At 41.5% G+C, this 57,671-nt stretch carries 57 protein-coding genes and 1 tRNA gene (2 of these 58 cut by a window edge); 33 read left to right on the forward strand and 25 right to left on the reverse strand.

Annotated features, from left to right (window positions below):
- A protein-coding gene (locus F0249_RS10850; protein WP_171756683.1) for an ABC transporter substrate-binding protein crosses the window boundary here: on the forward strand, positions 1–144 show its 3' portion. It extends 681 nt beyond the left edge of the window; only the last 144 of its 825 coding nucleotides appear in the window; the start codon falls outside the window, past its left edge; it ends in the stop codon at positions 142–144.
- Here the strand turns inward: F0249_RS10850 and F0249_RS10855 are convergent, their stop codons facing one another.
- Both F0249_RS10855 and F0249_RS10860 read right to left on the reverse strand, forming a co-directional pair.
- Positions 145–435, reverse strand: coding sequence for a hypothetical protein (locus F0249_RS10855; RefSeq protein ID WP_017052271.1), 291 nt, complete (start codon positions 433–435; stop codon positions 145–147).
- A 170-nt stretch (positions 436–605) separates the two neighbouring features.
- Complete coding sequence (locus tag F0249_RS10860) at positions 606–797, reverse strand: hypothetical protein (protein ID WP_017052270.1); 192 nt, start codon at positions 795–797, stop codon at positions 606–608.
- A gap of 368 nt (positions 798–1,165) precedes the next feature.
- Between F0249_RS10860 and F0249_RS10865 the strand changes: the two genes are divergently transcribed.
- The 24 genes from F0249_RS10865 (at position 1,166) to F0249_RS10980 (ending at position 22,633) form a co-directional block, all read left to right on the forward strand.
- On the forward strand, positions 1,166–1,831 hold the full coding sequence (locus tag F0249_RS10865) for a DUF2726 domain-containing protein (RefSeq protein ID WP_017052269.1): 666 nt from the start codon (positions 1,166–1,168) through the stop codon (positions 1,829–1,831).
- A 394-nt stretch (positions 1,832–2,225) separates the two neighbouring features.
- Complete coding sequence (locus F0249_RS10870; protein WP_017052268.1) at positions 2,226–3,032, forward strand: hypothetical protein; 807 nt, start codon at positions 2,226–2,228, stop codon at positions 3,030–3,032.
- 105 nt (positions 3,033–3,137) lie between these two features.
- Complete coding sequence (locus F0249_RS10875) at positions 3,138–3,800, forward strand: response regulator transcription factor (RefSeq protein WP_136994558.1); 663 nt, start codon at positions 3,138–3,140, stop codon at positions 3,798–3,800.
- On the forward strand, positions 3,800–5,209 hold the full coding sequence (locus tag F0249_RS10880) for a sensor histidine kinase (RefSeq protein WP_171756684.1): 1,410 nt from the start codon (positions 3,800–3,802) through the stop codon (positions 5,207–5,209). Before F0249_RS10875 ends, F0249_RS10880 begins: the two co-directional genes overlap by 1 nt.
- A gap of 177 nt (positions 5,210–5,386) precedes the next feature.
- Positions 5,387–7,516 carry a TonB-dependent siderophore receptor gene (locus F0249_RS10885; protein WP_171756685.1) on the forward strand — a complete coding sequence of 710 codons (2,130 nt, stop codon included), beginning with the start codon at positions 5,387–5,389 and terminating at the stop codon, positions 7,514–7,516.
- A 226-nt stretch (positions 7,517–7,742) separates the two neighbouring features.
- Positions 7,743–8,606, forward strand: coding sequence for a DUF3450 domain-containing protein (locus F0249_RS10890; RefSeq protein WP_171756686.1), 864 nt, complete (start codon positions 7,743–7,745; stop codon positions 8,604–8,606).
- Positions 8,607–8,688: 82 nt separating this feature from the next.
- Entirely contained in the window at positions 8,689–9,996 is a 1,308-nt protein-coding gene (locus F0249_RS10895) for a MotA/TolQ/ExbB proton channel family protein (protein WP_171756758.1), read from the forward strand.
- Positions 9,996–10,547, forward strand: coding sequence for a MotA/TolQ/ExbB proton channel family protein (locus F0249_RS10900; protein ID WP_171756687.1), 552 nt, complete (start codon positions 9,996–9,998; stop codon positions 10,545–10,547). Before F0249_RS10895 ends, F0249_RS10900 begins: the two co-directional genes overlap by 1 nt.
- The gene (locus F0249_RS10905) at positions 10,544–10,948 is read left to right on the forward strand and encodes a biopolymer transporter ExbD (RefSeq protein ID WP_017052261.1); all 405 of its coding nucleotides are present in this window, start codon (positions 10,544–10,546) and stop codon (positions 10,946–10,948) included. The genes F0249_RS10900 and F0249_RS10905 overlap by 4 nt, the downstream gene beginning before the upstream one ends.
- On the forward strand, positions 10,948–11,568 hold the full coding sequence (locus tag F0249_RS10910) for an energy transducer TonB (protein ID WP_017052260.1): 621 nt from the start codon (positions 10,948–10,950) through the stop codon (positions 11,566–11,568). Before F0249_RS10905 ends, F0249_RS10910 begins: the two co-directional genes overlap by 1 nt.
- On the forward strand, positions 11,568–12,821 hold the full coding sequence (locus tag F0249_RS10915; protein ID WP_171756688.1) for a lipopolysaccharide assembly protein LapB: 1,254 nt from the start codon (positions 11,568–11,570) through the stop codon (positions 12,819–12,821). Before F0249_RS10910 ends, F0249_RS10915 begins: the two co-directional genes overlap by 1 nt.
- Before the next feature lie 350 nt (positions 12,822–13,171).
- On the forward strand, positions 13,172–13,801 hold the full coding sequence (locus F0249_RS10920) for a PepSY-associated TM helix domain-containing protein (RefSeq protein ID WP_171756689.1): 630 nt from the start codon (positions 13,172–13,174) through the stop codon (positions 13,799–13,801).
- 84 nt (positions 13,802–13,885) lie between these two features.
- Positions 13,886–14,446, forward strand: coding sequence for a DUF2271 domain-containing protein (locus F0249_RS10925; RefSeq protein ID WP_171756690.1), 561 nt, complete (start codon positions 13,886–13,888; stop codon positions 14,444–14,446).
- Between the two features lie 101 nt (positions 14,447–14,547).
- Positions 14,548–15,381, forward strand: coding sequence for a DUF4198 domain-containing protein (locus F0249_RS10930; RefSeq protein ID WP_253825309.1), 834 nt, complete (start codon positions 14,548–14,550; stop codon positions 15,379–15,381).
- A gap of 81 nt (positions 15,382–15,462) precedes the next feature.
- Complete coding sequence (locus F0249_RS10935) at positions 15,463–15,780, forward strand: hypothetical protein (RefSeq protein WP_171756692.1); 318 nt, start codon at positions 15,463–15,465, stop codon at positions 15,778–15,780.
- A complete protein-coding gene (locus F0249_RS10940) occupies positions 15,777–16,427 on the forward strand; it encodes a hypothetical protein (RefSeq protein ID WP_171756693.1) in 651 nt (216 codons plus the stop codon). The genes F0249_RS10935 and F0249_RS10940 overlap by 4 nt, the downstream gene beginning before the upstream one ends.
- An 8-nt stretch (positions 16,428–16,435) precedes the next feature.
- Positions 16,436–17,404 carry a zinc ABC transporter substrate-binding protein gene (locus tag F0249_RS10945; RefSeq protein WP_171756694.1) on the forward strand — a complete coding sequence of 323 codons (969 nt, stop codon included), beginning with the start codon at positions 16,436–16,438 and terminating at the stop codon, positions 17,402–17,404.
- Positions 17,401–18,195 (forward strand): metal ABC transporter ATP-binding protein, encoded by a 795-nt coding sequence (locus F0249_RS10950; protein ID WP_171756695.1) that lies wholly within the window; start codon positions 17,401–17,403, stop codon positions 18,193–18,195. The genes F0249_RS10945 and F0249_RS10950 overlap by 4 nt, the downstream gene beginning before the upstream one ends.
- Positions 18,195–19,070, forward strand: a complete 876-nt coding sequence (locus tag F0249_RS10955) for a metal ABC transporter permease (RefSeq protein ID WP_113795655.1) — start codon at positions 18,195–18,197, stop codon at positions 19,068–19,070. Before F0249_RS10950 ends, F0249_RS10955 begins: the two co-directional genes overlap by 1 nt.
- Positions 19,071–19,072: 2 nt before the next feature.
- On the forward strand, positions 19,073–19,960 hold the full coding sequence (locus tag F0249_RS10960) for an ABC transporter substrate-binding protein (RefSeq protein ID WP_171756759.1): 888 nt from the start codon (positions 19,073–19,075) through the stop codon (positions 19,958–19,960).
- Between the two features lie 253 nt (positions 19,961–20,213).
- Positions 20,214–20,290, forward strand: a tRNA-Val gene (locus F0249_RS10965).
- A 245-nt stretch (positions 20,291–20,535) separates the two neighbouring features.
- Positions 20,536–21,153 (forward strand): bifunctional 2-polyprenyl-6-hydroxyphenol methylase/3-demethylubiquinol 3-O-methyltransferase UbiG, encoded by a 618-nt coding sequence (locus tag F0249_RS10970; protein WP_171756696.1) that lies wholly within the window; start codon positions 20,536–20,538, stop codon positions 21,151–21,153.
- Entirely contained in the window at positions 21,153–22,280 is a 1,128-nt protein-coding gene (locus F0249_RS10975; RefSeq protein WP_171756697.1) for an HNH endonuclease, read from the forward strand. The genes F0249_RS10970 and F0249_RS10975 overlap by 1 nt, the downstream gene beginning before the upstream one ends.
- Before the next feature lie 92 nt (positions 22,281–22,372).
- Positions 22,373–22,633 carry a YdcH family protein gene (locus F0249_RS10980; protein ID WP_171756698.1) on the forward strand — a complete coding sequence of 87 codons (261 nt, stop codon included), beginning with the start codon at positions 22,373–22,375 and terminating at the stop codon, positions 22,631–22,633.
- 113 nt (positions 22,634–22,746) lie between these two features.
- Here F0249_RS10980 and F0249_RS10985 read toward each other — a convergent pair whose 3' ends face one another.
- The 7 genes from F0249_RS10985 to F0249_RS11015 form a co-directional block, all read right to left on the reverse strand.
- Positions 22,747–23,466, reverse strand: coding sequence for an HAD-IIB family hydrolase (locus F0249_RS10985; RefSeq protein WP_171756699.1), 720 nt, complete (start codon positions 23,464–23,466; stop codon positions 22,747–22,749).
- A 128-nt stretch (positions 23,467–23,594) separates the two neighbouring features.
- Entirely contained in the window at positions 23,595–24,374 is a 780-nt protein-coding gene (locus F0249_RS10990) for a heme ABC transporter ATP-binding protein (RefSeq protein WP_171756700.1), read from the reverse strand.
- A complete protein-coding gene (locus F0249_RS10995; protein WP_136994595.1) occupies positions 24,374–25,408 on the reverse strand; it encodes an iron ABC transporter permease in 1,035 nt (344 codons plus the stop codon). The genes F0249_RS10990 and F0249_RS10995 overlap by 1 nt, the downstream gene beginning before the upstream one ends.
- Positions 25,409–25,417: 9 nt before the next feature.
- Positions 25,418–26,281, reverse strand: a complete 864-nt coding sequence (locus tag F0249_RS11000) for a hemin ABC transporter substrate-binding protein (RefSeq protein WP_136994597.1) — start codon at positions 26,279–26,281, stop codon at positions 25,418–25,420.
- Position 26,282: 1 nt separating this feature from the next.
- Positions 26,283–26,696, reverse strand: coding sequence for a biopolymer transporter ExbD (locus tag F0249_RS11005; RefSeq protein WP_017051626.1), 414 nt, complete (start codon positions 26,694–26,696; stop codon positions 26,283–26,285).
- Complete coding sequence (locus F0249_RS11010) at positions 26,693–27,373, reverse strand: MotA/TolQ/ExbB proton channel family protein (protein WP_171756701.1); 681 nt, start codon at positions 27,371–27,373, stop codon at positions 26,693–26,695. Before F0249_RS11010 ends, F0249_RS11005 begins: the two co-directional genes overlap by 4 nt.
- Positions 27,374–27,386: 13 nt before the next feature.
- The gene (locus F0249_RS11015; protein ID WP_171756702.1) at positions 27,387–28,136 is read right to left on the reverse strand and encodes a TonB family protein; all 750 of its coding nucleotides are present in this window, start codon (positions 28,134–28,136) and stop codon (positions 27,387–27,389) included.
- 159 nt (positions 28,137–28,295) lie between these two features.
- Between F0249_RS11015 and hutW the strand changes: the two genes are divergently transcribed.
- From hutW to hutZ, 3 genes are read left to right on the forward strand one after another with little or no spacing between them, the layout of a single operon-like run.
- Positions 28,296–29,654, forward strand: coding sequence for a heme anaerobic degradation radical SAM methyltransferase ChuW/HutW (gene hutW, locus F0249_RS11020; protein WP_171756703.1), 1,359 nt, complete (start codon positions 28,296–28,298; stop codon positions 29,652–29,654).
- A gap of 21 nt (positions 29,655–29,675) precedes the next feature.
- Positions 29,676–30,167 carry a heme utilization cystosolic carrier protein HutX gene (hutX, locus tag F0249_RS11025; protein WP_136994607.1) on the forward strand — a complete coding sequence of 164 codons (492 nt, stop codon included), beginning with the start codon at positions 29,676–29,678 and terminating at the stop codon, positions 30,165–30,167.
- A gap of 26 nt (positions 30,168–30,193) precedes the next feature.
- A complete protein-coding gene (gene hutZ / locus F0249_RS11030) occupies positions 30,194–30,721 on the forward strand; it encodes a heme utilization protein HutZ (RefSeq protein ID WP_017051621.1) in 528 nt (175 codons plus the stop codon).
- Positions 30,722–30,960: 239 nt separating this feature from the next.
- On the opposite strand, the gene F0249_RS11035 is transcribed toward hutZ, so the two are convergent.
- Complete coding sequence (locus F0249_RS11035; RefSeq protein WP_171756704.1) at positions 30,961–33,153, reverse strand: TonB-dependent hemoglobin/transferrin/lactoferrin family receptor; 2,193 nt, start codon at positions 33,151–33,153, stop codon at positions 30,961–30,963.
- A 486-nt stretch (positions 33,154–33,639) separates the two neighbouring features.
- On the opposite strand from F0249_RS11035, the gene F0249_RS11040 reads away from it, so the two are divergent.
- Positions 33,640–35,424: a GGDEF domain-containing phosphodiesterase gene (locus tag F0249_RS11040; RefSeq protein WP_171756705.1), complete on the forward strand. Its 1,785-nt coding sequence runs from the start codon at positions 33,640–33,642 to the stop codon at positions 35,422–35,424.
- Positions 35,425–35,493: 69 nt separating this feature from the next.
- On the opposite strand, the gene F0249_RS11045 is transcribed toward F0249_RS11040, so the two are convergent.
- The gene (locus F0249_RS11045; protein ID WP_170961618.1) at positions 35,494–35,655 is read right to left on the reverse strand and encodes a hypothetical protein; all 162 of its coding nucleotides are present in this window, start codon (positions 35,653–35,655) and stop codon (positions 35,494–35,496) included.
- On the opposite strand from F0249_RS11045, the gene F0249_RS11050 reads away from it, so the two are divergent.
- Positions 35,654–36,415, forward strand: coding sequence for a RecX family transcriptional regulator (locus tag F0249_RS11050; protein WP_171756706.1), 762 nt, complete (start codon positions 35,654–35,656; stop codon positions 36,413–36,415). The genes F0249_RS11045 and F0249_RS11050 overlap by 2 nt on opposite strands.
- A 190-nt stretch (positions 36,416–36,605) precedes the next feature.
- Here F0249_RS11050 and F0249_RS11055 read toward each other — a convergent pair whose 3' ends face one another.
- From F0249_RS11055 to F0249_RS11065, 3 genes are all read right to left on the reverse strand, one after another.
- A complete protein-coding gene (locus tag F0249_RS11055) occupies positions 36,606–37,550 on the reverse strand; it encodes a DUF3187 family protein (protein WP_113795611.1) in 945 nt (314 codons plus the stop codon).
- Between the two features lie 151 nt (positions 37,551–37,701).
- The gene (locus tag F0249_RS11060) at positions 37,702–39,711 is read right to left on the reverse strand and encodes a DUF885 family protein (RefSeq protein ID WP_171756707.1); all 2,010 of its coding nucleotides are present in this window, start codon (positions 39,709–39,711) and stop codon (positions 37,702–37,704) included.
- Between the two features lie 377 nt (positions 39,712–40,088).
- On the reverse strand, positions 40,089–40,802 hold the full coding sequence (locus tag F0249_RS11065) for a glutathione S-transferase N-terminal domain-containing protein (RefSeq protein WP_171756708.1): 714 nt from the start codon (positions 40,800–40,802) through the stop codon (positions 40,089–40,091).
- Between the two features lie 158 nt (positions 40,803–40,960).
- On the opposite strand from F0249_RS11065, the gene F0249_RS11070 reads away from it, so the two are divergent.
- Together F0249_RS11070 and F0249_RS11075 are read left to right on the forward strand one after the other, a co-directional pair.
- Positions 40,961–43,216 carry a peptidase U32 family protein gene (locus F0249_RS11070; protein ID WP_171756709.1) on the forward strand — a complete coding sequence of 752 codons (2,256 nt, stop codon included), beginning with the start codon at positions 40,961–40,963 and terminating at the stop codon, positions 43,214–43,216.
- Between the two features lie 359 nt (positions 43,217–43,575).
- Positions 43,576–44,877 (forward strand): dicarboxylate/amino acid:cation symporter, encoded by a 1,302-nt coding sequence (locus tag F0249_RS11075; RefSeq protein ID WP_113795603.1) that lies wholly within the window; start codon positions 43,576–43,578, stop codon positions 44,875–44,877.
- Between the two features lie 109 nt (positions 44,878–44,986).
- Here F0249_RS11075 and F0249_RS11080 read toward each other — a convergent pair whose 3' ends face one another.
- The 5 genes from F0249_RS11080 to F0249_RS11100 form a co-directional block, all read right to left on the reverse strand.
- Positions 44,987–45,697 (reverse strand): glycerophosphoryl diester phosphodiesterase, encoded by a 711-nt coding sequence (locus F0249_RS11080; protein ID WP_171756710.1) that lies wholly within the window; start codon positions 45,695–45,697, stop codon positions 44,987–44,989.
- Positions 45,698–45,849: 152 nt separating this feature from the next.
- Positions 45,850–47,016 (reverse strand): sn-glycerol-3-phosphate ABC transporter ATP-binding protein UgpC, encoded by a 1,167-nt coding sequence (gene ugpC / locus F0249_RS11085; RefSeq protein ID WP_216599593.1) that lies wholly within the window; start codon positions 47,014–47,016, stop codon positions 45,850–45,852.
- Positions 47,017–47,130: 114 nt separating this feature from the next.
- Complete coding sequence (ugpE, locus tag F0249_RS11090; RefSeq protein WP_171756711.1) at positions 47,131–47,973, reverse strand: sn-glycerol-3-phosphate ABC transporter permease UgpE; 843 nt, start codon at positions 47,971–47,973, stop codon at positions 47,131–47,133.
- 65 nt (positions 47,974–48,038) lie between these two features.
- On the reverse strand, positions 48,039–48,920 hold the full coding sequence (locus F0249_RS11095; protein ID WP_136994625.1) for an ABC transporter permease subunit: 882 nt from the start codon (positions 48,918–48,920) through the stop codon (positions 48,039–48,041).
- Between the two features lie 173 nt (positions 48,921–49,093).
- On the reverse strand, positions 49,094–50,401 hold the full coding sequence (locus tag F0249_RS11100) for an extracellular solute-binding protein (RefSeq protein WP_171756761.1): 1,308 nt from the start codon (positions 50,399–50,401) through the stop codon (positions 49,094–49,096).
- A gap of 244 nt (positions 50,402–50,645) precedes the next feature.
- On the opposite strand from F0249_RS11100, the gene F0249_RS11105 reads away from it, so the two are divergent.
- Positions 50,646–51,404, forward strand: coding sequence for an MBL fold metallo-hydrolase (locus tag F0249_RS11105; protein ID WP_171756712.1), 759 nt, complete (start codon positions 50,646–50,648; stop codon positions 51,402–51,404).
- A gap of 61 nt (positions 51,405–51,465) precedes the next feature.
- On the opposite strand, the gene F0249_RS11110 is transcribed toward F0249_RS11105, so the two are convergent.
- The 6 genes from F0249_RS11110 to F0249_RS11135 all read right to left on the reverse strand — a co-directional run.
- A complete protein-coding gene (locus F0249_RS11110) occupies positions 51,466–52,101 on the reverse strand; it encodes a sugar transferase (RefSeq protein WP_017051604.1) in 636 nt (211 codons plus the stop codon).
- Between the two features lie 9 nt (positions 52,102–52,110).
- A complete protein-coding gene (locus tag F0249_RS11115) occupies positions 52,111–53,298 on the reverse strand; it encodes a glycosyltransferase family 2 protein (RefSeq protein ID WP_171756713.1) in 1,188 nt (395 codons plus the stop codon).
- The gene (locus F0249_RS11120; protein ID WP_171756714.1) at positions 53,295–54,428 is read right to left on the reverse strand and encodes a glycosyltransferase; all 1,134 of its coding nucleotides are present in this window, start codon (positions 54,426–54,428) and stop codon (positions 53,295–53,297) included. Before F0249_RS11120 ends, F0249_RS11115 begins: the two co-directional genes overlap by 4 nt.
- Positions 54,429–54,779: 351 nt before the next feature.
- Positions 54,780–56,201, reverse strand: a complete 1,422-nt coding sequence (locus F0249_RS11125) for a GNVR domain-containing protein (RefSeq protein WP_171756715.1) — start codon at positions 56,199–56,201, stop codon at positions 54,780–54,782.
- On the reverse strand, positions 56,198–57,316 hold the full coding sequence (locus F0249_RS11130) for a glycosyltransferase (RefSeq protein ID WP_171756716.1): 1,119 nt from the start codon (positions 57,314–57,316) through the stop codon (positions 56,198–56,200). Before F0249_RS11130 ends, F0249_RS11125 begins: the two co-directional genes overlap by 4 nt.
- Positions 57,309–57,671, reverse strand: the final stretch of a protein-coding gene (locus F0249_RS11135) for a DapH/DapD/GlmU-related protein (protein WP_171756717.1). It continues 387 nt past the right edge of the window; only the last 363 of its 750 coding nucleotides appear in the window; its start codon lies off the right edge, out of view — the gene reads right to left on this strand; its stop codon occupies positions 57,309–57,311. Before F0249_RS11135 ends, F0249_RS11130 begins: the two co-directional genes overlap by 8 nt.

The following is a 57,671-nucleotide window of genomic DNA, read 5'->3' on the forward strand; positions in this document are numbered from 1 at the left end:
GAAGGTGAGTTATTTTATGCCTTCAATACACATATTGATGATGACACTATCGATTCATTGCAAGCGGGTTTAGACGCTTTAAAGTCAGTACATAATGAAGATGATGTCAGCCACTATCAAACCATTTTGAACCGCTATCAATAGCTACGTAATCAATCCGTTTCTCACTAAACTACGACGTACATTTTTGCATAACTTACCGAACTGTCTAATTTCCGTCATATTGGGCAGTTCTTCACGTTGAAGTTGAGCCTCCCAGTACAATACATCACTTTCCACCAGCTCAATTAACTTGCGTGGGCAACCGACACAAGTATCCCCACAGATCTGAGCTTCAGGTGCATCAAATGGAAAATCAGCTCTTACCGCAGTAATAATGTTAAGCATTGCTGTTTTGCGATCGGGTTTCTGAGTAAGTGCGGTGTTCTGAGTCATGTAAAACTTGCCTAAACGAATGGGAGCGCGATTTTATCTCAATTGAGAAGACAATCAATAAAAAGGTTTTTAAAAATAAGGAGAAAGGTTAGGGTAGATCGAGCCGCTTTATTGCAAATAAAAAGGAGCAGAAGCCCCTCAGTAATTTTGGCTCAGACTCTCTGAAAAAATTAGATCATTTGAGACATACTTTCGAGCATATCAATTAGCTCAGTTTCTGTTGAAGGCTCTTTTGCTAGCTCTACTGTTGCTGAAGCACCACCTTTAAGCATGTAAGCTCTGGTTCCACAGTGATCATAATGAAACCACTTACCATTTACGCACACATCCGTATAGCATCTCGGGTCTTGTTTTAGTTCCATATTGCCACCTATTAATTACATTTGCTTAACACTTTTAACCATAATGCATCTGCAAAACATCAAAAATGATCTAGATCAACAATAAAGAGCTTGGCTAATTGATGAGATATAATTCTTTGTTATTTAAGGATAATTTTAAATGAAGTTGATGGTATAGCATTGAAGCCATTTTCGATGAGAAGCCGATATTCATTTTTATCTCACGTTAGCAAACTCTAGGAGGTGGTTTCTGAGCTATGTTTGGATCATCTCAAACCCAAGTATTATTGGCTCTCAAGAGTTTCTTCTTGCCAATACGTACGTTTAAACATACGCTTAGATAACATAAAATCTCGATTAAGCTTTTGTTTTACAAGCAGTGTTGGATCATGACTAATATATTTATAATTGTTGCTGTACTTGTTTTGTTTTTTATCATCATTCAGAAATATGTCGTGAAGTCGGATGATACAAAAGATCATAATTATCAAAAGAAAAGTAACCTTCTTAATATGCAGGAAGGGGCCTTTTATAACGCCTTAAAATCAGCAGTGGGTGAGCATGGTGCCGTGTTTGCTAAGGTCAATATGTCTAGTGTTGTGACGCCAGCAAAAGCCCGAAATAAGAAAGATTGGTTTATCGCAAACAACAAAATTTCACGTAGTTACTTTGACTTTGTTGTGTGTGATCCTCGTTCAATGGAAATTCGAGTCGTCATAGCGTTAGATAATGGCAAAGAGCTTAATAAAGGCAAAGCCGAACGCGAAAAGTTATTGATGCATGTCTGTAAGACAGCAAACATTCCTTTGATTGGGGCGTCTGTTCGCCATAGCTATCAAGTGAGTCGGTTGAAGAGATTGCTGGCCGCGCATATTGATCTAATAGAACCCGAAAAAGAGGTTCGTTTTTGTCGAAAATGTGGCAGCCCAATGATCATCAAAGTGGCAAGCCAAGGCGAATTTAAAGGACGCCGCTTCTTCACCTGTAGTCGTCAGCCAAATTGTACCTATACTGAAAACTACAATGTTGTGTTTGAAATGGATAGCGAAGAATAAGTCACTCATTTCTTTATTTACAGCTTAAAACGCTACAATCCAAACCGCTAGTCTCAAACAGCTAGACTCGAACAGCTATGATTCGAATAACTACTACTCAAAACCGGCAATTCAAAAGCTTTCGGCCATTGCGCCATCATCTATGTGGCGCAGTATGTTCATTCATCCTCGCAATATTCATTCATCTTCGTAACTAAGAAACCTGAGTCACTTTCTCTTTTTACATCTATAGTTTAATGGTCATCCTAAAGTTTATGGCTTCCGCTTCGTACTACTACGATCAATGGCTGGCTCAAGTAAAGTCTGAGGCTAAAGATTAGAAGTAAGAGCGTCGAGGTCATAGAATGAAACTACTTTAGTTGTGATATCTTCCGATAACAGTAAAGGAGAGGCTATGCGATGGATTGGGAGTGCTGCTTTATTGTTTAGTTGTTCTGTGTTCGCAGAGCAGTCATCACTCACGTTAGCGTTACCGTCACAAAAAGATGGTGGTCATGCTTACTTTCATGATCTTCTCACTCAAGCTCTGAATGATGTTGACGTCCAATTAAATATCATCACTCCTGATAAACATATCCCCCAAAAACGTGCGGTAAAAATGGTCAGGAAAAATCAGCTCTCATTAATGTGGTTGATTCAAACAGATAGACGAGATGCTCAACTGACCCCTGTAAGAGTCCCACTGACGTCAGGTCTTATCGGTAAGCGCGTATTACTCATTCCTAAAGGGGCACAAGAGGCCTACGAACATATTTATGACCTTAAAGATTTACAGCGTTCTGGTTTAATTGCAGGTCTAGGTATTAATTGGTTTGATGTTGAAGTGTGGCATCAAAATCAACTCAATGTTTTCTTGCAAGATGGAGAGTGGCGAAACCTATATGGTTCTCTATCTGTTGACGGAGAAGTGAACTATTTCCCAAGAGGCGTAAATGAAGTAGTAGGAGAAGCCAAATTTAATCCCGCACTCGATATCGAACAGTATTTGTTACTTGAGTATCACCGAGATTTTCAATTCTATCTGAGTGAAGGGGCCTCAGTGCATAGAGAGCTTATTGAAAAAGCCTTAGTGCGAGCTAAAGAAACAGGTTTGATGAATGCTTTGATAGAAAAACATTGGAGCGATGACTTCGATGCTCTCAATCTAGATTCTCGTCGTATCATCCCACTTTCATCAGATAGTCCAGTCAGCCGTCAATAATCGAGTCAGTAACGCGAATAATTGATCGATTTATTGAGATCATATTGCTATCTGTAAATCTCAAGATTAGAATGCGAACCATTTTTATTACGATGTGGTTTAATTATGTCTTCTATCTTGGTTGTCGATGACGATGTACAACTGTGTGAATTACTCACCGAAGTCTTAATCGAAGAAGGTTATGACGTCAGTTCTGTTCATTGTGGTGAGAGCGCATTAGAGTTCATTCAATCTCATCCCGTTGATCTGGTTCTACTCGATGTCATGCTACCAAACCTGAACGGCCTGCAAGTCGCGCGAAGAATTTGCCAACGCTTTGCTACTCCGATTTTAATGTTAACCGCGCTGAACGATGAAGCGTCAATGCTCGATGGTTACCAAGCGGGAGCGGATCAATACATAGCAAAACCATTCAAAGTTCCTGAGCTACTCACTCGAATCAAAGTGATTTTGCGTCGAGTCGGTTTAGAGCGCCAGAGGCAGAGCCTAAGTTCAGTACCGACGAAAATTGCAGATCAACTCGCTCGTATTCCTTTAACAGGCACTGAATCAGAATTGTTGGATTACCTGATCAAAAACAGTGGGGTTATAGTTTCAAAAGCGGATCTACAGAAAAATGTATTGAAGAAAGAGTTGAGTCCGTTCGATCGAAATCTAGATATGCACATCAGCAATATTCGTCGCAAGATAGTTCAAGCGGGGTTATCGAAGCAACATATTAAAACCATCAGAGGAAGAGGTTATAGCTATTTAGAGGTGGCTAGCTAATGATGTTGAGTGAGATGGCATCAACAATTAAACCGTTTCGTTCGGGTTTAGCATTTAAATTATTTGGTTACTTAGCGGCAATACTGATATCGATCTTAGTGGTTCAAACGCTTGCAGAGAAAGCACTAGTGAAAGCATTGCTAAAAATTCCTGCAGAAGTAAAACGTGATATGCAGGATTTGGCCTATCAAGCGAACGTACTTATCAATGAAGGCGATATGGATGAGTTAGCGGATTGGGCGAATGCACAGCCCTATTATCTGTTCATTATTGATGACAATAAACGTCCGATTACCCATCGAAGTATGCACCCGCATTTTGAATTCAAGCTTCGCTATTTGCGTACGATCGATGTTCAGTTGGACGATAGAGTCAACCGTCCTTTGATCGGCCTACCGCTTGAAAATGGAAATACGTTGGTTATCCAGTTGCCTCATCAAGTTCATCCAGCCAAAAATTTTGTCTATTACTTTACTTTAATCAAAGTAGTGATCGCTTTTGTGATTCTGACTTTGTTTACTGGCATTATGCTGCGCTTTCTTCAGCAACCGCTCGATAGATTAAGAGAGGCGAGCCGTCGGTTATCCCAAGGTGACTTTTCCGTTAGTGTGGTTAATGAGCTGAACTCTAAAACCACAGAATTCCACGAGCTTGCCACTGATTTTGATCACATGACGCAGAAGATACACTCTTTAGCTGAAAAGCAGCGCAGACTCATTAGAGATGTGTCTCATGAACTTCGCACACCGTTGGCTAGGCAAAATTTAGCGTTACACTTGCTACGTAAGAAATCACAAGACAGCGAGCAGCATTTAATCACTCGGTTAGAGACTGAAATTAACGAGATGGATGATCTGATAGGGGAGATCTTACAGTTCAGCCGCTTGGAGAATTCGCAATACGATGCGGAATGCCTACCCTTACAACTTGAAAGCTATTGTGAAATTCAAGCCAGTCAAAGCAAAATGGAGTTAATTGGGAATCAACAGATCCAGACTCACTTGAATAACCAAACACCAATGATCAACGCCGATGCCCGTCTGTTACTGCGAATATTAAAAAACTTGATTGGAAATGCGATTAAATATGCAGGGCAAGATGCGGTGATTCAAGTGTCGGTGAGTAATGCTTTTACTGCTGACAAAAGTAAGCTTCAAAATGGCATACAAAATTTTGTGGTTGTGACGGTTGAGGATGACGGTCCTGGTATTCCTAAGCATCAATTAAAGTCTATTTTTGATCCATTCACTCGTCTTGAATCTGCGAGAGATAAGCAGTCAGGAGGTTATGGTTTAGGCTTAGCGATTGTGAAAGAGGCAATGAACTTAATGGACGGTAAGATCGTGGCAGAAAATAGCGAAATCACAGGTGGTTTAAAAATCAGTCTCTATTTTAAGTATTCTCATTAATATCTGTTTTTGCTGCCTCAGCAATCCTTTACATAAATTTACAAACGCAAAGAATGTAAATTTAATGCAAATAATAATAATTATCACTTATATTCACCTCCGAAATCAAACAAGGACACCGGCAACGGTTGAAACAGAGCTCAAATAGAGGCTCACCTAAAATATTCGGAGTGTAGGATGACATTTTCAAAGAGCCATTTGGCATTAATAATCGGCGCGGTTCTCGCAGCACCAAGTGGTGTAGCAAGTACAGAAGTAACAAAGACAGACGTTGATGAAAAGCTAGTGGTTACAGGACACGATTACGGCTACAAAGCTGATACGAACTCTACTGCAATGCGCATGGAGATGACTCAGTTAGAAACGCCAGGACAAGTTAGTGTCATTGACGAACAAGTTATTGATGAACAACGCGCGAGTACGTTAGGTGAAGTCCTTAAAAATGATGCTTCAATTTCAGCGGGTTCAAAATCAACCAACCGCGAGCGTTTTAACTTACGTGGTTTCTCATTAGACAGTGGCGCAAGCTACTTGCGTGACGGTGTACAACACTGGTCTCACTACCGCCAGCCAGTTGAATTGCTTGAACGTGTAGAAGTATTAAAAGGCCCTGCAGGTCTACTGTATGGTGAATCGACTCCGGGTGGCTTAGTCAATATGATTGCTAAGAAACCAACGTATGAAACTCAAGTGAATGTGAGCCAAGACATCGGTTCAGACAATTACACACGAACGGTTGCAGATGTAAGTGGTTCACTTAATGAAGATCAGACATTGCGTGCTCGTGTGATTGTATCTCAAGAAAACCAGGACTCATGGCGTACACGTTTTGACGGAACAGATGTTGAAACTGAGCGTTTCGTCGGTGGTCTATTTGTTGATTACGATATTAATGAAGATACGATGCTATCTGTTCATTACGATCGTACTCAAGAGCTAGGCGACTTAGATAATGGCTCAAAAATTGATACCACAACAGGTAAGGTGATTGACCCTTCAATCGTAAATGATCAACGTTTTGCTCGTACTGATAATGATGTTGCCAACTATGGTGCCGCCATTACAGCAAACTTGAATGATCAATGGTCAGTTAAGAGCGGAATCAGCCGTCAGTTTTATGAGCGTCAACGAACAGAATCGAACAACTCCGTTCGCGGTGCTGGCAATAATCAATTCGGTTACAAAGTATCAGATAGACACGATGAATGGACATTTGATACCGCTTATGTTGATTTCACCGGAGATTTTGATGCACTAGGTGTGAATCACCGATTACTTGTGGGTGCAAACGGTCTTCACTACGATTACAAGCGTTTGTACGAAGCCGGGTATACCTGTGTTAACGGAACAGAAGCGGAAGCGATCAACGAGTGTGGCAATGGTTTCGATAAACCATCAGACATCAGCTACCGCAACGATACAACAGAATCGCACTCTCAAAGCAAACATTATGGTGTTTACGTTCAGGATCTAGTCAGCTTTAATGATCAATGGCAAGTTCTAGCGGGTGTCCGTTTTGCGCATGACAAAACAGAAAGCAGCAGCGGCAAAAAAGAGAGTTACAACAATGTTCTTCCAAAGCTTGGATTAATATACTCTCCAGTTGAAAATGGGTCTATCTACGCGGTTTACTCAGAAAGTTTTCAGCCTGTTGGTGAAATCACTAACCAAGATGATGTGAATTTTGGTGATAGCCAAGATGCTAAAAAAGGCACGCTTTACGAGGTAGGTTCAAAATGGGATCTGTTTGATGAACGCCTGTTTGTTTCTGGTGCGCTGTTCCAAATCACTCAATCGAACATGCAAGTGACGGAAGATTTTGATACCCCAGTCAATGGAAAAGACCAGATCACGACGCAAGTTGGTGAACAAGTGCATACTGGTGTTGAACTATCGGCAACAGGTTTCGTTATGGATTCATTGTCGGTAAGCGCATCAACGATGTTCTTAGATGCTGAATACAAAAATGATCCTGATTTGAATGGTAAGACGCCTGCTGATGTTCCTGAATTTACAGCAAGTATTTGGTCAACTTATGCGTTCAATAATGGCACAGACGTGAACTTAGGTGTTTACCACGTAGGTGAGCGCTACACGGAAAGCGCTAACACCTTTAAGAAAGATGCGTATACTCGTGTCGACATGGGTGTTTCACATACCGTTAAGTACGATGAAAATCTTGATTTCGTTGCTCGATTTAACGTTGAAAACCTATTTGATACCGACTACCTAGAAGGCGGTAGCACAAGTGGTGTCGTTGTCGGTGAAGGTCGCAACTACATGGCAACGCTACAAGTTAAATACTGATAATGGGGTTTAGCCATTTAGTACAGTAAAATACTAATTGAAGGGAAAGGTCATACTTTCCCTTTCTTAGGTTATAAATTTTGCAAGAGTTTACATCATCATGCAAAATGGATGGTATTGATAATGGGTATTGTTATCAATAGGTTTGAGCAGTACTCATTAACCAATGAACATCGTTATAGATTAACGTCTGTTTGGTTCTCTTTTCACACAATTGACTACAACTATGAATCATTTTAAAACCAGTTTAATGCTTATCATCGCCGCGAGTGTTACCCCCGTAAAAGCGAACAGTTTGGATACGGCGCGTTCTATTGAAAGTAAAACAAATGCCGCTTCTGCCATCAGCCAGAAAAAGATCGATCAAAGTGCTCAAATGACACTGAGTTTAAAAGCGGAAATAGAACAACTTCAAGAAGAGGTTGATAACCTTGAGGTGTACCGAAATCATCTATCAGCCTTGGTCGATAACCAGAACCAAGAAGCGGACAGTTTGAATGTTCAAATTGAAGAGATTAAGCATACACGTCAGGGCTTGGTGCCATTGATGTATAAAATGATTGATGGTCTAGAACAGATTATTACAAACGATAGGCCGATTAAGCCGGAGTTACGCATAGAGCGGCTCACTAAGCTCAAAACCATGATGAGTCGAGCGAATGTTAGTGATGCTGAAAAATATCGTCGAATCTTAGAAGCCTACCAAATTGAAATGGACTACGGCACCAAATTAGGCAGCTACCAAGGGCAGGTTATGCTCGCGTCTAAGCAAGTGATTGATGCCGACATTCTCTATTTAGGTCGTGTTTCGCTGGTGGCCCGCAACCTTAAAGGCGATCAATTTTGGGCTTGGGATCAAACAGAAAAGCAGTGGCAACTTCTCGACGCATCGGTTAATAGCGATTTAGACAAAGCGTATGATATCGCTTCAAAACAGGCGGCTCCAAGTCTGATTACGCTGCCAGTGTCTGTATCGAATGCTCAACAGCTAAATTTGCATACCTCCTCTCGTTCGCAAGCTAATATGATAAAAAACCAAGCCAACATGATAAAAACCAATGTGACAGCAAGTAATTCGGAGATAAATTAAGATGATCAATGTATCTCTAACGTCAACATTTTCTAGCCTTCGAGTGCTAGGGCTATCACTGGTTCTTTTCTGTCACAACGCTATGGCTACGGATGCTCTCGTTCACCAAGCTAAAATCGAAAATACCCAGCAAAAATCACATAACGTTCAACGTGAAAAAGGCTTCAAGCAGACTGAACAAACATTCCAACAACAGAAAAATGAGTTGTTGGCTAAACGTAAGCAACTCCAAGCTGAAACGGATAAATTATCAACCCAGTTTAGTGCGAATGAAAACCGATTGGCAAAATTGGAAGAAACATTACGTCTGGATGCAGGTAGCCTAGGTGAGCTGTTTGGTGTTGTCAGACAATCGGCAAAGGATTTAAAACGAGAGCTTGATTCGTCTATCACTCAAGCGGACGCAGCGAGATATTCGCAAACCGTTACCGATATTGTGGATGCTCAATCACTACCATCAATGACTCAATTGACAGGACTGTGGTTAAGCATGGTCGAACAGATCCGTGCCAGTGGCGAACTTGGACAAACAAGCATTACCTATATTAATGGTGACGGTGAACGTTCAGAAGTCGCGGCAGCACGATTAGGTGTATTTGGTCTGATAGGCGAACAAGGTTACATGAATTTGAATGGCAAGCGCCAAACCGCCACTCACTACTTAAAGCAGCCAGACAATGGACCGACACTTTCGACTGTTTCAACTCTTCGAAATGGTGGTATTCAACAGATCGTTGTTGATCCATCACGTGGCGTAATGCTCGAACAATTGGCGAATACTCCAAGCTTTAAAGACCGTATTCAAGCGGGTGGTGTGGTTGGCAAAATCATTTTAAGTCTACTTGGGATCGGTTTGATTATCGCTCTGTATCGTGGTGTCGCATTACTCATCGCACAACAAAAAATTAAGCGACAACTGAAGAACCCAACACAAGCTGGAGATAACCCACTAGGTCGAATTCTAGCCGTATACGATGGTGAGCAAAATCGTAGTGTTGAAGCGCTAGAACTTAGATTGCTAGAAGCCGTTGTTGATGAGCAGCAAGGGTTAGAGAAGGGTCTATCAATGCTGAAACTATTGGCGGCTTTAGCACCAATGCTTGGTCTGCTAGGTACAGTAACAGGCATGATTGAGACGTTCCAAGTGATTACTCAGTTTGGTAATGGCGATCCAAAAGTGATGGCTGGCGGTATTTCAATGGCACTGATCACGACCGTACTTGGTCTGGTTGCTGCAATGCCACTGTTGCTTGCACATAACGTATTGAGCTCTCAGGCAGAGAACATACGCACTATTTTAGAGAAGCAAGGAATTGGCTTAGTGGCTGAACAAGCTGAAAAAACAAATCCTCAAGCTCCGATTGCTCACTCTGTTGGAAATGCAGCGTAATGAATGGCTTTGTAATTCCTGAGTTTATCCAGAACCTCGATTGGGTACTTGCTCTGTCTCATTTTATGGAACAGGGCGGGCAGATCCTATGGTGGTTAGCGGCAGTCGTCGGAATTTGTTGGTTACTAGTGATTGAGAGAGTGATTTACCTCGCGTTCTATTTCCCGAAGCAGCGAAAAGCACTTCAACGACAATGGTCGCAAAGGGACGATCATCACTCGTGGCATGCTCATGCAATACGAGATGGCTGGGTGTCTCAAGCGCATATCGCACTCAATCAGAATCTGAATATGATCAAACTCTTGGTGGCGATCTGCCCCATGCTTGGTTTGCTTGGAACTGTGACGGGTATGATTTCAGTATTTGATGTAATGGCGACTCAAGGCAGTAGTAACCCAAAATTGATGGCGTCAGGTATCTCACTCGCGACATTGCCGACAATGGCTGGAATGGTCGCTGCATTAGCGGGAATGTTTGTACATGCGCGTTTGGCAAAGGTCTGCAACTTGTCTGAATTGAAATTAGAAAAATCTTTAAGGAGTCAGAAATGAGGCTCGGTAGACGTCACGTAAAAAATGAAGAAGCACAAATCGATCTGACTTCTATGTTAGATATCGTCTTTATCATGCTGATCTTTTTTATTGTGACAAGCTCATTTGTTAGAGAGTCGGGGGTTGACGTTAATCGCCCGCAAGCTTCAAACGTGACCAGTCAGAAAGAGGCCGGAATTTTTGTCGCCATCACCTCTGCGAACGATATTTATATTGATAAACGACTGGTGGACGCTGAACGAGTAGAAGCAACACTGGAACACTTATTATTAGAACAACCTGAAGCGTCGTTGGTGATCCAAGCGGATGAACATGCGTATAACGGCACGGTAGTCAAAGTGATGGATGCTGCAAAAGGTGCTGGCGTGAAGAGTATCGCGTTGGCGGCGGAGAAGCTCTAATGCTACGTTTACTCATGGCGTTGCCGTTTGCGGTAGCGATTTCGATTGGGCTATTCACCTTTATGGCTTGGATGGTAGACAGCGGTCACCAACGGACACCGGAGCAAGCTGAAACGCTCAGTTTTAATATGTTGATGATAGAACAAGAAGAAGCGTTACAGCGTAGAAAGCGAAGTGTGCCAGAACAGCCTAAAGCGCCAGAAATGCCGCCTAAATCAGCAATGAATCAAGCTAAAACAGAGGCCACCGTTAGCAATCCAAAGTTGTCACTGCCAGATTTAGGACTTAACACCGTCGCCAATGGGTTAGCGATCAATATGCCGACATTTGGTGATTTTGGATCCAATCAAAAAGCGATGCCACTTTACCGAGTGGAGCCACGTTATCCAGCAAAAGCAAAAAAACGTAAGGTGGAAGGTTTTGTTGAGATGGAATTTACTATCGACAAAACAGGCCGACCTACGGAGATAAAAATCACGAGTGCTAAACCTGCACGAATGTTTGATCGTTCAGCAAGGAGAGCGCTTAAGAAGTGGAAGTATCAACCTAAAATTGTTGATGGTCAGTCTGTTGAGCAGTTAGGACAGACCGTTAGAATAGAATTTAAAATGGATAAATAATGAAACGAGTATTTAAGCCTTTTCTTACTGCATTTTGGGTTCAGTTTTTGGTTGTACCGATGGGGATTTCTGCGGAACTCAGTCAGTACACTGCAAATCGCGTACAGCGAGCGCATCAACTCCAGCAAGATGAAAAACTATCAGAAGCGATTGGTACTCTAAATGATTTAGAGATCAATCGAGATTACGATAAAGCGTTTGTAGCGCGGATGCTGGGGGTGTTCTATTGGCAAAATGAACAAGCGGAACTGGCGATTGAGCAGCTCACATTCGCGGTAAACAGCCAGTTACTTGAAGATGCTCAAGCGTGGGTCACTAGGCGTATGCTTGCTGATATTTTGTTGAGTCAACAGCACTTTGAGAAAGCAATTCCCCATTATTATGAATTATTGAAAACACGACCAGATGACAAAAAAGGCGCGGAGTTGTGGCTGCGTGTTGCACAGAGTCATTACCAGTTATCTCAATGGGAAAAGGTGCTGGTTTCGATCAGTAAGTTTGATCGCAGCAATCGAGTTAACGCCCATACAGGAGCTCTTTCAGACAACAAAGATAAGAATGCAGACGCTACTGAACTGACGGATAAGTTTTCATCTCTATCGTTAAAACTCGGAGCGCAGATGCAATTAAAGCGTTGGAAGGATGCGATTCCAACCTTAGAGCAACTCATCCATTTACAGCCAAATAAAGTGAACTGGTGGAGGCAGCTTGTCGGGCTTCAACTTAAATTGAACAAAACGGACTCCGCGTTAGATTCTCTGGCGTTAGCTAAATTGCAAGGCGTTGCGTTGTCACAACAAGATCTGATTTTATTGTCTCAACTCTATTCGAAAAGAGGCGTACCGGAACGCGCTGCTCAAATATTGAGTGAACTGGCTGATGCAGAATCAGATGTCACCTTGCTGAGTCAACAGGCCGCTTATTGGCAACAGGCAAAAGAGTGGCAACATGCGATTTCTACGTGGTCGCTTGCGGCTAAGCTTGAGCCTAAATATCACTGGCAAGTTGCACAATTATTGGTGCAAGAGGGACACTATCAGCGAGCATTATCGGAATTAGATAGAGTCACCGAAAAGGAACGAAAAGCCGATGTGGCGCTAGCGAAAGTGCGAGTTTATTACAAATTGAATAAGCTCGACAAAGCGTTAGCCAATGCAAAGAGAGCGGACAATATCGAACCTTCCAGTGAAGCAAAAAATTGGATGAAATATCTGACTCAGTTGAGAGTGGTATCGGATTCAAAATCCTCTTAATTTGTTTCGAGCTATCTAAGTTCTATTTAGCTTATTTCTGTCTGGCTTAGTTCTATTAAACTTAGTTCTATCAAACTTAGTTCTTCCTCACGTCGCTCTTTATGACATCCAGATTTAAAGGATCTTGAGCACCATCGAATAATCCCATAGATCCAATAACAATCCGCATAGACCCTATAAAAATCCCCATAATCTCTGATTATGGGGATTTTTTATTTTGTCTTACTAGAGGCAATCTCATTAGGTAGGTCACACTAGTGTAAGTGAACGTAAATAATGTAAATTGAATGCCAATGAAAACCATTATCAATTACATTGCATTCCATCATATTTATATCAGTTAACTATTCATGTTGTTAAAAAGAAAAGGCGTTCAAATCTGGGCCCGTCGATTACATATCTATATTTCAATGGCCTTATTGTTGATTGTACTGTTTTTTTCAGTAACCGGAATCACGCTGAATCGACCAGAATGGTTTGAAAGTAGTCAGCCAAATATCAAGCAGCAGACGGCGATCATCCCCAATGAAATACTAAAAGCCTCACATGATGGTTATGAGCCAAATGAAGATGAGTTAATCGACTTTTTAACATCAAATTTGGGGTTACATGGTTCGCCATCAAACTTAGATGTGTTTACGAGTGTTGAAGCAGGGGAGCTAATCGAAGGAGAAGCGTCTCTCGATTTTAAAGGACCTGGGTACAACGCTAGCGTTTACATTGATCTGTTGACGGGTGAGGCGGAAATAGAGTCAACAAATTATGGCGTTGTCGCCCTGCTCAATGACCTACATAAAGGCCGTAATAGCGGAGAAGTTTGGAAGTGGTTTATCGACATTACTGCACTGCTGATGATCTTCTTTGTATTAACTGGGGTTTGTCTGCTGCTGCCAAAGAAGAAGACATTGAACACCTCACTTAAATGGACTGCATTTGGATCGATTATCACGTTAAGCATCTTCTATCTTGCCGTCCCTTAATCTGATTGCTGTTCTCGCTATTCATTGATGTTTAGCGTCGCAGGCAATGTAGTAAAAACCATTAATCCAACGATTGAGAAACTCATGAAACATAACAGGCGAACACTCGCATGGGCAAAACCAGTACTTGTTATTGCGGCATTAATTTTACCCATATTCACTCATGCAGCATCAGGCGATGGAGTGACAGAACAACTGCTTCATGAAAGCGCAAAAGTGGATATCCGTTTACAAATTCCGACCATTAAGACCACGACATATGCTCGACCATACGTTGCAGTTTGGATTGAAAATGATCAAAGAAAATCAGTAAAAACGGTTCAACTTTGGGTCGGTAAAGACGAATGGCTGAAAGACTTACGCAGTTGGTGGAGAAAGGTAGGGCGTTACGATAAAGCGCTTGTTGATGCAGTGACATCGGCGACTCGTCCTGCTGGTGATTATCGATTTGTATGGGACGGTACTAACGACGCCGGACAGAAGGTCGCGCAAGGTAATTACACCTTCCACATTGAAGTCGTGCGCGAGCATGGTGGGCGGAACTATCTACGTCAGAAATTAGAACTGGGGAATAGCGCGAATTCATACCAAATCCAGCCAACAGAAGAGACTGGGTTAATCGACATTCATTATCGGCCTCAGTAGGAACCTATAACTAAGAAACCTATAAATAAGAAGCCTGGAAATAAAAACAAAAACCAACAGTCATTAATTTAAATAAACCTCAATTTATGGATTTAATCAGAATGAAAAATACGAAACTGAAAGTTGCCCTACTTGCCAGTGTGATGGCGGTTGGTATGGCCGCCGCAACGACAGCTAACGCGCACCCACGTTGGGTTTTACCGTCACACTTTACCGTGTCAAAAGAGGGAGGCGACTGGCTAACGTTTGACGTGACCGCGTCTCATGGTACTTTTGTGTTTGATAAACCTGCGGGCAGCGAGTCGGCACAAGTCATCATGCCAGACGGTAGAAAAGAGCGCCCTAACTTTGTCATTAGAGGAAAACGCCGTTCAATTTTCGATTTCTATTTTGAAGAGCAAGGCACGCATAAAGTTCAGATCAATAACACCCCAAATTATTACACTCAGTATAAAGCTGGTCGTCGTGACACGGTTAAGTGGCTTAAAGCAAGCAAAGCAGAACGTGATCAATTGCTGCCAGAAAAAGCCCGTGATGTGAGTACGCAGCTTAGCTTTACTCGTGCAGAAAGTTACATCACCGTAGGAAAGCCAAGTTCTTCTGTATTTGAAATTGAAGGCAAGCTACTTGAAATGAAACCCATTACTCATCCCGCTGACATCGTGGCTGGTGAAGACGTTGAATTTCAATTTTTCTATAACGGACAACCTCAAGCTGGCGTCGTCGCTGAGATCACTCGCGAAGGAACACTTTACCGCAATCATCAAGAACAGATTGACGTGATCAGTGATGAACAAGGGCGCATTACGTTTAACCCTAATGTTGCAGGTCGATACGTAATGAAAGCGAATTACAAAGGCGAGTTGATTGATAATGTGATGGCTGAAAAAGCGAGTACCAATGTCCATTTAACCTTTGAAGCTCTATTGCCGTAAGTCTAACCCTCTCTATTTACAAATAAAGGATTAGTGGTCATGCATTAATCCTTGTTTAGTTCTCACCACCAAAAGATCTTTATGAAAAAGAATAGCTATCTGATTGGCGCATTCATTGCGTTATGTTTCTCATCTTCTGCTTTTGCGCACTTTCCATTAATGAGTTGCTGGTTAGAAGCAGATTACGTGCTTTGTGAAGCGGGCTATAGCGATGGAAGTAAGGCTGTAGATTATAACGTTGATATGTTCGACTACGACGACAACTTAATTGCTAAAGCGACCACCGATAAACGCTCAATTGCACAATTTAGTCACCCACAAACCGATTTCTACTTAGTGTTTGATTCAGGCCATGAAAACCCAGTAGAGGTTGATGTTGTTGAGATTTCACACAAATGATAGTGCAAACCGTCAAATCGAATACTGGCAGCAGTGAAGGTCGTTGGGTCGGAGGCATCATTGCCGTCATTTTGCTTGTTGCAACGATCGCAATTCCATTTCATCAACAATCCAGTAAACAGCATGGCTTAGAGTCACATCAAATCTCGGTGAAGGACTTACATCAAGATGATCTTGCGATGATTGCTGAATTACGCCTTGCGTTTGAAGAGATCAAAGATTTACGGCTTGATGCTGTATCGATTAACAGCGAGCAGCTAAGTAATCGTGAACAGCCGCTAAATAGTAGTGAACAACAGCAAGGTAACCGTGAACTATCAAACGCCTCTAGCAGCAAAGTGCTCGCATTTTCGCCATCGGTCAGAGAATTAGAAGAAAACTGGATTGCACCATTTGTGCACGATAAAAGCTGGGTAAGGAAAGGTGAACACCATTGGTCGAATCTAGGCAATGGATTCTATTTCGGGCGAAGAGTAGCAAGTGATGGCGCTGCCAATGTTGTTCTCAATACTCAACTTTCAAGCCCTGATATATGGTTAGCCAATGAAACATCTTTACTTGATGTTGATGGCTCGATCACCTTACAAAATTTACGTGATAAACGCTGGAAACAAGTTGCGTTTACCGTATCCACAGAAACACATTAAGAGTGCTAATGATGAACCAATCACTTTACCGTCGCGTCCTGATATTGATAGCAGGGCTGTGTTCAGTCATTAATGCAAATGCTGCCACTGAAACTGATACACAAAATTTGTCTATATCTGAAAAACAAGCTATATCTCAAAAACTAACCATCGGTATCACACTTCAGCCTTATTACAGCTATGTAAAAGCCGTCGTGGGTGACAGAGCAACGATTCTTCCTTTGGTTGATGCAGGGTTCAATCCTCATAATTATTTGCCACAACCTAATGACTTGCGCCGACTCGCGCAGATGGATGTCATCGTAATTAATGGTATCGGACATGATGATTTTGCTCTTAAAGTCATCGATGCCGCAAATCGAGCTGATCTTGTGGTGTTGAAAGCAAACCAAGACGTGCCGTTACTGCCTGCGATGGGACAATCTGTCGGTAAAGGTGCGGTAAACCCACATACTTTTGTAGGCCTGTCGACCACCATTCAGAAGGTGTACACCATCGCCAGTGAGCTATCGAAAATCGATCCTGAGAACGCAAGCTTCTATCGTAAAAATGCACGTAAATACGCAAAGATGTTCCGCTTGATGAAGCGCGAAGCAATGTTATCACTTGGAGAGCTTGATACGGCTGGAATGAAAGTGGCCACAACACACAATGCATACGGCTATATCCTACAGGAATTTGGTGTGGATGTTGAAGCAGTGATTGAGCCTGCTCACGGCGTAGAACCGAGTGCTAGCCAGCTACAAGATACGATCGAAAAGATCAAAGCATCCGATATTGATGTGCTTTTCTATGAATTGAATATGCCAAATCGTTTTGTCGATACCATTGAGCAGGCGACTGGGGTTCAACTCTATCGTTTTTCTCATATGACCCATGGGCCGTATGAAGACGACAAAGTCGAAGTCGAAATGAAAAAGAACTTACAAACATTAATTGAAGCGATGAAGTTTACGGCTGCGAGAGATAAATCATGATGCAGGATCTCAATGCTAAAAAATACCCATCTCAAGGGCCAAAGATTGAACTCAAACAGGTTGGATTGAGTTATGACGATAATGTGATCTTAGAGAAGATTAATTTGTCTCTTGATGCCGGAAAGAGTCATGTAATCATGGGCCCGAATGGCGGAGGTAAGACATCTCTATTACGTTCGATTTTGGGTTTTACTCCTTTTAAAGGACACATTGATATCCAGTGGCCAGAGCAAATTGGCAAGATAGGTTACGTACCTCAAAAAGCGATGTTTGAATCAAGTCTGCCATTAACGGTGATGGATTTCATTCTGCTTAATCAAACTCGTTCGCCACTGTTTTGGAAGCGTAACCGAATGCATACCGCACATGCACTAGAGCAGTTAGATCGCGTTGGAATGGCGGGTCGAGCAGATCGCCGAATGGGGCAGCTTTCCGGAGGAGAACAGCAGCGCGTTTTGTTCGCCCAAGCGTTGCTCGATGATCCGCAATTATTAGTTTTAGATGAACCAACCACAGGGATGGACGAGCAGGGGGTTCGCTACCTAGAGTCTTTGATTCATGAATATGTGGCGGATGGGAAAACCGTGCTTGCAGTACATCATGATGTCTCAGCAGTAAGACGTTTAGAAGCGCAAGTTCATGTGGTGAATCGATACTTGGTCGATAGTGGAAGTTATCAAGAGGTACTGCAACCTGAAAAGATTGAGCGATTGTTTAATCATTACAGCGCCCCTGAAATAGCAATACCTTCAGATGATTCAAAAACGACGAACCAAAAAGAGGTGGCGTAATGGAGTGGTTACGACAACTTGCACAAATGGCTGTTGAAAATGGTTGGCTCAGTAACAGTTTTTCGTATGCATTCATGGTTAATGCAGTGGTTGCTGCATTCTTGTTAGGGCCATTATTAGGTGGTTTGGGCACGTTGGTGATTGCAAAGCGTTTAGCCTTTTTCTCTGAAGCGGTGGGCCATGCGGCTTTAACGGGTATTGCGCTTGGAGTATTGCTTGGAGAGCCCGCCGAAAATCCTATTATAGGTCTGTTTAGTTTTTGTATGATTTTTGCCTTGTTACTTCACTTTGTCCGTAATCGTACCAACGTGCCATATGACACATTAGTCGGCGTCTTTCTTGCCTTAGCTCTGGCTGTGGGTGCCGCTTTATTAATGTATGTCGCAAGGAAGATTAATATACATATGTTAGAGAACGTGCTGTTTGGCTCGATTCTAACCGTGACGGATCAAGACATTATTGTCCTTGCGATTTGCTGCTTGGTTATCACTCTACTGCTCATCCCAACCTTTAACCGTATCTTGCTGACCTGTATTAGCCCAGATATTGCAAGAGTGCGTGGTTATAACACGAATTTTTATGACTACTTGTTCGTGATAATGATTACGCTAGTGACGATCGCATCAGTAAAAATTGTTGGAGCGGTATTAGTTGGCGCTCTGCTGCTTATTCCAGGGGCAACGGCTCGTTTACTTACAAAAAGAATGGGGAGCTTTGTTCTATTGTCCGGAGGTTTAGCAACAATCGCTTGCGTTGTCGGTACTGTATTACCAATGGAACTTGAATTGCCTGTCCCTTCTGGAGCATCGATTATTATCGTCTCGGCAAGCTTCTTTTTAAGTGCAACTGTCTACCGAATAGCGAAAAAGGCGTAATGATGAAACGTAAAATGATTGGGGCAATCACCACGAGTTTGGCTCTGATGAGTGCTTTACTAAGCCCAAACCTCCTTGCTGCCGATATTCTCACAGCAACTCCCGTTACTTATATGCTTGCAACAGAGTTAACTAAAGATACCAGCATAACCACCACATACTTGCCACCTAAGCGTTATGGGATAGAGAGGCTACCCAATTGGTTCGCTGGGAAAGGGCAAGATCAAGTACTAAAGCAGGCGAAACCCGCCAGTGTCGCCATCACTCTTAGTGCTATTTGGCGACAAGAACCATTGTTTAAATTGGCTCGTCAAGGGAACATCCGTCTCGTTGAAATCGATGCATCGCAAGCCATCTCACCAAGGTCTCAAGGCGTAGCCGCGTTAACCTTGCCCGATGGAGAGGTATCTAAATATTCGTGGTTAAACCCAACTAACTTAAATCGAATGTCCGCAATCGTAAGTGATGACCTCAAACGATTATGGCCAGAAAAAGCGAACCAAATAGAGAAGAATCATCAACAATTTATGTTATCGGTGAGGCATCTTATTAATGCCCAACAAAAGACATTAATTGATTCGGAGATCGATTCAGTTCTTCTACTTTCATCGTCACTCGAAGATTTTGCTTCAGGCAATCAACTGTTTGTCGTCGATCGTTTAACGAAAGCCGAGTTGGAATGGACCAAAGCTGAGGAGCAAATAATAGAGCGCAGCATCAAAGAGGATCCGAACTTATGGATATTAACCTCTTCCAAACCATCAAAAAAACTGCGGAAGTTGGTTCCAGATAACCGTATTTTGCAGATTGATACTGTTGATCGTTGGGGGCGTGCCGGAATTAGCGTCGAAAATCCATTGGGTCGATGGATGATACCAACCACACATTAATAACAGGCACTTCATTGTTTGTGAGTGTGTCATTATGGTTGTCTAACGTCTAAATAAACGAGAGGTCGCTCTTTTTCAAAGTATTGACTGAATATTTATGAGAGTTAAATCACATTTGATATTGCTCTAACACGATGATTTGAATGATAAATGGTCAAGTTGGTGATGATTTCAGCAAACAATCACAAACTGTGAATTTATGCTTGCACGGATAGGGAACAGTCGCTATTATCTATCTCGTTCCCAAGGGAAAGCCCGCTTAGCTCAGTTGGTTAGAGTACTTGCATGACATGCAAGGTGTCACTGGTTCGAGTCCAGTAGCGGGCACCAAATTCAACGAAATAGCCCACCTAGTGTGGGCTTTTTTGTGCCTGTAATTTCTTGTTTTATTAGATGCTTAGCTAACTGTTGTGGTTTGCTTTACGGATCAATTTAGTCTCAAACATTGTTTATTTCCAATCAGCTGGTCGAAATTGCGCGATACTCATCACAATTACTAATGCTTTTCTAATACTTAATCGTCATATGCAACCAACCGATATATTATCAAGTCTAATTGATATATGGGTTGGTTTATGTCGATAAATACTTCTTTTTACAACAAAAACGCTGTTCAGCTAGCCACAAAATATGACTCTTTAGCATTTGAAAATGTTCACGGTTCGTGGTCTATGTATTGGCCTTGTAGAGATGCAAAGGTTCTTGATATCGGTGCAGGCTCAGGGCGTGATGCTAGATGGTTTGCAAAGCAAGGTTGCTCGGTTATAGCCGTTGAACCAGCAAGTGAATTTCGTCAATTAGGAACCTCAAACTCCTCCTCTCAAATTCAGTGGTTAGATGATTCATTACCTGCTTTAGCCAACACAAGAAACGTATGTCAGCAATATAATTTGATTTTGGTTTCAGCAGTATGGATGCACTTAAATTCAATGGAACGTGAAGAGTCGCTTGTCGTACTGTCTGAACTTCTTTCTGATAATGGAAAACTGATTATCACATTGCGCCATGGTGGTTTTGATGATGGACGCAATGCTTACAACGTTTCTGTCGAACAGCTAGAGAAATTAAGTATAGTTTCAAGACTGGCTGTATGTCATGTAGCTAAAGGCGCAGATTCTTTGAATAGAACGAATGTTTCTTGGCAAACCGTGGTGTTAGAACACGCAAGCGCTAATAATGATAAGGGCAGTTGATGGCATTAGAATACTATTTAGAGCGCTTTCAAAACCTGAAAATGAACAGTGCTGGCGGCAAAAAAAGTCCTCATAAAGTGTGTATGCTGCTTGCTGTTATGGACTTGATTCAAGCAGGGCACATAGCAACCAACAAGATCTGTTTGAATCAAATTCTTAAAGATCTGTTCACTCATCATTTTGATAATCTAGCCCAGAGTAAAGATAAAAACACACCCGAAAATCCTTTCTTTCATTTAAGAAGTGAAGGCTTTTGGTATCTTTCTTACCATGACGGTTACGATCAAGCCTCAACCAGTCGCTATTCAGCAAAAGCCGTCTCTTATGCGTATATTGACGATGAACTGTTTAGCTATATGAAAAGTTATATTGTTTCTAATGAGCTAAAAGAGGGACTTGTCTCGAATCTATCGGATTTAGCGACGCTATATCATCAGTGGTTGATTGATATTGGAAAGTCTGAAAAAACAGCGAGTAATTATCTTGGAGCGATAAGAGGTTCGATATCTAATTGGTTGATGGAGGAGGGTGAATTAGAAGTGCCACTCACTGATGTCAATTCATATCGTAAATTTGTCAGTTATGAAGAGAAGGCAAGAAAACTGGAACAGTTTCAAATTCGTGATTCTAGAGGGAAGGGGATGTATAGCGCCGCTTTATCCCACTATCACAAGTTTTTAGCTGATTTATCCCAAGTTGACGTTAATGCAGATATCAAGCAGGTTATGACTGATAAGACTCTGTCTGAAACCGAAAAGACCATCTTGGTTAATACAAGGGTCGGGCAAGGACATTTCAGGTCCAAACTGATTCAAATGTGGGGTGGTTGTGCCGTTACTGGCTATCGTAATACTCAGCTATTATTGGCATCACACATTAAACCTTGGCGAGACTCTAACAATGAGGAACGTTTAGACAGGTTCAACGGTTTATTGCTTCTAGCCAACCTAGATAAAGCCTTTGATCTTGGTTTCATCTCCTTTGATGATCACGGAAAGGTTCTCATCTCAAGCTACTTGGAATCGCCAGATGTGATTGGTTTAAAAGAGGATATGTCGTTCAATATCATGCCAGATCACAAGCCATACCTTAGATATCATCGAGGGGAGCTATTTAAAGGGCTTTAATTAGTTGATTCAATACTTTGTGCTGACTGGCACATAAATCTCGGTCATTAACCTCTATAATTGTGAATAATTAATCAGAAGAGGGAATGCCGATGCTCAATGAAAATCATGCCTTTATTTTAGATTTTCCAGATCTTAAATTAGACATTGTTCAGCTCAATCATGATGACCCTACATTTAAAGCCGACCTACAAAAATACCACCTGTTAGACTACAACATCCGTGAACTTGAAGTTTCCGGTAGCCCAATTGATGACGAAAATATGCATACGCTTAAGCTTCAGAGAATGGAGCTGAAAGATTTACTGTATCAGCAACTAACAAAACATCATCAAGAGGCAAAGCAAGGCTAACATCGTTTCAGGTTAACTCTATATCAATGAATTTTAAGCCTTTTTAAAGATATTCGATAGCTTTTGTAGTCACTAATGCCCAGTAGTCATTTACTGGGCATTAATCGTTAATGCTAAGATAAATTTTGCCAATATCTCAGCCCTTCCAGAACGCCTTGAGCATGAGTTGCTTGGCTTGTGTATACATTTTCCCTACTGCTAAGGTGAGCCACTTCTTGGTAGTGGTTAGCGACTAAAATAGCATTAATGCCGTCAATTGTGAGCATAGACGTATCATTGGCAGAGTCACCTGCAACACACACTTCTTCAGGCGTTAAGTTGTTCTTTTCTAAAAGGTAATGAATGGCTGCGGCTTTTGTAATGCCTTTTGGCGTAATATCCAGAAACCATCCATGAGAGTAGGTAAGACTAACGTGAATAGCGTTGTCTTTTAATGCGCTCTCAAGTTCAGCGAATTGCTGAACATTAATCTCCCCTTCTATGGTGATTTTGTAGGGACTTTGATGTTGCTCACTGCATTGACCTAAAAAATCGAAGTTTTGAATGATGGCTTCAACTTTTGGCTTGTTCCATGTTGATTGGAGCTTATCCTGCCAGGCTAAATCGACATCAAAATTGTGATGAATTTGAGTCCCGATATCACTGATGATGCAATAGGGAGGGAGATAGTTATCACCAGCTAGTCCCTCTTTTATAGAAGGTAACGTTCTACCAGTGGCGATGACAAAATGCAGATCAGGCTGCTCGCTTAGGTAATTAGAAAGCTGAGTCACACCCATTGATGGTCCTCCGTCAAGAGTCCCATCAAAATCACATATCAACATCTTAATCATCGGCTGAATACCTCTCTAGAAAACCATAGAAGCGAAAAAATCGCACTGTAATTATCTAGATTGGATCAACTCAGTTTTAGAAACAAGCACTTGTGTAGTGAATTACTTCATAATTTGACGCAACCTATCTAAATAGCATAAACCGTTGGAAAATCGAGAGTAGGATGTGATTGAACAAATGTCTGGTGACCATAAACGTGTTCAATCATGGTGGGTGTGATCGCCTCCCAAGGTGTTCCGTCAGCTTGAAGCTTACCATTTTTTAACACCACGACTCGATCTGAATATTGCGCTGCTAGATTTAAGTCATGCATCACTATGATGACCGCAGCCCCCTCATTTGCTAACTGGCGTGCTAAGCGAAGGGTATTATGTTGGTGGGCAAGATCCAATGCAGAGGTCGGTTCATCAAGCATGATGATCTTACGTGAACGTTGGCTGACTTGCGTTAGCACTCTCGCAAGATGAACTCGCTGTTTTTCACCACCAGAAAGCGAAGGGTAGAGCCTCTGCGCCAAATGACCAATACCCGTTTTTTCCATCATGTTTGAAGTTATGGCTTGCAGTTCTTTGTTCGGCAACTCTAAAGGTAAGCCGCCAAGTTCGACAACTTCCTGCGCATTAAAAGCGAAAGATAAAGTGCTATGTTGCGGAAGGACACCTAACTGCTTTGCAAGATGTTGGCTATTCCAGCGCTGTTTATGCTGATCAAAATAGTGAATATTGCTATTACTTTCGATCTCGCCACACAGAATTTTTAAGAGTGTGCTTTTTCCTGCACCATTGGGTCCAAGTATGGTCGTTACTTGCCCACATTGAAGTTCAATATCCACATTATCCAAAATCAATTGGTTGTTTATTTGATAGGAAATATTGGAGGCGGAAATCGCGGTTGAATGGGAGTTCATTAAATTTTTCCCCTTTGTGTGAACAGTAAATACAAAAAGAAAGGGGCACCGATGATGGCGGTAACAATCCCTACTGGAAGCTCCGCCGGGCTGACCGCAACTCTTGCAAACATGTCAGCACCAGTAAGTAATAACCCACCGAGTAAGGCCGATAAAGGAAGTAATGTTTTATGGTTTGGACCAGCAAGCATTCGGCCAAGGTGGGGGATAATGAGTCCGATAAATCCGATCATTCCAGATAAACTGACAGTGATCCCAACGCCAACAGCGCTCAGTACGATCATCCGCTTTTTAAGTGACTGAACATTAACACCCAGGTGCTTGGCTTCCGCTTCCCCCAGAAGAAGAGCATTGAGGCCAGATGCATTTCTGATGAATATCGTTAGCAATATCAGAAGGCCAACAGAGGCGAAGATTAAATCAGTCCATTTTGCACCGGCAAGCGATCCCATTGACCACAAAGAGAGGTCGCGTAGCATTTGATCGTCGGCGATAAAGTTTAAATAACCGATACCCGCACCAGAAAGCGCACTGATAGCCACGCCAGCCAATAGCATTACGGTTATCGACGTTCCGAACTTACTGGTACCTAGACGATAGACTATCAATGTCGTTATTGCGCCACCAAGAAAAGCAAAGACTGGCACGGCTGCAAAATCCATCAGCATTGGATATTCTTGAGCTACGGATGAAAACAGCACGATCGCAAGTGCCGCCCCTAATGCCGCTCCGGCAGAAACGCCAATAATTCCCGGCTCCGCTAGTGGGTTACGAAATAGCCCCTGCATGACAACCCCTGATATCGCTAATATTGCTCCGACCAACATGCATAGCAAGGTTCTTGGCAAACGAACTTGGTGAATGATGAGATCAACATGGGCAGGAGTGCCCGATAGCCATGGATTAAGACTGCTGAAACTATCGAACAATGTAATTGCCATTGGGCCCGTTGCGATAGAACTTAAAGCAATGAACAGAAGCAGAGCCCCGTTTATCCACAACAGTTTTGAATATGAGATGTACTTTAACAACATAGTGATAGCTTATTGATATAGAAGGGTGTTTAGACGTTCTGCTTCGTCGAGAGTTGCAAGACCTAAGCCGCCGACCAAAGCTGAACCTTTAATTCCGATGACTTGTTTGTATTGACCTGCTGGAGTCGATGATAAGGTTGGAATTGACTTGATAATATTGTCGATACCTTCAAGCTTTTTGATGCTGCGGTTACTCACTAAAATTACATCTGGTTGCATTAAGAGCATGGCTTCCATTGACACAGGTTTGAACGATGAGATTGAATCGCTTGCTGGGTTTATGCCGCCAGCTAAGCGTATAAGCTCATCCATGGTGGTTTCTTTACCAGCAACATAAGGCGCTCTGCCTTCATGAAGTAATAAATAGATAACTTTTTTCTGTTTGCTATCCTGTGGAATATTGCTATTTAGCTTCGCTACTTTTTGATTAACCGTTGCTTTGATGCTGGCGGCTTTTTGGGTCTGGTTGGTTATTTTTGCAATCTCATCAATGCGATCTAATAAGCCTTGAATGGTAGGCTTGGTGTTCACCACATTGACATTGATGGATGACTGCGCCAATAAATCGAGTGTCGATTGAGGCCCCATTTCATCCGAGCCAATAATGCGCGTCGGCTTTAATGCTAAAAGTCCCTCTGGAGACAGCTGTCGATGATAGCCAATTTTCGGCATGTTTTCGGTTTGAGGCATTTTACTTGTGACATCCACGGCAACCAGCGACTCTTGAGCGTCTAGGGCAAAAATCAGTTCAGTTACAGCGCTGCCTGCACTAATAATTCGCTCCTTCGCAAATGCGGCTGAGGGAGCAGATATGAATGTGAGAGCCAAAACTAAAGAGGCAAGGTTACGGGATGTTTTGAGGTTGTTGAGCATTCTATTTTTCGTCCATTAGAATTTGGGTCGCTTTAATATTATTGTCTTGTAAGAAAGCGAGTAATTTAACCATATGCTGAATTTCAGCGGCTTTGTCTGATGCGATGACGACTTGAAACTTCGGCTTGGTTTTTACTTGTTCAAGCAGTTCCGAAGTGAAGCTTTGCCATGTCAGAAAGGATTTGCCATTCAATCCCCAGTAGGGATCTTCTTGTAATATGTTGATGGTGATGGATTGACTATCAACCTCAGAAACGGACTCGGTATCTGCCGACGGTAGGTTAACTTCCAGAGATTGAAGTTTGACTGTCGCGGTTAGAAGTAGAAAAACCATTACAATGAAAATGATGTCTAAAAGGGGCGTTAAATCGGGCTGCTGTGATTCTGACGCCTCGATGTGAGGACGCTTAATCATGTACTCGCCCTCGAGGGAACCGTCAGGTTGGTTTCATTGGTTAATGGAGTCACGAACACGCCATCAATCCACAAGTTGGTATAATTGAGCGAGTGTTCTAACCGCGCTAAGATTCGATCGGCCCACAGTCCCAATAATTGGGCACTAGAAATAGCGGGTAACGCGATGATCAGACCAATCGCGGTAGTTCGCATGGCAAGTCCTAATCCGTCAGCGAGAATATTTGGTGTGATAGAGCCTGTGGTTGCGGCAACACTTTTGAACATATCAATGAGGCCAAGAACGGTGCCTAAAAGGCCGAATAGTGGGCTGATCATGCCGATTAAGCCAAGGATCTTCAGCCCAGAACGTAACTTATAACGTTTCTCTTGCAGCCATAAGCCAGCCACATCTTCACGTAGAGCCTTGTTGATATGACGGTGCGATAAAAGCATCGCGTTTCCCTTCGCAGATAAAGCGCGACGTTTTTTAAGTGAATCAACCAGTGAATCAATGCCTGATTCATTCGTGGGATCGAGTTGAGATAATGATTTACGGATGGAATTGTGTGAGCAGCCAGAATAAATCAACAACTGAATCGTACGCTCAAGTAAGAGTGCGAGGGTGATGACTGAACAGCACAATAGAGGCAAGGCGACAATGCCGAGCTGCGAATACAAATGTGAAAAGTTGAACATGTTGTTTCCAATACTACTTATTTAAAGAAAATCGAACAGGGATCTGCACTCTGTGTGCAATAGCTTGTCCATCAATAACTTGGGGAGAAAATTGCCAGCCACGGATCGCCTTAAGTGCAGCTTCATCTAGAATTGGGGTCCCTGAAGAGGTCACCAATTGTTGTTTGACCTGTTTTCCGTGCTCGTTAAGCCAAATCTCATATAAAGCCGTTCCTTGAATCCCTTTACGCTGTGCAATACGAGGGTAACGAGGTGCTTTTGGTCGCTTCAGAAAGCTAGGTTTGGTGATTAGCTGCGGCTTTTCTGTTGCTCCAGATTTAGAGACGACTGGTTTTGCTTCAGCTTGCGGTTCAGTGACTTTTTTCTCAGTCTTGACTGTTTTTGGGTTTGGTTCAGCAGTCTGTTTTTTTGAAACTACCTTCTCAGTTTTAACGACCTTCTGTTCAACGACAGGCTTTTTTGTCGTGGTCTTTTTGGGTGGTAGAGGTTTCTTAGTCTTAACAGATTTGCTTTTATTCAGTTTAGGTTTAGTTGCTTCCGTTTTCACCGATTCAGCTTTAACTGTTTCAGGTGTCTTGGATTGTGGGCTCGGAGTAGATGCAGGGGCGACAGGTCTACTTGGGGATACGAGCTTGATATTAACTTGCGAAGACTGGCTTCCAACAGGCATGGCAAAAGCTTGTTTCTCTGGAGTAGCCCAAATCACAGCGGTATGAATGACAAGTGATATGCTTGCGGCTGTAAGATAACGAAAGTTAAGCACGAAGAGCTCCGTTTAAAATAAATCAATGCTATTGGGATTATTATAAACAGAATAAGAATGAGATCAATTATCAATTGCATTATCATTAAAAAATAATTTATGATAACTACAATGACGAAGCTCTTAGCAGTAAAGAGCGAGACAATTAGATAGAACCTCATGAACAAACAAATAGATTTAAGCCAATTACCTACGAGTATATTAGGAAAAAGTACGCCTGAACCACTGCTTTTTTCCTTTGATCGAAAATCCTCAGCGCATGCAGGTAGTGGTGCTATCCCCATTAAACCAAATGAGTTTAAACCACGATTTTCAAGCGCATTATCTGAAACGGTAAACATCAGTAAAAATCGATGTTTATATGTCCATATTCCATTTTGTCGTGTGCGTTGCACATATTGCAATTTTTTCCAACATGCCTCGAGCAAGCAACTGGTTGAAGATTACTTTGAAGCGCTAATGATTGAGCTTGAATGGAAAGCAAAACAACCTTGGACTCAAGCGGCGCCATTTCATGCTGTATACATTGGTGGTGGTACGCCTACGGACTTAACTGCGACTCAAATTGAAAGACTAGGGAAGAGGATTCAACAGCTTTTCCCCTTAACAACGGATTGCGAAATGACATTAGAAGGGCGAATTAACCGCTTCGACGATGAAATGTTCGATAAATCTCTTGAAGGAGGCTTCAATCGTTTCTCATTTGGTGTGCAGAGTTTTAATTCCAAAGTAAGGCGAGCAGCCAAGCGACTGGATGATAAAGAGTACGTATTAAATAGAATTCAAGAATTGAGCCATTCAGATCAAGCGCCAATTGTTGTCGATTTGCTCTATGGACTACCTTTCCAAACCAATGAAATATGGCAACAAGATTTGGAGGATTTTCTTGAAACCGGGGCTCATGGGGTCGATCTTTATCAGTTAATCGAGATGGGCGGAACGCCGATGAAAGGGTTGATTGAAAAAGGAAAACTTCCGGAACCTGCGTCAACAGAAGAGAAAGCTTACATGTATAAATATGGTGTTGATTTTATGAATGAACATCATCTAAATCGTTTGAGTGTGAATCACTGGGCTCGAGATAACAGAGAGCGCAGCATTTACAACAGTTTGGCCAAAACAACAGCGGAAGTATTGCCTGTCGGATGCGGTGCAGGTGGCAATGTTGGTGGTGTTGGAATAATGCAACACAGAACACTCGATGGCTATATTGATTCGATCAAAGCGGGAGAGATGCCAATCGCAATGATGACTCAATCAGCAGCTTCATCTGATCTCTATTCGATGATCAAAGCTGGATTTGACCGTGGTGTGTTGTCTAGGCGATTACTGCTTCAACATGCACCACAAGACCTATTTAGTTATCTCATGCCACTTTTTTTACATTGGCAGAAAAATGGCTTGGTAAAAGTAAGTAACGATTATTTAAGCTTGACCTTAGCCGGTGAGTTTTGGGCAGTAACGCTGGCGCAAGGCGTTATTTCAGCATTAGCGAACGTCAATGTTCGTGCCGCATAAATTGATTTAAGAGTATTAACCGTGAATAAAGACGTACTAGAGTTATTGAAACAAGAACCTTCTTTGCTACCAAGTGATATTGCGAAGCAGTTAGATATTTCAGAAGCCGAAGTTGTTAAGTCATTGCCTGAAGAGATGGTGACAATGATTGAAGGTGGCGAGGCACAAAACATTTTGGAAGGTTTAGTAGGTTTTGGCGATGTTACGACGATCATTCATTCCTTCGGCTCAATTTTTGAAGTAAAAGCACCGTTTCCAAAAGGAAAAGTGGCACACGGCTACTACAATTTGATGGGTAGAAATGGGGAGCTTCACGGCCATTTAAAGTTGGATTTAGTTTCAGGTATCGCTCTAGTCAGTAAGCCGTTTAGAGGAACTGAGAGCCATTATTTTGGTTTCTTTAATGAGGGTGGAGATTCGATATTTAAAATTTATCTAGGTCGCGATAAAAAACGTCAACTTCTTCCAGAACAGGTCAGCGCATTTACATTACTTAAACAAAAATACAAATAATAAAAAGTCAGCTTAAAGGAAATAGAATGAACTCAGCAGTTAAACAAGAACGTTTACAAAATCGTCTTGAACCCGAAATTCAGGAGTTCAGAGACTCACGTAAGACGTTACAACTCGCAACGGTTGATTGCGAAAACAAGCCCAATGTAAGTTATGCGCCGTTTGTACTATTGGATGATGGTTACTATATTTTGATATCAGAAGTGGCAAGGCACGCGAGAAATTTACAACAAAACCCAGATGTATCCTTGATGCTTGTCGAAGATGAAGAATCATCTAAGCAACTGTTTGCGAGAAAAAGATTAACCTTTGATGCAACGGCAATTTTGATTTCTCGTGACGAAGAGAAATGGCAAGAAGCGGTGATAAAGATGAAAGCGCGCTTTGGCGATATTATTGACGGTTTAAGCTCTCTAGAGGATTTCAAAATGTTCCGCTTGAAACCTATTCAAGGCTTGTTTGTGAAAGGTTTTGGCCAAGCATTCCAAGTGAGTGGTGATGATTTAGTTGATTTTGTGCATTTAGAGCAAGGGCATAAAAAGCATAAAGCTTAACAAATTAAACAATAGAAATATAAAAATAAACCCAAAGTAAAACCTGGGTTTATTTTATTTGATTTAGGGTAGGCTGGTTACATATAAATAAAAGTGAAAACTCGTATATATAGTAATATTATCGTTTTACAATCGTATTGTTGAACGCATTATTAGAATTGTTTAACCCAATATAGATACAAAAATGGCGACCTAAAAAGGACGCCATTTAGCTGTTAGACAATAAGATTTACGTTAGACTAGAATTTGTAATCAAGTTCTATACCCCAGTTTCGGCCAGCTTGAGCTTTGCGATCTAGGCCATTATCATCTGCTTCAGCACCGATCATATCGTTATATAACCAATACTGTTTATCGAAAGCGTTAAATAAACCACCACGAATGGTTAGGTCATTCATTGGGCGGTAATATGCTGTTAAGTCCACAAGAGTATAACCTGCAACATTAATATTTTCGTAGCCGCTATTTGCCCACTTGTCTTTGCTTGCAACCATGTTGATATTTAGCAAGGTACCAAACGTATGGTTTTCAGAGTCATAACCCAATCCAAGGTTCGATGTTAATGGTGCAACACTGTCGATTGAGTCACCTGAATCTTTGTCTCGCCCTTCTGCATACGCGATGCTTAGTTTTGAGTAGGTTCCTTTTGGAGCATCAAAGGCTTCATCGAGTAAGAAAGTAGAGCTGAGTTCAACACCGTAAATTTCTACTGAACCGATATTCTCTTTTGTGTAATGCTCTTTACCATCGTTCGGACCACCATCCACTTTGCCTAGATATTTTTGATTGATAAAGTCTGAGTAATCATTGTAGAACGCCATTAATTCTATTTGAGCAGCAGTTGATTGTGCTCGGATACCGGCTTCATAAGAGATGCTGCTTTCTGCTTTAAGATCTGGGTTAGCATCGATAACGGCACCGCTGTCATAGAAATAGTACATATCTTGCAGCGTTGGAGCTTTAAACCCTTGGCTTATTTGAGCTAATGCACTGAAACTATTATTGAAATGGTAAACCGAACCTAATTTTGCTGTGAATGCATCGTTCTTACTGTCTGGGTACTCAGTGCTAAAGCCATCATTCGTTTTAGGCTCAGCCTTAAATGAGTCATATCGAATCCCTGCTGTTAATACCAGTTGTTCGTTTAACAAAAACGCTTGGTCTTGTAGGAATATTCCGTATTGAGTCATCGTTGCATCGGGCATATCGGTATGACCTGGAGCGACAGTTCCTAAATCATATTTGTAGTCGGTATTTTCCGTGGAGAATTTATTTTCTTTATAGCTAATGCCGTAGGTTAATTGATGGAAACTGTCACCAACATCGGCCAATTTATCAAATTGTGCATCAAATTGAATTGAATCATCACTGGCAATACGTTCACGCATACGACGGCCTGATGTATAAGGTGAGCTACCGTAAGAGGTGTCGTAATTTTCAGATAAGGACTCGGTTTGCTGAACATTCAGTTTCGATTCAAGGGTATCAAAATATGAATTATTCGCAGTCCACTTATGTTGAACACCCACTCTGAGTCTTGTGGTTGTATCTTTGTTGTAATTATCTTTATAGCTAAAACCAGGCATGATGGTATAGCCTTCATATGACAATTCATCTTCATCATATTGCGAAGTGTAATACTCAACGATCGCACCAATTCGATGTGATTCATTTAGATTGTAAAATGCTTTCGCTAATAAATTACCCACTTCAGCATCGGCAGGGTTTGATGCACCTCGAGTAGGGCCGTCGATGTCGGCACCATTACTGTGAGTTTCACTCTCATTGCCCGTTTTATATGTGAGCATGAGCAGTGTTTCTAAATCGGCTTCACGCATCGCCCAAGTACCAGTGGTTTTAGAACTGGAATCGATACTGTTGTAGCTAGTCTTAGCTTCAAACGCATTCTCGTCGCTGTCGGTTCTTAAGATGTCGTCAGGGTTTTTCGTCTGCATCAATACCGTACCACCTAACGCATCTGAACCGTAAAGAGTTGAGGATGGACCTTTATTCACCTCAATCACTTTCAAAGTATCGATCTCGATACTGCTAGGGTATTTACGCTGCTCGTTAGCGCCTGGGTTATAGGGAGTAGGCTGCTGAACACCATCAACCAACACTTTGATTCGGCTATCGCTCATTCCTCGAATAGTAAAACCAGATAGCCCAAATCGACCACCACCGTTCGCGGTCACGCCTGGAGTGTACTTTAATGCATCCTGAATGCTGTTCGACATGGTATTGTCAATATCATTACTGGATACAGTCGAAATTGAACTGGAGACATCTTTTAGATTTTGTTCAGTTCTCGTCGCTGAAACAACAACCTCATCAAACATTGTGGCTTGGGAGTTTGATGTATCTTGAGCGTAAATGCTGGGTGATACAGCCGCAAAAATAGAAGCGGCTAAAAGGGTTTTCTTGGCAGACATATGTTTTCCTTTATCGTGTCTTTTTTCATCCAGCAAGATGATACATAATGCGAATGATAATTGCTATCATTGTTATTTGTAATAATTGTAAAGATTGTGATAATTGAATTGATCCCTGAATATTTGCTGCATCACAATTAATAACGCTGTGCATCCAGTGGCATTTGGTGGGGTTGTTTTCTGCGATTAGGGTACTAGCAGTGAGTATTACGTACAGCCATTTATAAATTAGCTTTGAATTTTATGATTTGAGTCAAAGATGCGTTTAGTTCTATTGTCTGCTTTTGATACAAAGTAGTTTCGAATTGTTTTTTCTGTAAAATTATGGGCCTTAGCGTTTCAGTGTATTTCTCTGTAAAATTTAGAATGAATGTCATATTCATATTTTGAGTAATTTAACTATTGCTAATGTAAGAGCTGTGAAACTCATAAGCTTAGTTTGATTATCTACATCCATTTGGTTGTATGTGGTCATATTTAGAATCAGTGCAATTAGTTGCTCAAGGTGTAGGATTTATAGTTGTGAATGCGATTAGAGAAATGAATCAGACTACTTGTTATAAACAGATAATCTCAAACTCTCGTTTATCTGAAGTATTGAGGTATGATAGTGAACTCTTTTTTTCTATATTACACAACAGTTCTAATGCTATTTTAATAACCAATAATCAAGTCGAAATTGTTTATGTAAATAAGCAATTTGAAACCATAAGCGGTTATAAACTGTGTGAAATAATTGGGAAAAATCCACGTTTTTTGAAATCAAAATTTACCCCCGAAGAGACTCATTACAGCCTCAAAAAAGCATTAGTTGATCGACAGGTATGGGAAGGTGAGTTCATTAATATTCACAAGAGTGGCACTGAATATTTTGAACATGCGGTAATTAGTCCTATTAAAAGTACTGATCAACATCTATTGGGATTTTTTGCAGAAAAAAGAGACATCACTGAATTAAAATCGGAACAGGCACGAAACCATAAAATAGGGTATCTAGATTCATTAACAAACTTATCAAACCGTCGATATTTTATTAAGGCAGTCGAGCGATTGTTTACGATCCCAAAAGAAGATAGGCCTGATTTTTCAATACTGTTTATTGATCTCAATCGTTTTAAAGAAATAAATGATGGCTATGGGCATGAAGTTGGTGATCAAATATTAATTGAAGCGGCTAAACGATTTAATCAACAATGTAATTTGAACGATATCTTAGCCAGAGTGGGTGGCGATGAGTTTGTCTGTCTTCATATTCACACAGATTCATTTAGTGCAAAAACATTGGCTCGACACTTAACTGCTTCACTTGTACCTGATTTTAAAGTGGCGGGTAGCGAATTAAATATTAGCGCTAGTATTGGTTTTTCATCTTGGCCTAATGATGGTAATTCGATGAAAGAACTGCTCATCGCCGCTGACTTTGCTATGTATGAGTCAAAGAATTCTAATAGAAATATTTTTCAATTTAATCAGAAGCTCAAGAACAAATTAGAGCGTGAATATTTATTAGCGAAGAAGATAACTAAAGCAGATTTCTTTCTTGTTTATCAACCGAAAGTTAACTTAAAAACAATGCAAGTAGCGGGTGCTGAGGCTTTGCTTCGTTGGGATGATCCTGACTTAGGCACAATTTCACCTTATGAGTTTATTCCCATTGCTGAAAGTCGAGGAATGATTCGGAAAATAGGTTTTTGGGTGCTAAGGGAAACATGCACTCAATTAAATCGTTGGAAAAATGAAGGTTTTGATTTTCCTGGGCGTGTTTCGATTAATTTATCTATACATCAAGTTGAGCATGAAGAGTGCTACCAAGATATTATGGATATCATAAATGAAACGAACGCGCCTATCAGGAAAATAGAGTTTGAGGTGACAGAGTCTGCAATGATGCAGCACCCAGACAAAGTAAAAAAGGTGATAAATAAGCTGAGCCACGAAGGTTTTAAGTTCTCTATCGACGACTTTGGTACAGGGTTCTCATCATTATCCTATTTAACCACTTTAGATGCTCATATTCTTAAGATAGATAAGTCATTCATTGATGGGATGAACCAAAATAGAAATAGCAGGACTGTCGTAAAGTCTATCATTAACCTTTCTCATAGCCTGGATATTAAAGTCTTGGCAGAGGGGGTGGAATCAAGAGATCAATTGAAAACTTTATTACTACTTGGATGTGACATGATACAAGGGTATTACTTTTCTCAACCAGTATTGCCTGTGCAACTACAGCAAGTGGTATCTTCGATTAATCACCAAATACCTGATTAATAGCTAGGGAATTCGATAACCTTCGATAGATGCAATAACGTGTCGTTAACCTCTGACCTAAATTCGCCATTAGATCGATGACTGTAACGGTTTTGGTACTTGCTGACCGCTTGAACTCATATATGATGGAGATAACAAGAGTTTACCTGTAGCGACACGGAAACGGTATTTATAAGCGATGAGCAATGAACAAAACAGAGTAAGAAAAGCGACGCGGGTTGAAAGTGTCATGAACTCCGCCATGTGGCACTTGGCTCAAAGAGATATGACTGAGAGTGAGCTGTTAGCAAAATTACGAGTTAAGACAGACAGCCAAGCTTGGATTGATGAGACTTTAGAAAAACTTCGTGGGTTCGGATATTTAAAATCTGATAATGATTTTGCTATTCAATTTATTGAACGCTCATTCTTCAGCGAATATGGATCTGGCTACATTACAGAGAAGCTTAAGAAAAAGGGCATTAAGAGTGATGTCATTTCTGAAGCAATTGAAAGAGTCAAAGAAGATAAACAGATAGACGAACAAGACATTGTGACAGAGCGAATCAATAACTATTACTCTGAATTCAATATGAGTAGAGAAAAGCTAACAGCGACGCTCCAAAAAAGAGGTTTTAGTTACGCGCAAGTAAAAGAGGCTATCGCTCAACATCCTCAATCTTCACAGCTGCAATCAAATTTAGAAATCAAGGCAGCCAAAGCTGATCTAGAAAAAGAAGTGCTGAAATACGTTCGCAAAGGCAAGGGATTGACGGTCATCCGCCAAGAACTGCGTCAGAGAAAGATTGACATTACTGATCTCGATGCGCTGATTGAAAAATTGGTCTCAACTGAAGAGGTGGATTTTTTCTCATCATGCCTAGAGCAGTTAGAAAAGAAAAACTACGATGTAGCTAACCATAAAGAACGAAGCAAGGCCTATGCGATGTTGACCCGTAAAGGTTTTTCATCTGAAGAAATTAACTATGCATTGAGTGAAATAGGCCAATAATACTCGTGATTAAGTTTAAATGTTTGGAAATCCGAGCTTCTAAAACTAAAGCATCATGAACCTAAGCATTATGTATCTATGCTTTACGTATCTAAGCGTTATGTACCTAAGCAAGAATGCCAATGAAAGATTTGCGGTTAGTTTTTTGGGACTAGCCGCAGCCGTATGGTTATATGTACTAACGATAAATCTAAATGATAAAACGTAAACCAATAGTAAACGCAATATCGGTACTGTTATCCATATTACGTGCGTTTTCGCTCATAGAAAAATCCAATGCGACCCTCTCCAAACTATAACGATACCCCAAAACTACTTCATTTGAAGGCTCTGAAAAGTCATCGTTGCTTTCAGCCCAACCACTATAGTTGTGTGATTCAATGATGACGCTATGCTTATTATTGAACGCGTAGTTGTAACCCACAGCCCACATTCCAGCTTGCTTAGTTAGTAGTTCATTCGGTATGTCTGATGAACTTCGATTAACCACGCCAAGCATAGAGTGGAAAGTATGTTTTTCATTTCTGAAGCTGTAGTTGATCTGAACACCTTGCTCAAAGCTGTCACGCTTGAACGGCCCTGAGTTCACAAAGTTATAGTAGATGGAGAACCCAGCGGATAGAGAGTGATTTGTATCAGAGTAGAAACGGTACTCATTATATGACGTTAATGCATTAGTTAGGGTTTCCCCTTCAAAATCATTGATTTCAATTCCTAACTCAGGAATTGAGATATGAAATTGATCTTGAGGAACTTCATCTCGTCCATTCTGACCAATTCCAAAGAAATCATGGAAGTTGTGAGTTAATTCATCCAAACCATTATCACGCGCAACAATCCTTTTAAACCCAACCTCTGATTTCCAGCGGCTATTCACTTGCCAAAGAATGGCAATATCTGCTTGGTTTTGATAGAAATCTAGAAAATAGTCACTAGTCTCTGCCCAAACGCTAGCTTGATTGTATGATGATTTTACTTCAAATGAACCGGGAGCGAGAGCATTGGAATCACGAAGTTGCAGAGACAATACATTTGAGTGTATTGGCGATTGTGCATACGAGTATATTGGTTGGCTCGCGAATGCATGAGAACTGCAAATGATTGGTAGAATGAATAGTAACTGACGGTTTTTCATTGGCTTATGAATGAGTAAATAATAACCATATTATGGGCTAAAAATAGACAATAATACACTGTTTTTTATTTTGTAACGGATTAGGCTTACAAAAAAAAAGCCTACCGATGAATAGTAGGCTTTAACTGTGTTTTTATACAGTGCGTCGAGGTTATTGTGTTTTAATCCAATTCTCGATGCTGGTTTCAACGACTTCCATCGGTTGATCACCATATTTCAACAGTTGATCATGGAAAGCGGCCCAATCAAAGTTGTCACCAAGTTCCGTCTGAGCTTTTTCAAGCAAACTTTTTATGACTAAGTAGCCTGACTTGTAAGATACCGCCTGTCCTACGTATGCCGCATAACGGTAAGTTTCTGACTCAATATCGCCTACACCCAGTGCAGAGTTAGCACTCATGTATGTGCGAGCTTGTTCAATACTCCAACCTTTAGCGTGGATACCGGTATCTACCGCAAGGCGCATGTTACGTAATTGCGCTTCATTCAAGCTACCAAAGTACTGTAGGGCGTTACACTCTTCAACATCGTTGTAAATACCGCCTTGGAAGGTCGTGTAATCAAGGCCGGTTTTACACATACCTGTGGCATCAACAAACGTTGGTTTACCATCAGCATTAAGCGTCCCGTAAATTTTCATTTCCAACCCTAGCCATTCAGTGTAAAGCGCCCAACCTTCAGCGTAAGCGGTGTACCATACGCCTTTAATGTAATCAGGTTTATCTGCTGGTGGATACTCAATTGAGTAAGCATTTTGAAAGTGGTGTCCAGGTGCTGCTTCATGAAGAAGTAGAGTAGAAACATTCCACTTTTGTAAGCTGTAGTTTGGGTTGGTATTCAAGTTAAATTCATTGTTACCATAAGATGCCACGCCAGCATAAGCTTCTCGTGCAGCAGGAGTTGGGACTACGGTATAATCCGCTTGAATTGGTTTGAAATATCCAGCGACAACATCATTGGCATCAGTTTTGAAAATGTTGTAGTCAGTTAATGCAGCTTCACATGCACTTTTATCTGATGCTGTTGCACATAACGTCGCGTATTCAGTGCCTGTGATTGTGCGACCATCGCGGCCGTAGAAGAACTGCTCACTGTTTAAATAATCAAAGAACTCGCTTAGATTAATATTTCCGCTACCGTCATCAATAACAAACTCGCGGCTGACTACACTGGTTCCATTGTGCCAATTTGCGGTAATTTTTGCTCCGCGTTTACTCACAATAAGTGCTGCAACTCTTTCCATCTCAGCTTTTGCATCGGCAACGAGCTCTTCACCAAGCTGGCTTAGTTCCATTGCGGGTTTGCCAGTCGTACTGTTTCTATCTAATTGCCATTGATACCAAGCTTGGCCATTTGGAAGATCACCCCAGCCAATATTCGTATCTGTAATATCACCAGAAGGCCCGCGAGCGGCAGTATAATAATCGCCTTCAAGGAAAGAAATTAATGTACCTAATGCAGCAATTGAGTCGTCGACCGCTTTTTCATATTCAGGCGTGAAGTCGCTACCAGATAATGTTTTTAAATCATTAAGCCCGACTTTAAGTAATGCGTAGTTATCTTTCGCTACCGTCTCTTTTGTGGCATCAACGAGACGAGTGATAAGCACTTTTGGCAATTGCGCACTATCAATAATACCTAAGGAATAGAGAGCCTTCAGATTGTTAACCCAAGAGGTGTATTCTCGAATTACTTGAATTTGATCGCGGTATGCTTCAAGATTTTTTTGTTTGTCGCCTGCATATTCAGCATTCCACTCGATGTAATTATAGAAATGAGTAATAGGGACGGAAAAATTACCGAAGCGCGTATTCGCAAGGGATGCGCCACGTAAAGAGATATTTCGATCGAACAAGAAGGTGTCGTAATAAATCTTATCTTCATCTGATAAGGCGTCTCGATCGACCATCTCTAGTTTATCAAGATAGAGTAGGTCAACCGATTGTCGAGATGCAGCCATTTGATCCGTAACTTGACCGAAATTAGTACTATCTAGAGTCTTCATCGCACTTTTGTAATCCGTGAAGACTTCGCGCATTTGTACTGCAGAATCCTGTGTTGGTTGCTCGATGATTGTCGTGTCATCATTACAGCCAGCTAATGCGGTAACAGCCATCACTGCAAGAGCAATAGGGCGAAGATGTAACTTACCGTTTTTCATGCTTATTCCCTCATTGAATGAATTGCAATCATCCTAATGCTGAATAACACAATTAAAAATGCACCACCTTTATAAATGCGAACGTGTGCATATGGCGATTTGTGAAATAATATCCCAAAAAAGTTAAGGGTTTTTGTTCTGGTGTTGCATTAATAAAGCAATGTAAGCAACTGCTTAATAAAAAATAATACAAATATATAACTAATTACCCATCAAAAACTGGTTAATTATTTTAGCGTCGATCTTGTCGTAATTGAGTAGGTGATCACAAAATATGTTCAAAAAATAAACAATAAAGTTGTCGTTGAAAGGTAATTTAGGCGTGTCTAACCTTACAGATACGTCGCTATTTTATGAATGCTAGATGTTAACGATGTCTAATTAAGTAAAAACTCCTTACGACTTTCTACCCATTGTGGGTATTGAACCATTATTTTTGTGTATAACTGACTTTGATAATGATTGGTCAACCAGCGCTGAATATTGAGATAACCAGCTTCTACGAACCATTTACGGTCGACCCGTGAAAACTGGCTAATAAACGGAAATAATGCGTAATCCGCTAAGCAAGAAGTCTCCCCACATAAGAATTGATGACTTGAAAGACGTTGCTCTAATTTATCAATAAAGGTTAGGCAGGGTTGTCGATACTGTGCTTGATTAGAATCGTGGTATCGGACTGACGCGCGGTACTGTTCTAGTTGTGTAATAAATATGCTGTCGTTATAGATCACAAGCTCCATCATCTCTTCACTCTGATCTTGAGACGGATATAAAGATTGAGACAAAGATTTTTGGAGGCAAGCATCAGGAGCCTGTGTTGCTTCTCGTCGTGGGCGTCTTAGCAAGTTCATTGGGTCATTATTGGTCAATGCCCAGATCATAATATCCAAGCTTTGGTCAACGATATCACCGTTATTCAGGACTAAAACTGGCACCGTGCCTTTAGGTGAAGCCTTTAGAAGCTCTGCTGGCTTATTTCTAGTGACAATGTCACGAATCAACACAGGCTGTTCTGCTAATAAAAGCCCCATTCTTGCTCGCATGGCATAAGGGCAGCGTCGTAGTGAATACAAAATAGGTAATGGCACGGAAACTCTTAGGTTGAAATTGATTGTATAACTATATTTTATCGGTTGAGGTTCTGATGTAAATCAATAAAAGTCTTATTCGTGGTAATAAATAAGTGATACAGGTAGAATGCTGGCTCAAAAAAATATTACAAAATTACAAAGTGAGCAGCTTCAAAATGAGTAGGAAAATTGAGTTATTAGCACCGGGTGGTGATGTTGAAGCCATTAAAGCAGCAATTGTGGCAGGTGCCAATGCGATTTACTGTGGTTTGGATACCTTTAATGCACGTAATAGAGCCTCCAATCTTTCATTTGATGACTTGAATGGTGTCGTTCGACTTGCCCATCAATATGGATGTGAAGTGTTTCTGACATTAAATGTGGTATTGCTTGAGCATGAAATAAAGAGCATTACCAAGTTACTTAATCAGCTAGTGAACACTAAGATTGATGGGATTATTGTCCAAGATCTAGGGCTATTTAATCTGGTTAAGAAGTATTTCCCAACCCTTGCTATTCACGCTTCTACTCAATTAACCACCCACAATGAAGGGCAAATTAAGTTCCTTTCAAAAATTGGCGCAACGCGAGCTAATTTATCCAGAGAGTTGAATCTCAAAGAGATAAAGATGCTGACCGCTGTTGCACACGATCATGACGTATTAACAGAAGTTTTTGTTCATGGTGCACTGTGTATTGCATTCTCAGGACAGTGTTACTCAAGCTCGGTGAGTGTTGGTAATTCAGGTAACCGAGGCCGGTGTAGCCAAGCTTGTCGTGATGAATATGAAGTCACCGCTGCTGGTAATAAGTACCCCTTAAACCTCAAAGACAACTCGGCTTACTATGATCTGCCTGAGTTAGTCGATGCAGGTGTTGATTCTCTTAAAGTAGAAGGGCGCATTAAAGGGGCTCATTATGTTTATACCGTCGTCGATACGTGGAGAAAACAGATTGATAGCTTTATTGAGAGTGGCGATCTGATCGAAGATGATTCGAACTTGCACAAAGTGTTCAACCGTAATTTCACGAACTCATTTTTGAAAGGCAACTTGACCAAAGATATGTTTATCGATAATCCGCGTGATAACAGCGTGAATTATGCTATCGAGAAAAATAACGCGATATCGGTTGTTCAGATACAAGACGTGAAAGATGAATTATACACAGGAAAGAATGCGCTTGGGGCTGAGTTAGAAGAGAAGATCAAGTTTCTAGATATTGATAAAACATCATTGTCACTCTCATTTAGCGCTAAGCAAGGTGAGCCGTTAACACTCTCTATGACATTACAAAGAGGGGACGATCTACAGACGTTAGTTGTTGAGTCAACATCATGCCTCGCGAAAGCAGATGAGAAGCCAATCACCCAAGCTTTATTAGAAAGTCGTTTTAATGGTTTCAATAATGCAAATTACATTTTGAAAGGGTTCGATTTTTCTCAATTTGAAAATGGTTTGAGTATCCCATTTAAAGAGATTTCGTTATTAAAAGATGAAGCAGCGTCTGCACTGAATGGTGGCGTTAAGCTCATTAAGCATGTTGAGGTGCCGAAGCTAGTTAAACATCAGAAGGTAAATAAGAAACCAACCCTTTCTATGTTGATCAGTGATGTGAGCGATTTGCACCTGGGTGACGTTACCGACGCTGATATCTACTTTAAATTGCCTGAAAGCTTCAAACGTAATTGCACTAAGTACATTGATATTCTATCTGAGCATCCACGTTTGATCCCTTGGTTTCCTGCTGTACTGATCGGAAAGGACTATGACGAAGCGATTAAGGTACTGGAACAGGTGAAGCCAGCGCGTATTGTGACTAATAATACGGGTATCGCATACAAAGCCTACGAAATGGGTATAGAGTGGGTGGCTGGCCCATTTATGAATACCACAAACTCTTATGCTCTACTTGAATTAAAAGAAGAGTTGAATTGTGCCGGTGCATTTATTTCAAATGAAATCAACCGTGGTCAGATCCGTAATATTACTCGTCCAGAAAACTTCAAAATGTTCTACAGCATTTATCACCCCATTCTAATGATGACCAGTCGTCAGTGCTTTTTCCAACGCACGGTCGGTTGTAATAAGCCGAGTATAGAAGCGGGTTGCATGCTCAAATGTGAAAAAGCGACCACGATTACGAATGTTAAAGGTGTCTCATTTGCTGTTGATAAACAGAAGGGAGGATATCCTAGCATCTATAACCATGAGCAATTTTTGAACTATGATGCGGTAAGTGATTTTTCAGAGCTGTTTGATGAGTTCTTTATTGACCTTACTAATATTGGATCGGGCTCAAAAGAGATGCACGACAAAGCGGAATTGGTCAAACTTTTTGAAGCTTTACTTAATGGCGAACAAGGCTCTCATGAACAGTTAGACGATTTAGTTACGATCTCGACTAAAGCGCAGTATGTTCAAGGCCTGTAAATGTAAGTTTTAGAGTGAATTTGTCTCATCCACGGCTAAGTTGCTCAGTTACTCAGTTGCGGATGAGATGGGATGGTTTGTTATACGGTAAGTATCAATTCAATGTAAACTTAAAGTCAAATCTTGGACTAATGCATGCATTATTGTGTTGCATATAAGCAGTCTGTGTGATTTGTACGCTACATTGTTTTGGTCTTGCTTTTATTTTGTTTATTTTGTGTTAATTGGGTTGTGGTTTATAGTGACTCAAGTCACATTGACTGTGGTGAAGAAAAATTTTGTTTCTATCTTAGTAAATCCTCCTGCTAATCTCCGACACGCTTTGTAATGTTGTCAAAGTGGAATTTTAAGGAGTGTTCATGAAGAATACTAAGAAACCAATGTCTCTAACTGGCCGCGTAATTGTCGGTATGATTGCAGGCATTTTGACTGGGTTCGCGATTCGAGCTCTGTTTGCTGAAAACGGATTTGTCGACGCTTATATTGTTAATGGCCTATTCGAGGTCGGCGGAAAAATATTTATTGCTAGCTTGAAAATGCTAGTAGTGCCGCTTGTTTTTGTCTCCCTAGTATGTGGTACAAGCTCTCTTAAAGATGTCACGACCTTAGGTCGCCTTGGTGGTAAGACATTAGCTTTCTATATTACGACCACTGCTGTTGCGATTACACTGGCCCTAACAATGGGTTATGTGTTCCAACCAGGCGCAGGTGCTGACTTAACGGCTGCAACTACATTCCAATCAGCTGAAGCCCCAACGTTGGGTCAAGTGATTATAGGTATGTTCCCAACTAACCCTATCAATGCGATGGCAGAAGGTAAAACGCTTCAAGTGATCGTGTTTGCGGTTCTGTTTGGTATCGCTATGAGTGCTGCGGGTAAACCTGGTGAGCGTATGGCGGCTGTGTTTAGTGATCTAAATGAAGTGATCATGAAACTTGTGGCGTTGCTGATGAATATCGCCCCTTACGGTGTGTTCTTCCTGATGGCAAAACTATTTACAGGATTAGGTTTGAGTGCAATTGTTAACCTTGCAGAGTACTTCTTAGTGCTAGCGGGTACGTTAATTTTGCATGGCTTAGTGACTTATAGTGTGATGCTAAAATCATTTACTGGCCTTAGCCCAATTACATTCCTACGTAAGATGGAAGATGCAGTGATGTTTGCTTTTTCAACAGCCTCATCCAATGCAACGATTCCTGTTACGATGGAAACGGTTAAGAACCGTTTAGGTGTTGATAACAAAATTGCTTCGTTTACCGTACCACTAGGTGCAACCATCAATATGGATGGTACTGCTATTATGCAGGGTGTGGCGACGGCATTTATCGCACAAGCATTCAATATTGATCTTACAATGGGTGACTACCTAACGGTTATCTTTACCGCGACGATTGCATCAGTAGGTACTGCAGGCGTTCCAGGTGTAGGTCTTATCATGCTAGCAATGGTACTAAACCAAGTTGGTTTACCGCTAGAAGGTATTGCTCTTATTATGGGTGTTGACCGTCTACTTGATATGATTCGTACAGCAGTCAATATCACAGGTGATAGTGCGGTAAGTTGTATCGTAGCAAAATCTGAAGGTGCATTAGATCTAGAACGCTTCAATAATCCAGAAGCGGGTGCCAAAGAAGAAGAAGTGCATCTGTCTCGTGCTTAATTGTGAATAACGATTAATCGTATAAGACAAAGAATAAGAAAAAGCCAGTGAGGATCAATCTTGCTGGCTTTTTCTGTTTTTGTACTTCGTTTTTATGAGAGCAACATGCTTACTTGTCAAAGCAACTAGGAAAGTCACTAAAGATAGCATCGACATTCTCTAGGAGAGGGAATGACTCCGGTGTATTAACCGTAAAACACCAAACTTGATACCCATCATTATGAAGCTCTTTTATATGGGATTCGGTTAGCCAGAAATAGTTAAGGTTACAGCTAAAAGCATTGATTTCAGACAGTAACAAACGCACGCTATCATTCAACCTTTCACTGATAACAGCTAATCGATAAGCCCCGCAATGCTGGTGCAGTTCACGCATGACATCGTGGCTAAAGCTCGATAACAATAATTTGTTCTTGGGTATAGGCGACTGCTCAAGTTGTTTTTTTAATTGCTTAACAACGGCTTGAGAGTCATGTTGGTCAACTTTGACCTCTAGGTTTAATCCCAAATTATGTTGTTCGGCGATGTGCAATAAATCATCTAATGTCAGAATGAGCTCACCAGAGAATTGGGTATCAAACCACGAACCAAAATCCAGTACTTTCAAGTCGGCTAGGGTGTAAGAATCGACACGGCCTTTACCATTACTGCATCGGTCAATCGTGTGATCGTGACAGATCACTAGCTCACCATCTTTTGTCGGCTGAACATCAACTTCGATCCAGTCCAAACCTAACGCTATAGCTTGCTGTATGCTTGCCATCGTATTCTCTGGATGAGTTCCTGCCACTCCTCGGTGGCCAACAATCAGTGGCGTCATTTTTTATCCTTAAAGTGAGGCGATCAATTCAACGTCGTTAAATTGGCACAATTGTTCAATGTTGTCAGTAGTTTGATCGATAAATAGTCGCTTAATTTCACGTAGTGTACCACTGACAACCTGTTTATAGCGCTTACATTCTGGCGGTGCGGCTACATTCTTGATGCACGGTTACATAGCAATGTTGTGGGTGCAATTGAAGTATTCGGCAAACTTCGGCTTGGCTCTATACGTTTTCCCGTGGAAGAAAAGATATGCAAATTAGCCATGCTGACATGGATTGATAAAGGGTGATTAGTATCTAAATCCATTTCAGGTGTTACAGCAATAAAAGGGTGCTCATTGATCTTGCCGTGAACGAGCTGATTTGGGCCTAGAGGCTCGACAACGTGTATATAGGTACTAAGCGTGAGTGAGCGGTTTTCTAGTGTATTTACGTTTGGACTTGTTATCGATATCGTTGGAGTAATGGGTGAGATCTCAGCGTGTTCTGGCCTTATTCCAACCACAATATCTTGCTGTTCAAGATAAGAGTATTCACTGAGATAAATCTGCTGTTTCCCCATTTCTAAATAACCATTGTCTATTGTCGCGGGAATGAAGTTCATGGCGGGGCTGCCAATAAAGCTCGCAACGAACTGACTTGCAGGTTGGTGGTACACTTCTTTTGGAGTGCCTACTTGCTCTATCTTACCCTGATTTAACACCACAATTCGATCGGCTAGCGTCATTGCTTCTACTTGATCATGGGTTACATAGACACTGGTTACCGCGAGTTCACGTTGCAATTTTTTGATCTCCAAACGCATGTGTGCTCTTAGGGCCGCATCTAAGTTGGAGAGAGGTTCATCAAATAGAAACAGCTGTGGGTCACGAACAATCGCACGCCCCATTGCAACTCGTTGTCGTTGACCACCTGAAAGTTTCGATGGTTTCCTATCTAGATATTCTTCGATTTTAAGTGTGGTGGATACTTTGCTAATTTTTTCGGCAATAGATTGTCTATCAACACCGCGATTCTTTAAACCATAGGCAAGATTATCGTAAACACTCATGTGCGGATACAGTGCGTAGTTTTGGAAAACCATCGCGATATCTCGTAAGGCTGGTTTAATGTTGTCGACACGGCGACCAGCCAGATGAATTTCACCGGATGTTATCGATTCTAAACCGGCAATCGATCGTAAAATTGACGATTTTCCGCAACCTGAAGGTCCGACAAGCACCAGAAATTCACCGTCTTTAATTTCTAAACTGACGCCTTTCACTGCTTGGTGTCCATTCTCATAGGTTTTAACAAGCTGTTTGATGTTCAACATGATGCTTTCCTTGGGCTGTGAATCGAAATTAACGGTATTGATGGATTGAATGTGATCCGTTTTAGAGTGAGAACCATCACTATCTGCATGCTGTTTTGAGTAAAGTTGCGTAATTTATTTTTCACTTTCGACTAATCCTTTAACAAACCATCGTTGAAATATCACGACCACCAATACAGGAGGAAGCATTGCGAGAATGACCATGGCAAAGGCATAGTCGTAACGAGGTGAGTTGGTTTCGTTAATATTATTTAAGATCTGCTTAATGCCCATCACAATCGTGTTGTAGCCTTCATCTGTCGTCATCATGATTGGCCATAAATATTGATTCCAACCGACAATAAACATAATGATAAAAATGGCCGCTATCATTGTTTTAGAAAGCGGAAGCAATATGTCAAACAAGAAGCGAATAGGGCCTGCATTATCAAGTTGAGCGGCTTCTAACAATTCGTCTGGAATCGTTTTGAAAAACTGACGAAAGAAAAATGTGGCGGTTGCAGATGCGATGAGTGGAAGAATCAAACCGGTATAGCTATTTAACATCCCTAAGCCAGAAACGACTTCATAAGAGGGAATAATTCGGACTTCTAATGGAAGAAGAAGCGTAACAAAGATAAGCCAAAACCAGGCGGTGGCGTAGGGCAGGCGAAAATAGATTAATGCATAGGCCGCCATCATTGAGATGATGATTTTTCCAATGGCAAACCCAAGTCCCATGACCATTGAGTTGATGATCATAGATTTGGCAGTGACATCCCCACCAAAACCAAGACTCTTATTCCAAGCCTCGCTGTAAATATCAAGAAAGTGATCGCCGGGCAACCATTGAAGCCCTTCGCTAACAATTGTATTTGGGCTGTGCGTCGAGCTTGCAAAAATCAGCCAAATTGGAATCAGCATGAATAAAGCTCCTGCGATCAAAATAAGGTGATCGGAGAATCGATTGCTTTTCATAGTTCTAGACCTTAATAGAGCGTTATAAGCGGTTTATGTATTGTGTTTACAAATAGCGTTAGTCATTAATAGTGAACACGCTTTTCGACGAATCTAAATTGAATAAATGTCAGTGTTAACACCAACAAAAGTAGCACTACGGATTGAGCGGAACTGCCTCCGAGATCGGCCCCAACAAACCCGTCGCGATAGACTTTGTAAACCAGCGAGGTGGTTGTTCCTCCCGGTCCTCCTGATGTCATTGTGTCGATCACGCCAAAGGTTTCAAAAAATGAATACGTCAAATTGATCACCAGCAAGAAAAAACCAGTTGGGGCCAGTAAGGGGAAGGTAATGGTCCAAAATCGCTTGGTATCACTGACACAGTCGAGCATTGACGCCTCTTTAACGGCATAAGAAATAGATTGTAAACCCGCGAGGAAGTAGATGAAATTGACTGAAATTTGCTTCCAGACTGAGACTAAAATCAGAGCGAAAGTGGCGTCAATGGGATCCGTTTGTAAGTTAAACTCCCACCCCAACAGTGCGAATGCATCGGTTAATACACCAATATGAGGGTTAAAGAGAAAACCTCCGATGATTCCGGCAATAGCAGGTGCGACGGCGTATACCCAAGTTAGGGTTAGTTTGTACGGCCCTTGTCCGTGAATGACGTTGTCTGCCTTTACGGCAAGTAATAACGCAAGAGCCAAAGAGAGAAAAGAGACAATAACGGCGAATAAGAGCGTAAAACCAATCGATTTCAGATACTCGCTGGATTCGAAAAGCATTTGGTAGTTTTCAATTCCAACAAACGTGGATGACATTCCCCATGGGTCTTCAAGCATAAATGAGAGGTATACAGCTTGAGCTGCGGGATAAAGAAAGAAAACGGCAATGATCACAATCTGCGGTGCTAAAAAGAGATACGGCAATGGTGAATGAAAGAATTGCTGACGATGTTCCACAATATTTCCTATTTACTATATTTAGGAATATCGCCTCTTTGTCACTTTCTGCGTTTCTATTTGAGAGTGACAAAAGGCGATAGGGCAACACAAATGTGTTGATGGTGATTTTTTGATAAACGCGTTAATAATCATTGTGTGTTTCGATTATCAACGCCTAACTCATCAATGAATTATTTGATGGTTCGAGCAAAGCGTTTGAGAAGTTGTGCACTTTCGACTTCTACTTTGTTTAAGCTGTTCTCTACAGAAGAACGTTCAGCAAAAATATTATCAAATTCGCGGTGCATGACTTCTCGGATTTGAGGATAGAAACCGAGTCGGTAACCATTTGTCCATTCACCCGCACCAAGACTAAGTTGTTTGACACCCACTTCTGCATCCGGTTGTTCGGTGTAGTAACCTGATCGCTTGGTGAGCTCATAAGCGGCGTTGGTCACCGGTACGTATCCGGTTGTTTTATGCCAATACATTTGAGTTTCAGGCTTGGTTAAATAGTCAAAGAAAGCTGCCACACCTTGCTCTTCCGCTTTTGGTTTTCCATCAAGAGCAAACAGGGCTGCACCACCAATGAACGTTAGTCCTGCATCTGGATTTATTGATTTCCAGTAAGGCAGGTACGTAGTGCCTAGCTCAAATTTCACTCGATTGCGTAGCCCGCCGAAAGAACCCGATGAGCCCATCCACATCGCGACTTCTTGTCGTTCAAATGGGGTTTGGTTAGCATCCCAATCACTGCCGTAGTATTTGTAGTAACCCTTATCAGCCCACTCTTTCATTTTGGAAAAATGCATAACCATGTCTTTGCTATTGAACATCAATGAAGAAGAGAGGTTATCGTAGCCATTATTCTCGTTCGCGAGAGGTAGGTTATGGCGTGACTTAAAATTCTCAAACATTATCCATGGGGTATGTGATTGCGAAAAAGTCACATAACCTTTTGTTTTTAACTTCGCTGCCAGCACTTCTAATTGTTCATAGGTTTCTGGGGCTTTAGCACCCACTTTTGCAAGGATATCTTTGTTGTAGTAAAGAACAGGCGTTGAGCTGTTAAAAGGCATGCCTACCATTTTTCCTTTGCTGTCAGCATAGAAATTACGTACACCTGCCAAATAGTTCTTCGAATTGAATTCATAGCCCGATTCCACCAAAATATCTTGTACTGGTTTTGCTACGCCAGGCACGTTCATAATTGTTGCTGCTCCAGCATCAAACACTTGTAGGATATTAGGTGCTTGGTTTGCTCGAAATGCAGCGATACCAGCAGTCAATGTCTCAGTGTAAGAGCCTTTATAAACGGGTACGATTTTATAATCGTGCTGAGAAGCATTGAAATCTGTCGCGATCTTCTTAACGGTTTCCCCTAATTGACCGCCCATAGCGTGCCACCAAGTCACTTCTGTTACCGACGGAGCTGTTGCTGCGAAACTTGTACCTGAAATGGTTGCTGTAAGCAGACCCGATAACCATAGCTTGTTCATCATAGTTTCCTTATTAATGATGGTTGGTTTCGAACGAGACTTTAGACGTTTCGTTTGACGCTATACTGGTTCGAGCTTGTGACAATCTTGTTACTAAAAAATGTCAGGGAGATGAAGTATTTATGGAGGTTGTTGTTTTTAAGAGAGCTATTTACGCCGATTAGGCCCGTTGTATATTGGATCAATGGTGCTATGCTAAATGATTAATTAGGTTGTCTGACCAGTTATCGAGCAAGGAAGATTCGTGAAATTACATTCAATCCAAGGTTACATACAAAAGATCTATCTTATTGAATATGAAGATAAATTGATGCTTCTTGATGGGGCGAGTCGTGCTGATGTATCAACCATTAGGGCATATATTGAAGAAACATTGCAGCGATCGTTCAATGACTTAACCATTGTTGTGGTGACGCACATGCATCCTGATCATGCTGGCGCAGCGCATCAACTTAGGCGATTAACGGGTTGTAAAATCGTTTCCGCCCACAAGAAAACGGATTGGTACTCTGGGACAGATGGATGGCTAATGCATCTTACCGATCTTGCATTGGCTTGGTGGATGGCCAATCGCATGGGTATTCCGAAAAGAAACTTGTGGTATTCACGGAAATTAAAACCGGATTATAAACTTAATGATGGTGATTTAATTCCGGGTTTTGAGGATTGGCAAGTCTTGGAGACTCCGGGGCATACAGACAGAGATTTGTCGGTGTATTGCGCCAGTGAGAGTATTCTTTATGTGGCTGACTTAATGGTTGAAGTCAAAAAGCAGCTTATCGCGCCATTTCCTATTTTCCATCCCAATAAATATCGAGATTCACTACATCGTGTATACCACCTTAATGTAAAAACGCTTTTACTTGCTCACGGTGGTAAGTCAGAGCTTAATCAGCAGCGCTTTGAGCATTTAGTTAACACGGCACCAACGCGACCGATTACGCACTGGCGTGTGACAAAAATCAAAATACGCGCGTTATTACGTAGTGTGATAAAAAGATAGCCTCTACAAAGTAAAGGCTATCGTGTATTGAGCATATGAATTTCTCTTAAATAAGTTCTATTTATCGTCCACGACCATCAACCATCACCATAATGGTTCGAGTTAATATGCTCATATCGGTCGAGAACCAACTGGATAAGCTCGATAGAGATAGGGCATAACTATGGTCAAACCCCACTTTACGACGTACATCATCTAAGCAAGTGTCGTAGCCTTGGTTCACTTGCGCTAGTCCCGTAATTCCAGGTAACACACCGTAAGTGCGGTCAGCAAAGTAAGGGATCGCAGTTTCAAGCTTTTGGTAGAAGGTAGGACGCTCTGGACGAGGGCCAATTAATGACATATCACCGCTGAGAACATTGAAAAGCTGCGGAATTTCATCAAGTCGAGTTTTACGTAAAAATCGACCTACAGGGGTAATTCGGGGATCATTTTCCGTCGCCCAAACCGCGCCAGAACGAGATTCCGCATCTTGGTACATGGTGCGAAATTTAATGATGTCAAACAGCGCCATTTGTTCAGGTGTTGATTTTCCCACTCGCATTTGACGATAAAATACCGGCCCAGGTGAGGTGAGCACAATCATCAGAGCAATGATCGGGAATAATGGCATAAATAAAATGAGCCCGATGAACGCGCCAATGCAATCGAAGACACGTTTTGCAGTAGATATAGTATTGCGATTAGTAGTATTCATAATATGTCCTTAATGATTAACACGATTCCAACGGCCATTTTCAAAGCCTAATAAATAACGTAATCCACCAACTAAATTGGCGTAGTGGCCAGTAAGTAAATAAGTGATCAGCTTGAATATTTTTTTGGTGAACACTTGTGGAAAAATAAAACCAATTAAGCCCACAGAATAGACAGTGACTTGCACGGCGACTATGGCCATAAATAAAGAGTGGTTGGCGAGTGTGATTGAAGAAATTAAACAAGCAAGCATTAGATACGGAGTGACTAAACGTAAGCCTTTTCCTGAAAAGAAGGCAAACGCAACCCCTCTAAACCGCGGGTTAAATAGGCTGATTAAACGAATCGCTTGTTGCATGTTGCCCGCAGAAATTCGTAATCGACGTTTGAAATCTGCATTTTGGCTGGTTGCTTCCATCTCAATAGCGACAATTCTTGGCTCATAATCAGCTACGTATCCTTTTTTAACGATCTCCATTGGTAGAACGAAGTCATCATTGATGGTATTGCTTGGCAATGCTTCGAAAAGATGTGTTCGGAACAGATAACAGGCTCCGTGTGCACCGAGTGTAGAACCTAATGAAGCTTCGTTTAACTTCACTTGATTTTGATAGTTCCAGTAACTCTGTTCTCCCTCATCGGCGGCGCACATTATTTGGTAGGTGGCATTAACCACCCCAATGTTTGCAACGCTAAAGTGTGAATCAGCAATAAGTAGAGCATCAATAGATATAAGCGCTGAAACATCGCTCAAAGCCGTAATATCAGAATCAATAGATAACATTTCATGATTGATAACGGCCACTTTGCCACGATTAACCGTATGCTCATGCACTTCAAAGTAAGTGTCTGAGCAGATCGCTTCTTGTATCGTTAACTGTGCAATTTCGGCGGTATTATCGGTACATCCGTCGCATGCAATGATGACTTTTAGACGATCTCTGGGGTAATCGAGAGACGCTAAGTTACGAATTTTTTCTGCGATCCATTGCTGCTCATTAAACGCAGGAACAAGAATCGTTATGGTTGAACGAGTACGATCGAGTTTGCCGTTTCGGTATCCACGTACTTTTCCGGTAACTTGCTTAATTGGGTGATTCGCGGAATACCATTTCAGAAGCATGGGATAGCCAACATGATGATAGACAATCAACGCACCACTAAATAGAAATACAGAAATTAATAGAATATCGGTCATGCTGTTACTCCTAATTCTTCATAAGCTTTTACCATATGTCTCACATCATTATTTTCGAGAACAAAAGTTCTTGGGAAGGAGACTTCAGAGTTGAATTCAACGCCAATAACATCGTTATTAACTTCAGAAACAGCACGAAGTAATACATGCGCCAAACTAGGAATGTCATTTGCTTTTGAAAGGTAGCCAGACTCATGGCAAAGTGTTTCACTGGCGGAACCAACATCCGTAACGACAGTGGGAATATTGCATGCTTGAGCTTCGAGAGGAGAGAGAGGAAACCCTTCATAGCGCGACGGTAAACAGAATAGATCCAGCGACTGGTAGAATTGAGGCATATCTTCAACTAAACCAAGGAAGATGACTCGTTGTTCGATACCTAATTGCCGAGCCAGTTTGATTAGTTCCTTTTTTTGGCTTCCATCACCCGCAATAGCAAGTGAGACATGCTTAGGTAAAAATGTCAGAACCTTGATGATAAGGTCGTGACCTTTAACCGTTTCAAGCCTGCCCGCACACCCGATCACTGTGACATCAAATGGAAGAGATAAGGCTTTGCGTGCGTTTAGTTTCGAAGCAGGACGGAATTTTTGGCAGTCGATGCCATTTTTGATCGTGACGGTTTTGTCGTAATTAAAGTGCATTTTCAGTTGCTGGTTTACTCGAACCGCGTCCGCCACCAAGGTTGGTTTAGCGGCAACTAAAGCCATTTTTTGTAAGGCGACATGTTTTTTACTGTTGAGGTGCCACACGTCATGTTCGGTGTGAATACGCGTTGGCACATTTGAAAGACGAGCTGAAATACTGGCATACAGAAGTGGACCGATATGGTGAGTATGTACTACATCAGGGCGTATGCTTTTGAAAACCTTAATAAGCGTACGCATGGTCTTGAGTTGAACTCCGGGTGCTTTATCTAGAAACACAAGCTGTTTAGAAAATTGGGTGAGTTTTGGCCATAGGGCTAACGATTCATCTTTGGTACCTTCCAAGCTGATGATTAATACTTGGTCATTTGGGTTAGCAAAACGAAGAAGATCTAACGTTAACGTCTCCAATCCTCCTGGAGCGAGCCGTTGTACGACATGGATTACTTTTTTGCCAAGTGGCTTGTTTATCTTTCTATCCATAATGCTCACCTTATTTGGTTCTCAGTCCCTGACGCAAATACGCTGATGGTTTTTGCTTCGTATCTAATAGATAGCATTTAGTGTGCCAATTTTTTAATGGTTAAATATCATGGTCTTATTGTGTTTATGGTCGCTTTGTATGTTTCGTTTTTAATTTGAGAATCGAAATGAATCAGATAAGAGGAAGAGTTGTCGAATTGCAAAATGATGAGTTGAAAAGCTCACGGGGTAGAGCAATGACAGTGAGTTTAAGTTAAATCTTTACGAGGAAAGCAGAATGAACACATTCAGCCAACTCATTTTATTGAAACAAGTTGGCTGTAAAGTTTGGCTGTAAAAAGTGGAAAGCATTTAAGCGTGTGGAATGGTCGTGATAACAGGAACACCTAAGATTTGTTCAACCTCATCACGACGGCGAACTCGCGTATCAAACACTTCAAGTAACGTTGCTAGACCTATCCCCAATGCAATACCTGCAAATAAACCTGCAACGATGTAAATGATACTCGGCATATTGGATGGCAGACTTGGAGTATAAGGAAGGTCAATAATTTTTACTCGTTTACTGTGTTCAAACGCCCCTAGAGAACCCGTTAATTGTGCCATCTCATAACGTTCGACCAACTCTTCATATAGCTGCCTTTTTACTTGAACATCGCGCTGTAATCGATAGAGTTCTTTTGCATTGCTACCAAAATTATTCGCCTTTTGTTCCAGTTCAAATATCATTTTACGCAGACTTTTTGTCTCTTCACTCAGTGATTCAAATTTGCTACGAACAGACTGTAAGCTGTGTAGTTGGGTGACTAACAGCGGTTGATTATCTGAAGAACTCGATAGCGTATTACTGCTTGCAATATCCCATAATTGGTCAGAATTGAGTTTAGGTTGGGATTTGCCGAGCAGGGCAGTTCTCTCAAGCTCTAAACGGTTGAGTTCTCTCTGTTTGGCTTGCACTGCGCTATGGTTATCTGTGTATTTGGCACTAAGAAGAGTCAGATCACTTCGAATTTCTATAATTTGCTCTTCAAGCTTACCAACAACTGGATTGGTCTGAGACAACTGTTGATCAATGCTACCTAAGCTCTTTTTAACACCTGAAAGTTCGGCTTCTTTCTCTGCTAAAGACTGCTTCAATGTTGCTAATCGATTTAAGCTTTGTCCCTGCATTTCAGGGCTTACAGATGAATTGATATTTTTAAAATCAGCTAATTTTTGTTCTGACTGGTCAAGCTCGTCATATCGTTTGTTAATGTGAATAGTAAGAAAGTCGCTGGAATCTTTTATAGACGAGCGTTCAGGTGCAAGCAATTGCTCTATGAAGTGACCACTGATGGATTCGAGCATCTCTTTCATCCCTTCAGGGTTACTCGCGGTTAAATGAATTTTGAGGAAATCCTTACCAAGTTGAGAGATATTGAGGCGGCTTGATAGCTTAGAGATCACTTGTTCTTTTTCACTACCACTCATTTGATCGTTTATCAGGCCTTGCTCAAGTGCAACGGACATTAATACGTGACGGCTTTTTAGTAAGGTTCTTAACGCATTTATTCTGTCTTTCAGCATGGTTGATACGGCCAAATCCTCCAGGAAAGGGTTCATTTTCGCCGTCTCTTGGATAAGCATACTGGTATGAGCTTGATAAACGCGAGGGGTCATTTTACTGATTGCCAACCCCATTAAAGGAAGGATAATAATTGGAAGTAAAATGATATAGCGTCTATGCCAAGCCGAACTTAACAACACAAGTAAACGTATTTTAAGATTAATCATAATAACTCCAACATCCAGCTAACAAACTGACTCCGGTTGTCCCAACTCTCGTCACTGACAATATCGGTTCTAAGCCTTGGCTCATGTCGTGCGACTTCTAAAGCCCGGATCATCTCATTGCTTGTCGATATGGGATGCAAGTAATGTCGATAGGGGTGCATTGCAGGAAAATCGGTTGTGACGATGGGTGTTCCAGTCGCCAAATATTCCATCAGTTTCAATGGACTGCATGCCTGAATCTGTTTGTTTGATTTGAATGGAAGTAGGCTCACATCCCAATGTTGAGAATAGCGAGGAAGCTCTGCGTGGGGCTTTGCTCCAAGATAGTGAACATTGGCGAGTGATGGTAATAACAGCGTCTCCAATTCGTTGGGGCCGATAAAAACAAAGTCCCAATCTGGCAAAGCCGTGGCGACGTTCGTTATCAAATCATAATCTAACCATTCCGATAAGCTGCCATAAAAGCCTGCAATTGGTCGATGCGAACTAGGTAAATCATCTGCTCTTACCGTCGGGGTAGAAAAGAGTTCAACATCAACACCATGAGGTAGTAATTGAGTTTTACATTTTGGGAATTTGTCACGAATTGCGTCACTCGCAGCAAAAATCAAATTGGCTTTTTGAGACATTTTTTGCTCATGAGTGTTGACTGTTTTATGATCAACACCGGCAAGTGAGGAGAAGTCATCACCACAATAATACACCACCGCGTATTCACCCAAATGCCCACAAATATCAGCAGCGGTTGGAAGCGACGACCAAAGAATAGGCTGATTTAGGTTGAGTTTTTCAATTATCGGAAGTAACTGTTTGAGTATTAAATCTTTTGCCATTTTCCGAACAAAGTTAGATTGAGGCGCAGGAATCGTTTTTAAGTTAACGATGGTGATATTTGGATGCACGATGGCATCGGACATGCCCTGTGTATCTCCCTTGCTTTTTCCCATCAACTTATTGGCTGCTCGTGAAATATCTTTGCGATTGAGCTTGGGTTGACGCAAACCGATAGAGTTTACCCAAACGATTTTGCGGTTTTGAGCTAAACGCTTAATTAAGTGTTGTGTGCTCGAAGGCAAGCCACCAAAATCTTCACCGAATACTATGAGATCATGCATAACGTTCTCCTTCTGTTTGATGGGTTTGGCTATCGGGGATCGAGCGAATCACTTTCGCGGGGTTACCTGCTGCAATGACAAAGGGTGGGAGATCTTTGGTGACGACGCTACCAGTGGCAACCACCGTACCTTGACCAATCGTTACGTGACTCATTACGGTCACATTACTCCCGAGCCAAACGTCCTTCTCTAAAATGATGTTTCCCACTTGTGTTTCATCATCAGCTTCACCTTTCGCTCGGCGCACAGGATCGAGAGGATGCCCAGAGTAGCCACAGAGAAATACACCGCCTGCCAGTCTTACGTTATCCCCTAATACGACCTGCTGACCGACAGCAATGGTCGTTTGCCAACC

This window comes from Vibrio sp. 03-59-1 (assembly GCF_013114135.1).
GTDB lineage: Bacteria > Pseudomonadota > Gammaproteobacteria > Enterobacterales > Vibrionaceae > Vibrio > Vibrio cortegadensis.

Bases quoted from the DNA above. Each gene is read 5' to 3' on its own strand.
- F0249_RS10855 (WP_017052271.1), bottom strand. From the start codon at position 435: ATGACTCAGAACACCGCACTTACTCAGAAACCCGATCGCAAAACAGCA.
- F0249_RS10860 (WP_017052270.1), bottom strand. From the start codon at position 797: ATGGAACTAAAACAAGACCCGAGATGCTATACGGATGTGTGCGTAAAT.
- F0249_RS10865 (WP_017052269.1), top strand. From the start codon at position 1,166: ATGACTAATATATTTATAATTGTTGCTGTACTTGTTTTGTTTTTTATC.
- F0249_RS10870 (WP_017052268.1), top strand. From the start codon at position 2,226: ATGCGATGGATTGGGAGTGCTGCTTTATTGTTTAGTTGTTCTGTGTTC.
- F0249_RS10875 (WP_136994558.1), top strand. From the start codon at position 3,138: ATGTCTTCTATCTTGGTTGTCGATGACGATGTACAACTGTGTGAATTA.
- F0249_RS10880 (WP_171756684.1), top strand. From the start codon at position 3,800: ATGATGTTGAGTGAGATGGCATCAACAATTAAACCGTTTCGTTCGGGT.
- F0249_RS10885 (WP_171756685.1), top strand. From the start codon at position 5,387: ATGACATTTTCAAAGAGCCATTTGGCATTAATAATCGGCGCGGTTCTC.
- F0249_RS10890 (WP_171756686.1), top strand. From the start codon at position 7,743: ATGAATCATTTTAAAACCAGTTTAATGCTTATCATCGCCGCGAGTGTT.
- F0249_RS10895 (WP_171756758.1), top strand. From the start codon at position 8,689: ATGGCTACGGATGCTCTCGTTCACCAAGCTAAAATCGAAAATACCCAG.
- F0249_RS10900 (WP_171756687.1), top strand. From the start codon at position 9,996: ATGAATGGCTTTGTAATTCCTGAGTTTATCCAGAACCTCGATTGGGTA.
- F0249_RS10905 (WP_017052261.1), top strand. From the start codon at position 10,544: ATGAGGCTCGGTAGACGTCACGTAAAAAATGAAGAAGCACAAATCGAT.
- F0249_RS10910 (WP_017052260.1), top strand. From the start codon at position 10,948: ATGCTACGTTTACTCATGGCGTTGCCGTTTGCGGTAGCGATTTCGATT.
- F0249_RS10915 (WP_171756688.1), top strand. From the start codon at position 11,568: ATGAAACGAGTATTTAAGCCTTTTCTTACTGCATTTTGGGTTCAGTTT.
- F0249_RS10920 (WP_171756689.1), top strand. From the start codon at position 13,172: ATGTTGTTAAAAAGAAAAGGCGTTCAAATCTGGGCCCGTCGATTACAT.
- F0249_RS10925 (WP_171756690.1), top strand. From the start codon at position 13,886: ATGAAACATAACAGGCGAACACTCGCATGGGCAAAACCAGTACTTGTT.
- F0249_RS10930 (WP_253825309.1), top strand. From the start codon at position 14,548: ATGAAAAATACGAAACTGAAAGTTGCCCTACTTGCCAGTGTGATGGCG.
- F0249_RS10935 (WP_171756692.1), top strand. From the start codon at position 15,463: ATGAAAAAGAATAGCTATCTGATTGGCGCATTCATTGCGTTATGTTTC.
- F0249_RS10940 (WP_171756693.1), top strand. From the start codon at position 15,777: ATGATAGTGCAAACCGTCAAATCGAATACTGGCAGCAGTGAAGGTCGT.
- F0249_RS10945 (WP_171756694.1), top strand. From the start codon at position 16,436: ATGATGAACCAATCACTTTACCGTCGCGTCCTGATATTGATAGCAGGG.
- F0249_RS10950 (WP_171756695.1), top strand. From the start codon at position 17,401: ATGATGCAGGATCTCAATGCTAAAAAATACCCATCTCAAGGGCCAAAG.
- F0249_RS10955 (WP_113795655.1), top strand. From the start codon at position 18,195: ATGGAGTGGTTACGACAACTTGCACAAATGGCTGTTGAAAATGGTTGG.
- F0249_RS10960 (WP_171756759.1), top strand. From the start codon at position 19,073: ATGAAACGTAAAATGATTGGGGCAATCACCACGAGTTTGGCTCTGATG.
- F0249_RS10970 (WP_171756696.1), top strand. From the start codon at position 20,536: ATGTCGATAAATACTTCTTTTTACAACAAAAACGCTGTTCAGCTAGCC.
- F0249_RS10975 (WP_171756697.1), top strand. From the start codon at position 21,153: ATGGCATTAGAATACTATTTAGAGCGCTTTCAAAACCTGAAAATGAAC.
- F0249_RS10980 (WP_171756698.1), top strand. From the start codon at position 22,373: ATGCTCAATGAAAATCATGCCTTTATTTTAGATTTTCCAGATCTTAAA.
- F0249_RS10985 (WP_171756699.1), bottom strand. From the start codon at position 23,466: ATGATTAAGATGTTGATATGTGATTTTGATGGGACTCTTGACGGAGGA.
- F0249_RS10990 (WP_171756700.1), bottom strand. From the start codon at position 24,374: ATGAACTCCCATTCAACCGCGATTTCCGCCTCCAATATTTCCTATCAA.
- F0249_RS10995 (WP_136994595.1), bottom strand. From the start codon at position 25,408: ATGTTGTTAAAGTACATCTCATATTCAAAACTGTTGTGGATAAACGGG.
- F0249_RS11000 (WP_136994597.1), bottom strand. From the start codon at position 26,281: ATGCTCAACAACCTCAAAACATCCCGTAACCTTGCCTCTTTAGTTTTG.
- F0249_RS11005 (WP_017051626.1), bottom strand. From the start codon at position 26,696: ATGATTAAGCGTCCTCACATCGAGGCGTCAGAATCACAGCAGCCCGAT.
- F0249_RS11010 (WP_171756701.1), bottom strand. From the start codon at position 27,373: ATGTTCAACTTTTCACATTTGTATTCGCAGCTCGGCATTGTCGCCTTG.
- hutW (WP_171756703.1), top strand. From the start codon at position 28,296: ATGAACAAACAAATAGATTTAAGCCAATTACCTACGAGTATATTAGGA.
- hutZ (WP_017051621.1), top strand. From the start codon at position 30,194: ATGAACTCAGCAGTTAAACAAGAACGTTTACAAAATCGTCTTGAACCC.
- F0249_RS11035 (WP_171756704.1), bottom strand. From the start codon at position 33,153: ATGTCTGCCAAGAAAACCCTTTTAGCCGCTTCTATTTTTGCGGCTGTA.
- F0249_RS11050 (WP_171756706.1), top strand. From the start codon at position 35,654: ATGAACTCCGCCATGTGGCACTTGGCTCAAAGAGATATGACTGAGAGT.
- F0249_RS11045 (WP_170961618.1), bottom strand. From the start codon at position 35,655: ATGACACTTTCAACCCGCGTCGCTTTTCTTACTCTGTTTTGTTCATTG.
- F0249_RS11055 (WP_113795611.1), bottom strand. From the start codon at position 37,550: ATGAAAAACCGTCAGTTACTATTCATTCTACCAATCATTTGCAGTTCT.
- F0249_RS11060 (WP_171756707.1), bottom strand. From the start codon at position 39,711: ATGAAAAACGGTAAGTTACATCTTCGCCCTATTGCTCTTGCAGTGATG.
- F0249_RS11070 (WP_171756709.1), top strand. From the start codon at position 40,961: ATGAGTAGGAAAATTGAGTTATTAGCACCGGGTGGTGATGTTGAAGCC.
- F0249_RS11075 (WP_113795603.1), top strand. From the start codon at position 43,576: ATGAAGAATACTAAGAAACCAATGTCTCTAACTGGCCGCGTAATTGTC.
- F0249_RS11080 (WP_171756710.1), bottom strand. From the start codon at position 45,697: ATGACGCCACTGATTGTTGGCCACCGAGGAGTGGCAGGAACTCATCCA.
- ugpC (WP_216599593.1), bottom strand. From the start codon at position 47,016: ATGTTGAACATCAAACAGCTTGTTAAAACCTATGAGAATGGACACCAA.
- ugpE (WP_171756711.1), bottom strand. From the start codon at position 47,973: ATGAAAAGCAATCGATTCTCCGATCACCTTATTTTGATCGCAGGAGCT.
- F0249_RS11100 (WP_171756761.1), bottom strand. From the start codon at position 50,401: ATGAACAAGCTATGGTTATCGGGTCTGCTTACAGCAACCATTTCAGGT.
- F0249_RS11110 (WP_017051604.1), bottom strand. From the start codon at position 52,101: ATGAATACTACTAATCGCAATACTATATCTACTGCAAAACGTGTCTTC.
- F0249_RS11115 (WP_171756713.1), bottom strand. From the start codon at position 53,298: ATGACCGATATTCTATTAATTTCTGTATTTCTATTTAGTGGTGCGTTG.
- F0249_RS11120 (WP_171756714.1), bottom strand. From the start codon at position 54,428: ATGGATAGAAAGATAAACAAGCCACTTGGCAAAAAAGTAATCCATGTC.
- F0249_RS11125 (WP_171756715.1), bottom strand. From the start codon at position 56,201: ATGATTAATCTTAAAATACGTTTACTTGTGTTGTTAAGTTCGGCTTGG.
- F0249_RS11130 (WP_171756716.1), bottom strand. From the start codon at position 57,316: ATGCATGATCTCATAGTATTCGGTGAAGATTTTGGTGGCTTGCCTTCG.